The 57,671-nt window shown below is 58.0% G+C and carries 41 protein-coding genes (1 of these 41 only partly in view); 21 read left to right on the forward strand and 20 right to left on the reverse strand.

Annotated features, from left to right (window positions below):
- Positions 1-411: 411 nt before the first annotated feature.
- On the forward strand, positions 412-1,281 hold the full coding sequence (locus tag JOE33_RS20810; RefSeq protein WP_187625984.1) for a hypothetical protein: 870 nt from the start codon (positions 412-414) through the stop codon (positions 1,279-1,281).
- A 4-nt stretch (positions 1,282-1,285) separates the two neighbouring features.
- Here JOE33_RS20810 and JOE33_RS20815 read toward each other — a convergent pair whose 3' ends face one another.
- From JOE33_RS20815 to JOE33_RS20835, 5 genes are all read right to left on the reverse strand, one after another.
- The gene (locus tag JOE33_RS20815) at positions 1,286-2,362 is read right to left on the reverse strand and encodes a diguanylate cyclase (RefSeq protein WP_187625985.1); all 1,077 of its coding nucleotides are present in this window, start codon (positions 2,360-2,362) and stop codon (positions 1,286-1,288) included.
- 298 nt (positions 2,363-2,660) lie between these two features.
- Entirely contained in the window at positions 2,661-3,863 is a 1,203-nt protein-coding gene (locus tag JOE33_RS20820; RefSeq protein ID WP_187625986.1) for an MFS transporter, read from the reverse strand.
- Positions 3,864-4,067: 204 nt separating this feature from the next.
- On the reverse strand, positions 4,068-4,655 hold the full coding sequence (locus tag JOE33_RS20825) for a polyribonucleotide nucleotidyltransferase (RefSeq protein WP_187625987.1): 588 nt from the start codon (positions 4,653-4,655) through the stop codon (positions 4,068-4,070).
- Positions 4,656-4,789: 134 nt separating this feature from the next.
- Positions 4,790-5,602: a VacJ family lipoprotein gene (locus JOE33_RS20830; RefSeq protein WP_010436039.1), complete on the reverse strand. Its 813-nt coding sequence runs from the start codon at positions 5,600-5,602 to the stop codon at positions 4,790-4,792.
- On the reverse strand, positions 5,595-6,893 hold the full coding sequence (locus tag JOE33_RS20835; protein ID WP_010436036.1) for a serine protein kinase PrkA: 1,299 nt from the start codon (positions 6,891-6,893) through the stop codon (positions 5,595-5,597). The genes JOE33_RS20830 and JOE33_RS20835 overlap by 8 nt, the downstream gene beginning before the upstream one ends.
- Before the next feature lie 1,180 nt (positions 6,894-8,073).
- On the opposite strand from JOE33_RS20835, the gene JOE33_RS20840 reads away from it, so the two are divergent.
- The 3 genes from JOE33_RS20840 (at position 8,074) to JOE33_RS20850 (ending at position 11,128) form a co-directional block, all read left to right on the forward strand.
- The gene (locus JOE33_RS20840; RefSeq protein WP_003412711.1) at positions 8,074-8,928 is read left to right on the forward strand and encodes a glycine betaine ABC transporter substrate-binding protein; all 855 of its coding nucleotides are present in this window, start codon (positions 8,074-8,076) and stop codon (positions 8,926-8,928) included.
- A gap of 233 nt (positions 8,929-9,161) precedes the next feature.
- Entirely contained in the window at positions 9,162-9,473 is a 312-nt protein-coding gene (locus tag JOE33_RS20845) for a DUF485 domain-containing protein (protein ID WP_003314526.1), read from the forward strand.
- The gene (locus tag JOE33_RS20850; RefSeq protein WP_187625988.1) at positions 9,470-11,128 is read left to right on the forward strand and encodes a cation acetate symporter; all 1,659 of its coding nucleotides are present in this window, start codon (positions 9,470-9,472) and stop codon (positions 11,126-11,128) included. Before JOE33_RS20845 ends, JOE33_RS20850 begins: the two co-directional genes overlap by 4 nt.
- Positions 11,129-11,246: 118 nt before the next feature.
- On the opposite strand, the gene JOE33_RS20855 is transcribed toward JOE33_RS20850, so the two are convergent.
- Positions 11,247-11,405: a DUF3309 family protein gene (locus JOE33_RS20855; protein WP_002552554.1), complete on the reverse strand. Its 159-nt coding sequence runs from the start codon at positions 11,403-11,405 to the stop codon at positions 11,247-11,249.
- A gap of 315 nt (positions 11,406-11,720) precedes the next feature.
- Between JOE33_RS20855 and JOE33_RS20860 the strand changes: the two genes are divergently transcribed.
- From JOE33_RS20860 to csrA, 4 genes are all read left to right on the forward strand, one after another.
- The gene (locus JOE33_RS20860; RefSeq protein ID WP_054993489.1) at positions 11,721-12,098 is read left to right on the forward strand and encodes a DUF2784 domain-containing protein; all 378 of its coding nucleotides are present in this window, start codon (positions 11,721-11,723) and stop codon (positions 12,096-12,098) included.
- 103 nt (positions 12,099-12,201) lie between these two features.
- Positions 12,202-13,017 (forward strand): SDR family oxidoreductase, encoded by an 816-nt coding sequence (locus JOE33_RS20865; RefSeq protein ID WP_187625989.1) that lies wholly within the window; start codon positions 12,202-12,204, stop codon positions 13,015-13,017.
- 919 nt (positions 13,018-13,936) lie between these two features.
- Positions 13,937-14,269 (forward strand): YnfA family protein, encoded by a 333-nt coding sequence (locus tag JOE33_RS20870; RefSeq protein ID WP_003393231.1) that lies wholly within the window; start codon positions 13,937-13,939, stop codon positions 14,267-14,269.
- A gap of 170 nt (positions 14,270-14,439) precedes the next feature.
- On the forward strand, positions 14,440-14,634 hold the full coding sequence (gene csrA, locus JOE33_RS20875; RefSeq protein WP_010426835.1) for a carbon storage regulator CsrA: 195 nt from the start codon (positions 14,440-14,442) through the stop codon (positions 14,632-14,634).
- 79 nt (positions 14,635-14,713) lie between these two features.
- Here the strand turns inward: csrA and JOE33_RS20880 are convergent, their stop codons facing one another.
- The 4 genes from JOE33_RS20880 to JOE33_RS20895 all read right to left on the reverse strand — a co-directional run bounded on the left by JOE33_RS20880 (position 14,714) and on the right by JOE33_RS20895 (position 19,810).
- Positions 14,714-14,941 carry a YheU family protein gene (locus JOE33_RS20880; RefSeq protein WP_003314533.1) on the reverse strand — a complete coding sequence of 76 codons (228 nt, stop codon included), beginning with the start codon at positions 14,939-14,941 and terminating at the stop codon, positions 14,714-14,716.
- Between the two features lie 67 nt (positions 14,942-15,008).
- Positions 15,009-16,205, reverse strand: coding sequence for an osmoprotectant NAGGN system M42 family peptidase (locus tag JOE33_RS20885; protein ID WP_003314534.1), 1,197 nt, complete (start codon positions 16,203-16,205; stop codon positions 15,009-15,011).
- An 80-nt stretch (positions 16,206-16,285) separates the two neighbouring features.
- Positions 16,286-18,034: an N-acetylglutaminylglutamine synthetase gene (gene ngg / locus JOE33_RS20890; RefSeq protein ID WP_032613776.1), complete on the reverse strand. Its 1,749-nt coding sequence runs from the start codon at positions 18,032-18,034 to the stop codon at positions 16,286-16,288.
- A gap of 3 nt (positions 18,035-18,037) precedes the next feature.
- The gene (locus JOE33_RS20895; RefSeq protein ID WP_010426833.1) at positions 18,038-19,810 is read right to left on the reverse strand and encodes an N-acetylglutaminylglutamine amidotransferase; all 1,773 of its coding nucleotides are present in this window, start codon (positions 19,808-19,810) and stop codon (positions 18,038-18,040) included.
- Positions 19,811-20,094: 284 nt separating this feature from the next.
- Here JOE33_RS20895 and JOE33_RS20900 point away from each other — a divergent pair, with 284 nt between their 5' ends.
- On the forward strand, positions 20,095-20,277 hold the full coding sequence (locus tag JOE33_RS20900) for a type II toxin-antitoxin system HicA family toxin (RefSeq protein WP_003314536.1): 183 nt from the start codon (positions 20,095-20,097) through the stop codon (positions 20,275-20,277).
- Positions 20,278-20,313: 36 nt separating this feature from the next.
- Positions 20,314-20,718, forward strand: coding sequence for a type II toxin-antitoxin system HicB family antitoxin (locus tag JOE33_RS20905; RefSeq protein ID WP_025990771.1), 405 nt, complete (start codon positions 20,314-20,316; stop codon positions 20,716-20,718).
- Positions 20,719-20,734: 16 nt separating this feature from the next.
- Here JOE33_RS20905 and JOE33_RS20910 read toward each other — a convergent pair whose 3' ends face one another.
- The 4 genes from JOE33_RS20910 to mnmC form a co-directional block, all read right to left on the reverse strand.
- Positions 20,735-21,814, reverse strand: coding sequence for a lipocalin-like domain-containing protein (locus JOE33_RS20910; protein ID WP_096243145.1), 1,080 nt, complete (start codon positions 21,812-21,814; stop codon positions 20,735-20,737).
- On the reverse strand, positions 21,804-24,284 hold the full coding sequence (locus tag JOE33_RS20915; RefSeq protein WP_187625896.1) for an ABC transporter permease: 2,481 nt from the start codon (positions 24,282-24,284) through the stop codon (positions 21,804-21,806). The genes JOE33_RS20910 and JOE33_RS20915 overlap by 11 nt, the downstream gene beginning before the upstream one ends.
- The gene (locus JOE33_RS20920) at positions 24,284-24,952 is read right to left on the reverse strand and encodes an ABC transporter ATP-binding protein (RefSeq protein ID WP_187625897.1); all 669 of its coding nucleotides are present in this window, start codon (positions 24,950-24,952) and stop codon (positions 24,284-24,286) included. The genes JOE33_RS20915 and JOE33_RS20920 overlap by 1 nt, the downstream gene beginning before the upstream one ends.
- Before the next feature lie 148 nt (positions 24,953-25,100).
- Positions 25,101-27,125: a bifunctional tRNA (5-methylaminomethyl-2-thiouridine)(34)-methyltransferase MnmD/FAD-dependent 5-carboxymethylaminomethyl-2-thiouridine(34) oxidoreductase MnmC gene (mnmC, locus tag JOE33_RS20925; RefSeq protein ID WP_187625898.1), complete on the reverse strand. Its 2,025-nt coding sequence runs from the start codon at positions 27,123-27,125 to the stop codon at positions 25,101-25,103.
- A gap of 148 nt (positions 27,126-27,273) precedes the next feature.
- Between mnmC and pap the strand changes: the two genes are divergently transcribed.
- Positions 27,274-28,770 (forward strand): polyphosphate:AMP phosphotransferase, encoded by a 1,497-nt coding sequence (gene pap, locus JOE33_RS20930; RefSeq protein ID WP_010426827.1) that lies wholly within the window; start codon positions 27,274-27,276, stop codon positions 28,768-28,770.
- A gap of 38 nt (positions 28,771-28,808) precedes the next feature.
- On the opposite strand, the gene JOE33_RS20935 is transcribed toward pap, so the two are convergent.
- Together JOE33_RS20935 and JOE33_RS20940 are read right to left on the reverse strand one after the other, a co-directional pair.
- Positions 28,809-29,222 (reverse strand): YbaN family protein, encoded by a 414-nt coding sequence (locus JOE33_RS20935; protein ID WP_187625899.1) that lies wholly within the window; start codon positions 29,220-29,222, stop codon positions 28,809-28,811.
- 10 nt (positions 29,223-29,232) lie between these two features.
- A complete protein-coding gene (locus JOE33_RS20940) occupies positions 29,233-29,820 on the reverse strand; it encodes a YecA family protein (RefSeq protein ID WP_003314545.1) in 588 nt (195 codons plus the stop codon).
- A gap of 176 nt (positions 29,821-29,996) precedes the next feature.
- Between JOE33_RS20940 and recQ the strand changes: the two genes are divergently transcribed.
- From recQ to JOE33_RS20955, 3 genes are all read left to right on the forward strand, one after another.
- The gene (recQ, locus tag JOE33_RS20945; protein WP_010426825.1) at positions 29,997-32,126 is read left to right on the forward strand and encodes a DNA helicase RecQ; all 2,130 of its coding nucleotides are present in this window, start codon (positions 29,997-29,999) and stop codon (positions 32,124-32,126) included.
- A gap of 93 nt (positions 32,127-32,219) precedes the next feature.
- Complete coding sequence (locus tag JOE33_RS20950; protein ID WP_010426824.1) at positions 32,220-32,654, forward strand: MarR family transcriptional regulator; 435 nt, start codon at positions 32,220-32,222, stop codon at positions 32,652-32,654.
- 95 nt (positions 32,655-32,749) lie between these two features.
- Positions 32,750-34,960, forward strand: coding sequence for a FimV/HubP family polar landmark protein (locus JOE33_RS20955; RefSeq protein WP_209924127.1), 2,211 nt, complete (start codon positions 32,750-32,752; stop codon positions 34,958-34,960).
- Between the two features lie 32 nt (positions 34,961-34,992).
- On the opposite strand, the gene JOE33_RS20960 is transcribed toward JOE33_RS20955, so the two are convergent.
- Positions 34,993-35,343, reverse strand: coding sequence for a topoisomerase DNA-binding C4 zinc finger domain-containing protein (locus JOE33_RS20960; RefSeq protein ID WP_187625922.1), 351 nt, complete (start codon positions 35,341-35,343; stop codon positions 34,993-34,995).
- A gap of 258 nt (positions 35,344-35,601) precedes the next feature.
- Here JOE33_RS20960 and JOE33_RS20965 point away from each other — a divergent pair, with 258 nt between their 5' ends.
- The 4 genes from JOE33_RS20965 to JOE33_RS20980 all read left to right on the forward strand — a co-directional run bounded on the left by JOE33_RS20965 (position 35,602) and on the right by JOE33_RS20980 (position 44,681).
- On the forward strand, positions 35,602-37,167 hold the full coding sequence (locus JOE33_RS20965; protein WP_187625901.1) for a PAS domain-containing methyl-accepting chemotaxis protein: 1,566 nt from the start codon (positions 35,602-35,604) through the stop codon (positions 37,165-37,167).
- A 564-nt stretch (positions 37,168-37,731) separates the two neighbouring features.
- The gene (locus JOE33_RS20970) at positions 37,732-40,737 is read left to right on the forward strand and encodes an autotransporter serine protease (RefSeq protein ID WP_187625902.1); all 3,006 of its coding nucleotides are present in this window, start codon (positions 37,732-37,734) and stop codon (positions 40,735-40,737) included.
- A 91-nt stretch (positions 40,738-40,828) separates the two neighbouring features.
- A complete protein-coding gene (locus tag JOE33_RS20975; RefSeq protein WP_209924128.1) occupies positions 40,829-43,945 on the forward strand; it encodes an autotransporter serine protease in 3,117 nt (1,038 codons plus the stop codon).
- Between the two features lie 445 nt (positions 43,946-44,390).
- Positions 44,391-44,681: a hypothetical protein gene (locus JOE33_RS20980; RefSeq protein WP_187625904.1), complete on the forward strand. Its 291-nt coding sequence runs from the start codon at positions 44,391-44,393 to the stop codon at positions 44,679-44,681.
- 52 nt (positions 44,682-44,733) lie between these two features.
- Here the strand turns inward: JOE33_RS20980 and JOE33_RS20985 are convergent, their stop codons facing one another.
- Entirely contained in the window at positions 44,734-45,309 is a 576-nt protein-coding gene (locus tag JOE33_RS20985; RefSeq protein WP_187625905.1) for a Bro-N domain-containing protein, read from the reverse strand.
- A gap of 429 nt (positions 45,310-45,738) precedes the next feature.
- Between JOE33_RS20985 and JOE33_RS20990 the strand changes: the two genes are divergently transcribed.
- From JOE33_RS20990 to JOE33_RS21000, 3 genes are all read left to right on the forward strand, one after another.
- Positions 45,739-47,322: an AAA family ATPase gene (locus JOE33_RS20990; RefSeq protein WP_187625906.1), complete on the forward strand. Its 1,584-nt coding sequence runs from the start codon at positions 45,739-45,741 to the stop codon at positions 47,320-47,322.
- Positions 47,319-48,593: an McrC family protein gene (locus JOE33_RS20995; RefSeq protein ID WP_209924129.1), complete on the forward strand. Its 1,275-nt coding sequence runs from the start codon at positions 47,319-47,321 to the stop codon at positions 48,591-48,593. Before JOE33_RS20990 ends, JOE33_RS20995 begins: the two co-directional genes overlap by 4 nt.
- 510 nt (positions 48,594-49,103) lie before the next feature.
- A complete protein-coding gene (locus tag JOE33_RS21000) occupies positions 49,104-51,062 on the forward strand; it encodes a DUF262 domain-containing protein (protein WP_187625908.1) in 1,959 nt (652 codons plus the stop codon).
- A 124-nt stretch (positions 51,063-51,186) separates the two neighbouring features.
- Here JOE33_RS21000 and JOE33_RS21005 read toward each other — a convergent pair whose 3' ends face one another.
- Complete coding sequence (locus tag JOE33_RS21005; protein ID WP_187625909.1) at positions 51,187-57,453, reverse strand: DEAD/DEAH box helicase; 6,267 nt, start codon at positions 57,451-57,453, stop codon at positions 51,187-51,189.
- 9 nt (positions 57,454-57,462) lie between these two features.
- A protein-coding gene (locus tag JOE33_RS21010) for an STY4851/ECs_5259 family protein (protein WP_187625910.1) crosses the window boundary here: on the reverse strand, positions 57,463-57,671 show its 3' portion. Its footprint extends 3,112 nt past the window's final position; the window shows 209 of its 3,321 coding nt (coding positions 3,113-3,321); its start codon lies beyond the right edge, outside the window — the gene reads right to left on this strand; it ends in the stop codon at positions 57,463-57,465.

Here is a 57,671-nt window from a genome sequence, read left to right on the forward strand (position 1 = left end):
GAGAACGCCGACGTCTATCAATGGACCCGGTCACAGTGCGTTTTCCCGACACCAGTTGAGATTGGCTGATTACCCCCGCGGCGCGGCTAATAACTCTCGGTTGAGAAAGATTTCCTGGACCGCTACGTCTTTTCCGGAGAGTACGGGCGAGCAGACAAAAATATGTTTTAGGCGCGAAGGGGTACACGAGTCGAGCTGTATTCAGATTGATCCGGGTATGCCAGGTGATACTGATCAATTTAATAACCTGGGGTTCAGCTATGCATCAGATGTTTTGATAAAACACCAAGCCGTACATGGGCCATGGCAAAGCAAGCCTGCCGGGCCGGAAACAGTCACCTTTCATCTAACGTATTGATTGTCAATCCCTGGCGATAACCGTCAGGGATCTTGCAGGCAGGAGCCCACGTCATGCGAGTCATAAGTTCCGGAGCAGATGCACTGATAATCGCGCAACAACTTGATGAAAAAAGGGCGGCGAAAAACATGCCCTCAATTGCCAATCCGGCCCTTCGGTCAACCTCTCCAGACTCTGCGGTGACCATCAGCGGCCAGGCCCTCCTGAAACACAGGGTTTTTGGGTTTGCGGACTATGTTCGTTCTGCGCCCATGCTCGGGAAAGCCGAATGTGGAATGTCCATGCCCGAGGCGTTTTTTTTAACTCGGGACGATCGAAGGTTGCTGAGTGATGTTTACGAGTGGGCGAGTGATCAAGGCGCTGATCTGGTCTATGTAGATGAACTGGCGTTTCAGTTGGCTTCTTATAGGGAGAGTAATAATGGGGGAATAATGAGTCCTCATAACCAGGGCAAGGTATATGACATGGAAGGCCATAAGGTTTTCTACAGTTTTACCGAGCCGCACGCGGCCATTGCCAAGCGTATTACCGAAAGTGATGGGTTAAAAACAACGCGACTGGACCAGGGGTTTGTTCGCTTCATCACTGACAAGGACTACGGATCTATAGGTCACAATAATTTCGAGTTCATGGAAAAAGTCATCAACAGGTTTGCAACGGCGGGGGAAAGCGCTGAGCAGCTGGGTACAGATTTCGCTACTTATAAAAGCCAGAAGAGTGACTATATAAGAACGCTGTCCAAGGAAAAATACACTCCCGGCGAAGGAGACACTCAAGAAAAGGCCTCCGCAAGGAAATCCGCTAAACCCAAGGACATAACCCTGGAAAGCCTGCGTGCCGACAGGCGCGAGACGTTCCTGAAAGCGATGGGGGTCAAGAGTCTCTCGTCCCTGTTCGACATGCTGTTCAAGAGCAAGCGTTGATGGATCAGGCCTGTGCGCCAAGCGACTGGAGCTCTGGCGCCGCATCCTGAGGGCTGGCGACGCGGTTGCGGCCGGTGCTTTTGGCCAGATACAGCGCTTTGTCTGCCTCATGCAGCCACGAAGAGGCATCCGGCATTTCAGGGGAGTAGGCGGCAATGCCGATACTGAGGCTGACTTTCAGATCGCGTTGCAGGGTATAGGTCATTTCATCTATCGCCAGGCGCAGGCGTTCAAGGATTTCCTTTGCCTGAAACAAGCCGGTATTGGGCAGAATGACGCAGAATTCATCGCCGCCACAACGCCCGATCAGGTCCGAATCGCGCAGGTTTTCTATCAGTGCTTCGCTGATACTCTGCAGCACCGTATCGCCCATCAGGTGGCCGTAAGTGTCATTGATGACCTTGAAGTGGTCGATATCGATCAACGCAATGACGCACTCCTGATAGGCGTTCTGACTGCTTGCGTACTCCAGATCAAGCAGGTCCTTCCACGCGCCGTGATTGAGCAGGCCGGTGAGGCTGTCGGTGCGGCTGACCTTGCGCAGGATGTTGCGGTGTTCCCATAGCTTGAGTGTGACCTGATGGCTCAGCCAGCCAATGAAAATAGGATAGGTCACCAATACCGGAAGGCAGGCGTATATCTGCGTCATGTTGCCATGCAGATTGACCACAGGGTCGAGCGCGGCCAGCGAAATCAGTACGCCCAATGCCTGCATGCATAGGCCTTGCAGCATCAGGCGTGGACCGGCCGCTGCCATGTTATGCATGGCCATCATGGCGAGGACCGTGACCCCGGGAACTGCGCTGAAACCCATCGCGCCAACCCAGAAACCGCCCATCATCGAATCGAAAAGCAGATTGCGCCATTCAGCCTGGTAGGGCTCGCGCGACGTTTTTGCCAGCTGGTAGGCAAGGTGCGGCCATACCAGGCTGTAGAGCAGTGCCAACAACCACGCCCAGTGTGCTGTATTCACGTAATACAAAGAAACAGCGACCGTCACAAAGCCAACGCTTACACCGAAGCATCTCGGGGCGTAGATCCGCTTGGCGAATGCCATCCCTCTGCGGTGATAGGTGCTCATAGATTCTTACCGGACATTACTTTCGAATCGGCCAGAAATCGACACCGCTTGACCGAAAGGCTGGAGTTTGAGCGTTCACTAGTGGCAAGGGAAGAGTATTTTGCCGAGGGGTGTCAAATAACTACATATTGATGAAAGGTCACTGTTTAAAAGTCAATTAAATGACAGAAACAGTGATGAAACCTGTTCAAAAATATGACGAAACATACAATCTAATACACCGTGAATAACCGGGACAGCGTGCCTGATGTTTGCAGACACACTCCCCCGGCGAATTCAATAAGGCGACGTCACGCCGTTACAGCGCTGCCCTGTTTTTCTGAGTGCTGGTCATCCATGCAACGGCGATGGACAGCAGCGCGACAACGGCGGCGACATACCCTACGGCGCCCAGGCCCAGGTGCTCGATGGTAAGGCCTCCGATGATCGATCCCAGACCGATGCCGGCATTGGCGGCCGAGACATTCAAGGTTCCTGCCAGTGCCTGGGCCTGGGGCGCTGCTTTCATCACCCTGATCTGGCAGATCGGAAATAATGCGGTATGGGCAATGCCCCAGATCACCAGCACCACGGCCAGCAGCGGCATAGAGCCTGCGGCCGGTACGCTTGCGGTCATGCCCAGTGCGAGCAGCAGCGCAAATGCCATGGTCGAGCCGAGCGGGCTGCCGTCCACATAACGTCCACCCAGGGCATTACCGATCAGGCCGACCGCGCCGAAGCCCATCAACCACCAACCCACTTGAGCCGATTCGATGCCCGCGATGCGTTCCAGTGTGTCAGCCAGATAGGTATAGGCACCGAACATGGCTGTGAACAGCAGGATGGACAGCAGCAGGTTGGCGAGGAAAAACGGATCCCGGAGAATTTTGGCCTGCTCGGCGAGGGCGACCTTTGCGGTAGGTTCGATACGCGGCATCGACAGCGCCAGCAATAGCGCCATCAACGCAGACAGCAGCGTCAGAGCCCAGAAGGCCCCGCGCCAGCCCACGGCATCGGCAAATACCGTACCCAGCGGGATACCGAACAGCATGGCCGCCGAGATGCCGAGGTAGACCTGCGCAACGGCTTTGCCTGCGCGCTTTGGTCCGGCCAGCAGGCTTGCCGTTTCACTGGCGGTGCCCCAGAACACCGGCAAGGCCAGTGCCGGAATGAACCGCGCCAGCGCCAGCACCCAGATATTGCTCGATACCGCTGCCAGTGCGTTGGAGGCGGCGAAGATCAGCAAAATGACGATGAACGTGCGCTTGCGGTCCAGGTGCGAGAGCATCGCCGTCAGCGGTGGGCCGAAGAGCATCACCGTAAAGGCGAATAGCGTCACCAGCAAACCGGCAGTAGAGATGGAAATTCCCAGATCGCGGGCCATTGAAGGCAACAGACCGATGATGAGAAATTCAGTGGTGACGATCACGAAGCCGGCCAGGGCCAGAATCGCGATGGACAAGCCGGCGCCGGTCGAGCTTTCGCTGCGGGCGCCGGAGGCAGTGGTTTCCAGAGAAGGCATTGTGCAGACCCATTAAAAATAAGTCCGCCAGCTTATTGCAGAAAAGAGCTTCTATCTTTGCCAAGTTTTCTCTTTATTGTGGACAGGAATTCACTAATAAGGAGGGTGTGAGTCTTCTGCCCAAGGTTCAGGCTTTGGTCAATCGATTGTCCGGAGTGTTGCGGGCGGATTGAGTCGCATCGCACCGACTGGCCGCTCCGCAGATCATTGGCCGATGACAGTCTTGACCAGCGCGGCGTGCTCTTTCGGATTCTTTGCATTGGAGACCACGTTAAGCACGGCTGCGCGGGTACCCGATGCAGCGACGATCGACGTGCTCAGCACCTGAGCGTCGCTCATGGTCGCCGAGGTGTCCAGTTGGCGCACACCAAGACCGTTCTTTTTGACGATCTTCTTGTCACCCAGCTTTTTGAAATCCTTGTAGCCGGTACTCTGCTGGGCAAGGATGCCGGTGACCAGCCCATCAAGTACCGCGCCGTCATTGTCGTTGGCCTGCACGCCCATCGGCATCGGCGTTTCGGTAACGATCAACACACGCTTTTCAGCTGCATTGGTGTAGAGCGATCCTGTGACACCCTGAGCCTTGGCTTTTGCGTCAATCTCGGGCATTTCGCCCTTTACGTAGCCCGCAGGAATGGTGAAGGCCAGTTTGCCGCCCAGCAGCGAAGCGTTTTGCACCGCAGCGGCGGCCGCGGCGGCCTGCGGCTTGGTGGCAGCCTGAACGCTGACCATGCTCTGGCATGCTGCCAGTGCGACACACACAGCCATCGCCTTGAAACCGAAAGAGCGCATGGAAATTCCTTTTTGTCTGTTAATGACGGAGGCGTTTGCGCCTCAGCCATGTGATTGACCAGGCAGGTAAAAGTGCCCATAAAAAAACGACCAGCCCGATCACCCCGGCTGGCCGTCGTTTTGCTGCGTTACGCTTATTCGGCGATCTGCAGTTTGCGCGACTCGGTGTAGACGTAGCGCACTTTTTCATACTCGAACGGCGAGTTGAGCTGGCCGTAACGGAAGCTGGTGACGTAACGGCGGTCAATGGCGCGCAATACGGTTATTTCCGGATGGTCGTTGCTGACTTCAGCCACGTTCAGGAAGTTGATCTGGTTTTCAGCCGTGTAGTCGAACAGCATGCCGCCGGTGTCACGCAGGTTCGATGGGCCGAACAATGGCAACACCAGATAAGGCCCGGACGGCACGCCGTAGAAACCCAGTGTCTGGCCGAAGTCTTCGCTCTGGCGCGGCAGGCCCATCATGGTCGCCGGGTCCCACAGACCGGCGATGCCGATGGTGGTGTTGAGCAGCAGACGGCCAGTGGTGTCCAGCGAGCGCTCGCCCTTGAACTGCAGCAGGCTGTTCAGCAGGTTGGAGACATCACCCAGGTTGCTGAAAAAGTTGCTCACGCCGCTGCGCACGAAGCCAGGGGTGATGTAGCGGTAGCCGTCCACGACCGGCAGGAATACCCACTCATCGAAACGGTAGTTGAAGTGGTAGACCCGGCGGTTCCAGGATTCCAGCGGATCATAGACTTCCAATGCGTTGATGGAGGCGCGCTCGAACTCACGCTGATCCAGCCCCGGGTTGAATTGCAGCGACTTCAGCGGCTGAGTGAAACCGTCGGCATCGGTCTGACGGGCCACAGTGGCCGGGTGCTGAGCCTTGTTGCTGGTATCCGCGTCAGCGGCCTGGACTGTGCCGGCACAGAGCAGAGCGGCAAGAAGTAAAAGACGTTTAGCCACGGAAAAACTCCAGCATGGCGTCGGTGTTGACGCGGTAATTAAGGTTGCCGCAATGCCCGCCGTACGGGTAAACGGTCAGGCGATCGCCAAAGGTCTTGCGCAGGAAGCCGAGGTCACCCGAGCCCAGGATCACGTCGTCAGCGTTGTGCATGACGGCAATCTTGGTGTTGCTGTGCAGGTAATCCTTGAGTGCGTAGAGGCTGACCTGGTCGACCAGTTGCAGCAGGCTACCGCCGTCGGTGCGTGCGCGCCACATCGGGATGACCTGTTCGGTCAGGTAGCAATCGAAGTCGCACTGCAGGGCACGCTTGAGGAACGGCGTCAGACTGGTGCCTTCGGTGATCGGGAATTTCGGTGGCGTGATCAGACCGCGACGGTTGATCAGGTCGGAGGTGAACGCGATGTCCGCCGACGAGAAGCGGAACGAGGTACCGATCAGCATCGCCATCTGTTCATTGGTCAGGTGCTGCTTGGACTGCTGGAAGTCGAACAGCAGTGCATCGTTAAGGTCGATGTAGCCCTTCTGGCGGAAGTAGCGGGTCAGCTTGGCCAGCACCAGCTCGTAGAACGTGGTGGTGTTGTTGATGCCCTTGACGTTGGTTTGCACCAGTTTGTCCAGGTTGCTGATCGACGTGTAGAGATTGACCGGCGGGTTGAGCAGCAGCACTTTCTTGAAGTTGAAGCTGCGGCGGGTTTCATCCAGCTTGCTGACGAATGCAGCATTCAGTGCGCCGAGGCTGTAACCGGTCAGGTAATAGTCGGTTACCGGCAGTTGCGCCTGCTGGGCCCGAATGGCCTGCATGACGCGATAAATGTCTTCTGCGTCGTCGGTGGAAACGCCAGGAGTCGCAAAGCGCGAGGCCGAGCTCATGAAGTCATAGCTGGTGGGCGAAGAAAGCTGCACGACATGGTAGCCCGCGCCGTAATAGAGCTTTTTCAGGAATTCATTGATGGTGCTGTTATACGGCGCGCCGGTGCCGGCGATCAGGAAGATCAGCGGGGCAGCGTGGTCCTGCTTGGCCAGGCGATAGTGCAACTTCTTCACCGCCCAGAAGTTGTCGGGCAGGGTGAACTCGCGCTCGGGATGCAGGTTCAGGGTATAGACATCCTGATCGATATCTTCATCGTCAGGCAGGTCGGGGCGCAGAGCGGGCGGTGTGGTCGCAATGGTCGCTTCAAACGGATTAGTCAGCGGGTAGCCATAGGTGGCGGAGTCGACGTTGGTTGCCAGAGCGGACGCACTTAAACACAAGCCACCTATAACGGTGGCGAGGCGCAGAAAACGGAGCATGACTAAATCCCTTGGGAAAGAAGTGCTGATGAGATACGCAGGCTATGACCAAGGTGTAGTGCCAAAGTGCCCCATCCACCGGTGAACCCTGTAAATATGACGGAACAATACACGTTCTTTGGATTTTGCAATGCAGATATACGGTTTATTTTTGTATGACTAGCGTATTTGCTGCCCCGGAGCGACGTTTGCGCTGCTGGTGATGGTGAGCAGACCATGGCCTGGAAGCGAATTTTCCGGCTTGCGGAAAGCACAAAGGAGAGCCGTAGCTCTCCTCCAATGTGGTTCACGTGCTCTTTTTATTGTTATAGGGCGGCCTGTTATTGTTGTTGGCGACCAGTCCCTTTACAGCGTTGTTGTGCGACCCCATCCGGGGTCAAGAGCAAACGTATTTTTTTGAGCGCTGATTCGCTTTAATCACCTGTCTGCACAACGGGGTGATCCCACCGGTTCTGGAGCTACCTGACGGTAGTTTTATTGTTCTCGGTCCGGTCGCGAGGCCTTTCATTGAAAGGTCCCTGTAAAGCTGATCCACTCCAAAAAAATCTGTTAGCTGCGCCTCTGTCCGTTTTGTTCTTGTTGTGTCAGAGCCGTTACGTCTTGTTTTTATTGGTTTGCCGCATCATTTGTTGTTTTTGTTGTACCAGAGACATAGCAGGACCCGTGCCAGTTTTTTAAATCCCTTTCTAATCAGTTACTTATGAATTCTGATGATTGTCGGGGGGTGATAGAGCCGGAAAAAATGTTTCCGTGTTACCCGTTCGCAGTGGTGATCGTAAAGCTGCGGTAACACATCGTGTTCCCTTCGTAGCATGGGCCAGAGTGGTGCGCTGCAGGTCTTCGCCGTCTATACGACGATGGTATGGAGAAGGCGGCTCCCCTTTGGGCATAAAGATGGAACCCCCCATTGTTGATTGCCTGATCACGGCGTTTTTCGCTGTGCGTTGTCGTTGACGGTTCGTTGTTGTCGTTTCCCATTGCCCCAGTGTCGCAGACAGAGCATGCCTGCCTGTCCGTCAGGTCGATGATCAGGGTGGCGTTGCGGTGCGTTTGATTGCGCGTGGCAGCGATAAAAACGTGCAAGGCGCCGCGTGCCCCAAGGTCGGGCGCGGGGGCGGTCTGGAGAACAACGTTAACCATGCCCCGACAACCGTCGGTGCAGACTTCCGGGGAAGCGACAATGATGATGCGAAAAATACTGGGGGCGGGTGCCGCTCTGGTACTTGCGGTCAGCTCCACGCTGGCGATTGCCGAAACCAAGACCCTGACCATTGGCTATGTGGAAGGCTGGTCCGACAGTGTCGCCACCACCTTCGTGGCCTCCGAAGTGATCAAGCAAAAGCTTGGTTATGACGTCAAGTTGCAGTCTGTCGCTGCGGGGATCATGTGGCAGGCGGTGGCAACCGACAAGCTGGACCTGATGCTGTCTGCGTGGCTTCCGGGCACACATGGCGAGTACTACGCCAAGTACAAGGATCAGGTCGTCAACTACGGCCCCAACTTCAAGGACGCCAAGATTGGCTTGATCGTGCCTGAGTACGTGAAGGCCAAAACCATCGAAGACCTGAAGACCGATGCTTCCTTCAACAAGAAGATCACCGGGATCGATGCGGGCTCGGGCGTGATGCTCAAGACCGATCAGGCCATCAAGGACTACGGTCTGGACGGCTATAAGCTGCAGGCGAGCTCTGGCGCAGGCATGATCGCCGAGCTGACCCGCGCGGAGAAGGCGAAGAAATCCATCGTCGTCACCGGTTGGGTGCCGCACTGGATGTTCGCCAAGTGGAAACTGCGTTTCCTGGACGACCCGAAAGGTGTCTACGGTGAGGCTGAAACCGTCGACAACGTTGGCAGCCTGGGGCTGGAGAAAAAAGCCCCTGAAGTGGTGGCCTTCCTGAAAAAATTCCAGTGGGCTTCCAAGGATGAAATCGGTGAGGTGATGCTGGCAATTCAGGACGGTGCCAAACCTGAAGCTGCAGCGAAGGACTGGGTCGCCAAGCACCCGGACCGCGTTGCTGCATGGACTGCCAAATAGTCCCAGGTGTCTGAACAGCACTTCTCAAGGCCGTCTGGTGTTATCGCCAGACGGCCTTTTGTTTTTCTGCCCCGGAGTATTTTCCGTGCGGCCGACTGCCGGCGGGTCCAGGCCGTGCGAGAAGAGGTATCTACAGCTAATGTCGTTCTAATACTAAGGTCGTCTGGAGTGCGCGCCGGACCCGACTAAAGTGCGTTACGTGACATCTCATCTGTGCTGCGAGGACAAAAACAATGAACGACAGCATTTACCTCTCGATTCAAAACAGCCCCCGTTTCAAGGAGCTGGTCTCCAAAAGAGAGCGTTTCGCCTGGATTCTCTCGGCGATCATGCTTGGCCTGTATGCGGCCTTTATTCTTTTGATTGCTTACGGACCCCATATTCTGGGGGCCAAACTAAGTCCTACTTCAACCATTACCTGGGGAATGCCAATAGGCGTAGGGCTGATCCTTTCCGCGTTCATATTGACCGCCATCTATGTTCGCCGTGCCAACGGTGAATTCGATGACCTGAACAACGCGATCCTGAAGGAGGCTCAGCAATGATCCGGCGCCTATCAGCAGTACTTGGCCTGACCGCCTTCGCGCCGACCCTCTGGGCGGCAGACGCGTTGACTGGCGCAGTGCAGAAGCAACCCCTGAACGTCGCCGCGATTGTCATGTTCGTGGTCTTCGTAGCCTTCACGCTGTACATCACCTACTGGGCGTCGAAAAAGAACAAGACCGCGTCGGACTACTACTCGGCAGGCGGCAAGATCACCGGTTTCCAGAACGGTCTGGCGATTGCCGGTGACTACATGTCGGCAGCGTCCTTTCTGGGGATTTCCGCGCTGGTCTACACCTCCGGCTACGATGGCCTGATCTACTCGATCGGCTTCCTGGTGGGCTGGCCGATCATCCTGTTCCTGATCGCAGAACGCCTGCGCAACCTGGGTAAATACACCTTTGCCGACGTGGCCTCATACCGCCTCAAGCAAAAGGAAATTCGTACCCTGTCTGCCTGCGGCTCGCTGGTGGTGGTGGCGTTTTACCTGATTGCGCAGATGGTCGGTGCCGGCAAGCTGATCCAGTTGCTGTTCGGTCTGGACTACGCTGTTGCGGTGGTGCTGGTCGGTATCCTGATGTGCCTCTATGTGCTGTTCGGCGGCATGCTCGCCACCACCTGGGTGCAGATCATCAAGGCGGTGATGTTGCTGTCCGGTGCGTCGTTCATGGCACTGATGGTCATGAAGCACGTCAACTTCGACTTCAACATGCTGTTCTCCGAGGCGATCAAGGTTCACCCCAAAGGTGAAGCGATCATGAGCCCTGGCGGGCTGGTGAAAGACCCGATCTCGGCGTTCTCGCTGGGTCTGGCCCTGATGTTCGGTACTGCGGGCCTGCCCCACATCCTGATGCGCTTCTTCACCGTGAGCGATGCCAAGGAAGCCCGTAAGTCGGTGCTCTACGCAACCGGCTTTATCGGTTACTTCTACATCCTGACCTTCATCATCGGTTTTGGCGCGATCCTGCTGGTCAGCACCAATCCGGCGTTCAAGGATGCAGCAGGCGCCCTGCTGGGCGGTAACAACATGGCGGCGGTTCACCTGGCCGATGCGGTCGGTGGCAGTCTGTTCCTTGGCTTTATCTCGGCAGTAGCCTTCGCCACCATTCTGGCAGTGGTTGCCGGTCTGACCCTGGCGGGTGCTTCGGCGGTTTCCCACGACTTGTACGCCAGCGTCATCAAGGCAGGCAAAGCCAACGAGAAGGACGAGATCCGTATCTCGAAAATCACCACCATCGCCCTGGCGGTCGTGGCGATCTTTCTGGGTATTGCCTTTGAAAGTCAGAACATCGCGTTCATGGTGGGCCTGGCGTTCTCGGTCGCGGCAAGCTGCAACTTCCCGATCCTGCTGCTTTCCATGTACTGGAAAAACCTGACCACCCGTGGCGCCATGATCGGCGGCTGGATGGGCCTGATCAGCGCAGTGGTGCTGATGGTGCTTGGGCCGACCATCTGGGTGCAGATCCTGCATCATGAGAAAGCCATTTTCCCTTACGAATACCCGGCGCTGTTTTCCATCGCCATCGCCTTCGTAGGTATCTGGTTCTTCTCCATCACCGACAAGTCGAAAGCGGCGGAGGGCGAGCGTGCTCTGTTCTTCCCGCAATTTGTCCGGTCGCAGACAGGGCTGGGTGCCAGCGGTGCGGTTTCGCACTAAGGCATGGGTGTTGTGAACTAAGCAGCCTTCGGGCTGCTTTTTCATGGGCAATAAAAAACCCCGCTTGAAAAAGCGGGGTTTTTTACTGGCTACATGCTCTGCTGCGTTAAGCAGCAGGTCATATCTTGCCGAGCAACACCAGAATCAGCAGGATCACCAGGATCGTACCGATGATGCCCGACGGACCGTAGCCCCAGCTGCGCGAGTGCGGGAATACTGGCAGACCGCCAACTAGCAGCAGAATCAGAACGATGATAAGAATAGTGCCGATGCCCATGGTGAGTTCCCTCTTTCATTAGTGTCAATTAACAGATGCAGTTGAAACGTCAAACCAGACGGTATGAAGTTGGCCTGCTTGACTCATCCGACTGTAGGCGTTGGAAAAAGGTTCGATCTATTTTAAATAATTTATTACAAATTTGAAAATCATTGAAAATCAGGGGTTTGTCGTATTTTTGTCCGACAATAACTCGGTCTTTTTTGAATTTTTACGTCTGAATCGATCTTAAAAACAATTGAACTAAAAGCCCTGAAAAGTCTCGCCGCTATTTGCACTTTCCACCTGATGCAGGGGCCACAAGAGGACGCGAGGATGGTTTATCGAATGGCGGCGGATGCCGTGGTCGTGTTTCATCTGTTGTTCATTGTGTTCGTCCTGTTCGGCGGACTGCTGGTATTGAGAAAGCCGTGGCTGGCGTTACTGCACGTTCCAGCGGCGGCCTGGGGGATTGCGGTCGAGTTTCTGCACCTGTATTGCCCGCTGACACCGCTGGAAAATACCCTGCGCAGCAACGCCGGGGGGCAGGGCTATACCGGGGGCTTCGTTGAGCATTATCTGATCCCGCTGATTTACCCGGCCGGGCTCACCCCTGGCCTACAGCTTTGGCTGGGCGGTATCGTCGTGCTGCTCAATGTGTCGGTGTATGGCCTGTTGCTGGTGCGTTATGTGGTCAGAGCAAGGCGTCCATAGGGCTGCGGTTTGTTCCAGGCATTCAGCGTCTTGATGGTGGGGTTGTGGCGCTTCTACTGTGATTACACTCAGGCAACTCCTGCACATCACAAGGCTCTCGGCTATGCAAAACCGCATCATGATTACTGGCGCCGGCTCAGGTCTGGGTCGTGAAATTGCACTGCGCTGGGCGCGCGAAGGGTGGCGGCTTGCACTGTCGGACATCAACGATGCCGGTTTGCAGGAGACCCTTGCGCACGTACGCGAGGCGGGTGGTGACGGCTTTGTGCAGCGTTGTGATGTTCGCGATTACAGCCAGCTCACCGCATTTGCCCAGGCGTGCGAACAACGCTTTGGCGGCATCGACGTCATCGTCAACAACGCGGGCGTGGCCTCCGGTGGCTTCTTCAACGAATTGTCGCTGGAGGACTGGGACTGGCAGATCGCGATCAACCTGATGGGGGTGGTCAAGGGCTGCAAGGCGTTCCTGCCGATGCTGCTGGCCAGCAAGGGCAGGATCATCAACATCGCCTCTATGGCAGCGCTGATGCAGGCGCCGGCGATGAGCAATTACAACGTTGCCAAGGCCGGGGTCGTAGCGCTTTCCGAGAGCCTGCTGGTTGAACTGCATGACCAGGGGGTTGGTGTTCATGTGGTCTGCCCGTCGTTCTTTCAGACCAACCTGCTGGATTCCTTCCGCGGCCCCACGCCCGCGATGAAAGCGCAGATCGGCAGGTTGCTGGAGAAGTCGCCCATCACTGCCGGCGATATCGCCGATTGCATCTTCAGGCAGGTTGGCGAAGGCGAATTCATGATCCTGCCCCACGAAGAGGGCCGTATGGCCTGGGAGATGAAACGCAAGCAGCCGCAGGCGATGTATGACGAAATGACCGTCATGTGCGCCAAGATGCGCGCCAAGGCGCAGAAGGGGCATGCCTGACTGAGCCGGACGCTCTGCGTCCTCTTGCGACGCAGAGCGTCGCGACCTGCATTCCCACGCTGGAGCGTGAGGAACGATAACCTCAGCCATCGTGCGACGCTCCGCGTCGGCATGCCGTTCCGGACGCTCTGCGTCCTCTTGCGGCGCAGAGCGCGCGAACTGCATTCCCACGCTGGAGCGTGAGGAACGATAACCTCGACTATCGTGCGACGCTCCGCGTCGGCATTCCGTTCCGGACGCTTTGCGTCCTCTTGCGACGCAGAGCGCGCGACCTGCATTCCCACGCTGGAGCGTGAGGAACGATAACCTCGACTATCGTGCGACGCTCCGCGTCGGCATGCCGTTCCGGACGCTCTGCGTCCTCTTGCGACGCAGAGCGCGCGACCTGCATTCCCACGCTGGAGCGTGAGGAACGATAACCTCGACTATCGTGCGACGCTCCGCGTCGGCATGCCGTTCCTGACGCTCTGCGTCCTCTTGCGACGCAGAGCGTCGCGACCTGCATTCCCACGCTGGAGCGTGAGGAACGATCATCTCAACTATCGTGCGACGCTCCGCGTCGGCATGCCGTTCCTGACGCTTTGCGTCCTCTTGCGACGCAGAGCGTCGCGACCTGCATTCCCACGCTGGAGCGTGAGGAACGATAACCTCGACTATCGTGCGACGCTCCGCGTCGGTATGCCTTTCCGGACGCTCTGCGTCCTCTTGCGACGCAGAGCGCGCGACCTGCATTCCCACGCTGGAGCGTGAGGAACGATCATCGCAACTATCGTGCGACGCTCCGCGTCGCATGCCTTTCTGGACGCTCTGCGTCCTCTTGGGTGGCGCGACGTTGCGTGTTCAAGGTTATCAAGGTCATGAACGTACTGTTTTCTGATAGGGTTGCGCGCATCTTGCAGCCCTGTCCCGAGAACCTTTCATGCTCAATTACCTGTGGTTCTTCCTCGCCGCCCTGTTCGAGATATTCGGTTGCTATGCCTTCTGGCTATGGCTACGCCAGGGCAAGAGCGCGTTGTGGGTGATTCCTGCGCTTGTCAGCCTGACCGTGTTTGCACTGTTGCTGACACGTGTGGAGGCGGCTTACGCGGGCCGAGCCTATGCGGCATATGGCGGGATCTACATTGTCGCGTCGATTGCCTGGCTGGGGCTGGTCGAGCGGGTCAGGCCGCTGGGTACGGACTGGCTGGGTCTGGCTTTCTGCGTCATCGGTGCGACCATCATTCTGCTGGGGCCGCGTTGGTCCGCTGCTTGATTAAGCACAACTGTCAAAGACATTTCCCACGGATCTGGCTGGAAAGTAAGACGTTTCCTTCAGTCCTTTCCGATGCTGTTGCAGGACGTTACTGATTTGCCATCAGCGCATTGAAGCGCTCTGCCTGCCGATGCACCCTGCCTCTTTTGCGCAACGCAAGGGTGGGAAAAATGCTGGTACTGACGCGGGAAATTGGCGAAACGTTTTCCATCGGTGATGACATCACCGTGCAGATTCTGGGGATCAACGGCAATCAGGTCAGGCTCGGGATCAATGCCCCGAAAGACATCAAGGTTCACCGCGCCGAGGTCTACAAGCGAATTGCCAGGACGCTTGCGCAACAGGCAACAACGCCGCTTCAGTGAGCGGCGTTATCAGCGGGCGATATTGTCGCTAGATGACCTGACTCGCCCTGCCGAAAACCCGACTCAGGCACTGAAGGGGTTATTCGAAAAATTCCTTGGGCACGTCGTGCTTGAGCATCAGTTGGCACTGCTGGCTCTCAAGGTCGAAAAAGATCACCGCCTGGCCCTTGGTCAGCGCATGGCGCACGCGCAATACCCGGGTTTGCAGAGGCGTTTCGTCGCCATTATCGGTGCCCTCACGGGTGACGAAATCCTCGATCAGGCGAGTGAGGGTGTCAGGTTCCAGTTGGTCGTAGGGGATCAGCATGGCGGTTCTCGTGTCGATGAGCGGCGATGATAGAACTGCGGTGCCACGCACCGCAATTCACAGGGCCTCAACTCTCTTCGCGATTCTGCCCGATCAGGCTGTCGACAGGTGGCACGCGGGTATCGGATTCCATCTGCGCGTCATGCTCGATCTGATGGCTGAAGCGCTCCAGTGAGCTCTGCGCAGGTTTGGCATCGCTGGCGAATACCGGTGGACTGAGGATGTAGGCCCCCAGCAACTTGCTCAGCGCTGCCAGACTGTCGATGTGCGTGCGCTCGTAGCCGTGCGTCGCGTCACAGCCGAAGGCCAGCAGGGCGGTGCGGATGTCATGCCCCGAGGTAACCGCCGAGTGCGCATCACTGTAGTAATAACGGAACAGGTCACGACGTACCGGCAGCTCGTTGTCCACGCCCAGCCGCAGCAGATGGCGGGAGAGGTGGTAGTCGTAAGGACCGCCCGAGTCCTGCATGGCCACGCTGACGGCGTGTTCGCTGGAGTGTTGACCCGGGGCAACCGGCGCAATGTCGATGCCGACGAACTCGCTCACGTCCCAAGGCAGCACGCCAGCGGCGCCCGTACCGGTTTCTTCGGTGATGGTGAACAGCGGGTGGCAGTCGATCAATGGCTCGGCACCGCTTTCGACAATAGACTTCAGGGCGGCGAGCAGTGCTGCCACACCAGCCTTGTCATCCAGGTGACGGGCACTGATGTGTCCGCTCTCGGTGAACTCCGGCAGCGGGTCGAATGCTACGAAGTCACCGATGCCGATACCCAGCGACTCGCAGTCGGCGCGGGTGGTGCAATAGGCATCCAGACGCAGCTCGACGTGGTCCCAACTGATCGGCATTTCGTCCACGGCGGTGTTGAACGCGTGACCGGAAGCCATCAGCGGCAGAACGCTGCCACGGATCACACCGGTGTCGGTGAACACGCTGACCCGGCTGCCTTCGGCAAAGCGGCTCGACCAGCAGCCGACCGCAGCCAGCGCCAGGCGGCCGTTGTCTTTGACTTCCCGAACGCTGGCACCGATGGTGTCCAGGTGCGCCGATACGGCACGGTCGGGGCTGTTCTGCTTGCCCTTCAGCGTGGCGCGGATCGTGCCGCGGCGGGTCAGTTCGAACGGAATACCGAGCTCTTCGAGACGCTCAGCCACGTAACGCACAATGGTGTCAGTAAAGCCGGTAGGGCTTGGGATCGCGAGCATTTCCAACAGAACTTTCTGCAGGTATTTCAGATCCGGATCGGGGATATTTGCAGGGGTCATGAATGCTCCTTATGGAACAGTTGCAAGCCACAGGCTGCAAAGGCGGATGCGCCGTTTGCAGCCCGTGTCCGCAGCTGCGATCAGATATGCACAGGCAGGCTGTGCGGAAACAACAGATCGACGAAACGTTCGGCGGTGGGTTGTGGTTCGTGATTGGCAAGACCTACGCGCTCATTGGCTTCAATGAATACGTAGTCAGGCTGATCGGCGGCCGGCACCATCAGGTCCAGGCCGACGACCGGGATGTCCAGCGCCCGCGCGGCACGCACCGCTGCGTCGCTGAGCACCGGGTGCAGAATGGCCGTGACATCCTCCAGGCAGCCGCCGGTATGCAGGTTGGCAGCACGACGCACGGCCAGGCGCTGATCCATCGGCAAAATATCAGCGTAGTCAAAACCGGCCTCGCGCACGGTGCGCTCCGTTTCCTGATCCATCGGAATACGGCTTTCGCCGTCCGTTGCCGCAGCGCGGCGTCGGCTCTGAGCTTCGATCAACTGTTTGATGGTGTGGCGACCATCACCAATGATTTCGGCCGGACGACGTATCGCAGCCGCCACGACCTGAAAGCCGATGACCACGATGCGCAGGTCCAGACCTTCGTGAAAGCTTTCCAGGATCACGCGAGTGTCGAACTGGCGGGCCTGTTCGATGGCGCTCTGCACGTCTTCGATAGTACGCAGATCAACCGCGACGCCCTGGCCTTGTTCACCGTCCAGCGGCTTGACCACAACTTGCCCGTGCTCTTCGAGAAACGCCAGATTATCGTCCGCATTGCCCGCCCGTTGCTGTGCGGGCAAGTGCAGACCGGCAGCCTTCAAGGCGCGGTGGGTCAGGCTTTTGTCCTGACACAGGGTCATGCTCACCGCACTGGTCAGATCGCTCAACGACTCGCGGCAGCGGATGCGACGACCGCCGTAGCTGAGAGTAAACAGCCCGGCATCCGCATCATCCACCTGCACGTCAATGCCGCGTCGATGGGCTTCCTCGACAATGATCCTCGCGTACGGATTGAAGTCCGCTTGTGGGCCAGGGCCGAGAAACAATGATTCGTTGATGCCGTTCTTGCGCTTGATGGCGAAGGTCGGCAGGTTGCGGAAATTCAACTTGGCATACAGCGCCTTGGCCTGATCGTTGTCATGCAGCACCGACAGGTCGAGGTAGCTCAGGCCGCGACTCATGAAATGCTCGATCAGGTGCCGGACCAGCACTTCGCCCACACCCGGTCGAGTGCATTGCGGGTCGACCGCCAGGCACCAAAGGCTGCTGCCTTTTTCAGGGTCGTTGAAGGCCTTCTGATGATTGAGCCCCATGACGCTGCCGATGATCGTGTTGCTGCCCTCGTCCTCGGCCACCCAATACACCGGGCCACCTTCGTGGCGTGGGGTCAGCAGCTCATGGTCGATGGGCAACATGCCGCGCGCCAGATACAGGTTATTGATGGCCTGCCAGTCGTTTTCATTGTGCGCGCGACGGATACGGTAGCCGCGAAACACACGATGCGCCGGGCGGTAATCGCTGAACCACAGACGCAGCGTGTCCGACGGGTCAAGAAACAACTGCTGCGGCGATTGCGCCAGGACCTGTTGCGGGGCTGCCACATAAAGGGCGATGTCGCGCTCGCCAGGCTTTTCGTTGAGCAGGTCCTGAGCCAGCGCGGCCGGATCAGGGTAGGTGTGACCGATCAGCAAGCGTCCCCAGCCACAGTGCAGGGCCAGAGGGTCTGCATCTATCTGGCTGCCGTCTTCAGCGAGTCGTGCCTGCAGACGTTCGTAAGAGGGCGACTGGCCGCGCAACAGGCGCTGGCTATAAGTCGTCGCGTTCTGTTTCATCAATCACAGTCCTTGTTCGCTGAGCCACAGGTTCAGCGCTGCCAGTTGCCACAGCTTGGAGCCGCGCAATGGCGTGAGCTGGCCCTCGGGGTTGGTCAGCAACTTGTCGACCATGGCAGGGTTGAACAGGCCGCGGTCCTGACTGGAGTCGGTCAGCAGTTCACGCACCCAGTTAAGCGTGTCGCCCTGCAAGTGTTTAAGGCCAGGCACCGGGAAGTAGCCTTTTTTGCGGTCAATCACTTCCGAAGGAATGACCATGCGTGCGGCTTCTTTCAGCACCTGTTTGCCACCGTCGGGCAGCTTGAATTTACCCGGGATGCGAGCCGACAGTTCGACCAGGCGATAGTCAAGGAACGGCGTGCGCGCTTCCAGGCCCCAGGCCATGGTCATGTTGTCGACGCGCTTGACCGGGTCATCGACCAGCATCACGGTGCTGTCCAGGCGCAAGGCCTTGTCAACCGCAGCGCTGGCGCCTGGCTGGGCAAAGTGATCACGAACGAAATCACCGGCGGCGTCATTGGCAGTGCGCCATTTCGGCTGCACAGTCTCGGCATATTCCGCGTAACTGCGGTCAACGAATGCATCACGGTAGGCCGCAACCGGATCGCTAGCGCCGTCGACTTGCGGGTACCAGTGGTAACCGGCGAACAGTTCATCAGCACCCTGGCCGCTCTGTACCACCTTGCAGTGCTTGGATACTTCACGCGACAGCAGGTAGAAGGCGATGCAGTCGTGGCTGACCATCGGTTCGCTCATGGCTCGGAATGCCGCAGGCAACTGCTCGATGATCTCGCTTTCCTGAATACGCAGCTGGTGATGGCGCGTGCCGTAATGCTTGGCGATCAGATCGGAGTACTGAAATTCGTCGCCGCGCTCGCCTCCAGCATCCTGGAAACCGATAGAGAAGGTCGACAGGTCCTCGACGCCTACTTCACGCAACAGGCCCACCAGCATGCTCGAGTCGACGCCGCCGGAAAGCAGCACACCGACGTCCACCGCAGCACGCTGACGGATCGCTACCGCTTCACGCGTGCTGTCCAGTACGCGGTCGCGCCAGTCTTCGAGGGTGAGGTTTTTCTCGTCTTCGTGCGGGCCGTAGGGCAGCGTCCACCAGACTTTCTGCTCGACCTTGCCGCTTGCGTCGATACGCATCCAGCTGGCCGGCGGAAGTTTTTCGACGCCTGCCAGCAAGGTGCGCGGCGCAGGCACCACAGCGTGGAAGTTGAGGTAATGGTTGAGCGCCACCGGATCAAGCATCCCGCTGATGTCACCACCCTTGAGCAGGGCAGGCAGCGAGGACGCGAAGCGCAGGCGCTTGTCGGTTTTCGACAGGTACAACGGCTTGACGCCGAGGCGGTCACGGGCAATGAACAGCTGCTTGCTGTCACGTTCCCAGATGGCAAAGGCGAACATGCCATTGAGCTTGGGCAGCATGTCTGCGCCCCAGGCGTGGTAGCCCTTGAGCAACACTTCAGTGTCACCGCCGGAATGGAACTGATAGCCAAGGCTTTCCAACTCGGCACGCAATTCAGGGAAGTTGTAGATCGCACCGTTGAAGGCCATGGACAGGCCCAGGTTGCTGTCGATCATCGGCTGCGCCGAGCCATCCGACAGGTCCATGATTTTCAAACGGCGATGACCAAGGGCAACCGGCCCCTGGCTATGAAACCCCCACGCATCCGGGCCGCGAGGCGCCAGCTCATGGGTAATACGCTCAACAGCGGCTAGGTCCGCTGGTTGATGGTCAAAACGAAGTTCGCCTGCTAATCCGCACATAAGTCCTTACCGGGTTTCCGTTGGGGAGGTGACTGAGAAAGTGCAGTCACCCAGAAACTGACCCAGTGAGGGCATGGTAGTTTTAGATCAAAAAGTTATAAGCGTTTGTTTTCAGCTGGTCTGGCTGCATTGGCTGGCGGCTCTGTCGAGATGGGCGAGCACGATCTCTTCTTCGCGAAATAAGTTGTGATGGAATAAAAAAGATAACTCTGGGTGCCTTTTTTAAGTTGTTTTAACATGCGCCCAGGGTTATATTTTTTCACGTCGAATCACTGGAGGTGGGGGTGCAAAGCAGGCAATTGATAAAGGAGCTTGAAGCTGATGGATGGGTTCTTGATCGTGTTTCGGGCAGTCACCATATGTTCAAGCATCCTGAAAAACTTCAGACAGTCCCCGTGCCGCATCCCAAGAAAGACTTGCCATTCGGAACGGTGCGGGCCATCAAAAAGCTAGCCGGGCTGGTTTAGTCCAGTTTTGCCCTGACACCCTGTTGGAGAAAGAAAATGAAATACCCAATGTGCATAGAATGGGGAAACGACACCACTGCGTTTGGTATCCAGATTCCCGATATTCCCGGTGCCGTAACGGCTGGCGATACGTTCGAGGAAGCGCACGCTGCGGCGGTTGAGATTGCTCATATCATGCTGCAGGAGATAGCAGCCAGCGGTGGAACCATACCCAAGGCCGGAAACGTTGCCGAGCACGCCAGGAATCCCGATTTCGCAGGGATGGGCTGGGGAATGATCGAGATTGACGTAACGCCTTATCTCGGCAAGACGGAGAAGGTCAACGTCACACTGCCTGGTTTCGTGATCAGGCAGATCGATCGCTATGTGCGGGATCACAGCATCAAGAGCCGCTCGACCTTTCTGGCCGACGCGGCGCTGGAAAAACTGGGTCGAGCATGACTGCCAATCGCAGCGCTCAATACCCGGTCATCTCCAGATACCCCACACCTTCCTGACTCCCGCTGAACCTCACCGGCCCCTCCCAGTAGGGGATACTCACGCCCATCCAGGCGGCGGGGTTCAGCGCTTCGGTGGTGATGTCCAGGTTTCTGTCGGGGACCCTGACTCTCCAGCGGGTGGGCACTTTATGCTCGCCGATCAAGGTTTCCTTCAATGGCTCCAGACTGATTTCGTTGGCGTGCAGCATCCGGGTGGTGCCGTCGGCGCTGATCCAGTTACCGGTCAGGTAGGGGGCGCCGTTCTTGTGACGGATGCGATACAGCATCAGGCGATCACCGTCTGCCAGTTGCAGCGAAAACCAGTCCCAGCCGCTCTGGTTGGCGGTCAGTGGCTGGCTGCTCCATTCCCTGTCCAGCCAGGCGTTGCCGGTAACCTGATAGGTCTTGCCCTGTATTTCCACGCTGCCTTTGGCGTCGAAGAAGGGCTGGCTGTAATAGTACGACGCCTGCCCCGCCTCCGATTTCTGGCTGTAGCCCTGTTCGCCCTGCAGCACCAGCGGTTTGCTGGATGTCAGGCTCAGGTCGTAGCGAAAGTCCTTGCCGCTGGCCTTTAACTGCATGGCAGTCAGCGGATCAGCGCTGCGAACATTGCTGGTAAATGCCCAGTCATCAATCCACGCCGAGAAGGGGGCCAGGGTCACGTCGGCCTGACCGATACCGCCGCGTGCGTAACGCTCTGCTACATAGTGGCCGCTGCTCGACGTTGCCGCCGCATGGCCCAGCCAGATCGTGCCGTCATTCCAGCCGCTGCCGGTCTGTTGACCGGGGCGCAGGGCATTGCGAAACAACGTCCACTGCACGCCGAACTGCTGGCCTGCGTCATCCTTGAGGGTGGCGGTGATGTACCACCACTCGATACGAAAGCCGGGATGCTGGCCGTGGTCTTGCGGGAATGAAAAGACCTTGCCCGGTGTCACCTGCGCGTAACTGTCGGCGGTATTGCCCAGTCCGGCGAATCCGCTTTCAGGTTGCGGTTTGTCGTCGCAGGCAGCGAGCAGCCCCGCGAGGACCAGCGGCATTAGCCATTTACTGTTCATTGGCGAATGTCCTGAGTAGATCCGCTGGACGGCTGCGGTACAGCTTCAGCAGCGGCCAGGCCGAGGCCAGCAAAGTCGCCAGCATCGCCAGCGCCATCAATTGCAGCAGTTGCAGCGGGAACACCTGCAGCGGCAGACGCCAGCCAAAGGCTCGAACGTTGATCACTGCATCCAGGCACCAGGCCAGCAGCAGCCCGAGTGGCAGCGCGAGCACCAGTGTCAGGACCGCCAGCAGCCAGGTCTGCCCCAGGTTGAGCAGCATCAGTTGCCGTCGCGTGACGCCCAGCGCCCACAACGGGGCGAGCTGCCCGAGGCGGCTCTGGCTTTGAGTCAGCAGGCTGATGAACAGCGCCACGCCAGCGACGCCCAGTGTCAGGCTGTTGAGTGCGGCAGTGGCGGCAAACGTACGTTCAAAAACCTGGCTCGACCAACCCTTGAGCTGGCTCTGATCGATGATGTGATTATCGTCCAGCTTGAAACGCGCTTGCAGCCGGGTGACCAGCGACGGGATTGCCGCCTGATCGACCCTCAGGTTGAAACGCACCGGCACCGATTGCGGCCAGTGAGCGAGCAGGTGCCGGGAGTTGACCAGCAAATGGCCCTTGGGATTGCCATAGTCGGCGTAGATCCCGACGATGCGCGGGGTCCACTTGCCATTGGGTACGGGGATGTTCAGCGTGTCTTGCAGCCCCAGTTGGAGGCGGCGTGCCAATTGTTCGCTGAGCATCACCGTGTCTTCATCGCGCAAAACATTCCACGGATCACCGGCGACCGATTCCAGCAACGCCCAGTGCTGGCGATAGGTGCTGTGATCGATCACGCCAAACAGGTCCGCAGGCCAGCCCTGGACTTGCACCGGCACCTGCCAGTTGGGCAGCACGGCGCCGACATCCTGTTGCTGGCTCAGCCAGGTGTTCAGCGGCGCTGCCTGCTCCGGGTTCTGCGGGCTGACATACAGTTCGGCGGTCAGACGTTGCTCCAGCCAACTGTTGAAGGTCTGGCGAAAACCCGAGGTCATGCTGCCTGCGCCGATGTTCGCGGCCATCGCCAGCAACAGGGCCATCAGCGCCAGGCTCAGGGCGGGCAACTGCTGACGACAATCCGCCAGAAACCATTGCCCGAGCACCGAGCGGCTGCGCTTCAACAGACCGCCAAGCATGGCGTTCAGCAAAACCGGCAGGGCCAGCGCGGCACTGAGCAGCAGGGCGGACATCATCACGAACCCCAGCATCAGACTGGTGCCGAACAACAGCGCACTCACGCCAACCACCGCGCCCAGCACCGCCACCCACGCCTGACGTTGCAACCATCGCGCATGAGCTTGCTGCCATGCCTGGGCATCGGCCAGTGCCAGCAACGGCAAACGCGCAGCCCGTAACAGGCTATTGGCACCGGCCAGCAACGCACCAAGCAGACTCAGGCCGATACCGCTCAGCCACCACCAGAGACTGAGGTTCAACTGGCCTGCGACTTCCGCGCCATACAAGCCGCGCAAGCTGGCCGCGACATCCGGCAATAACAGGCTGGCCAGCAGATAACCGCTGAGCACACCAAAAATACCGCCCAACAGAGCCAGTGCGCCCAGCTCTACGCCCAGCGCAGCGATCAACAGACGTGCGCTGACGCCACAGGCACGCAGGTTGCGCAGCAGGCCGCGACGCTGTTCAAGGGCCAGGCCAATAGCGGCGTGGACAATGAACAGGCCGACGATGAAAGACAGCACCCCCAGGGCGTTCAGATTCAGGTGGAAGCTTTCGGTCAGGCGCTCCAGATTGTTTTCTTCGCCGCTTTTCTTGATCACCAGCAGGTCATTCAGATCTGCCGGTAGCGCAGGGTTCTGCCGGGCAAAATCCTTGGCCAGCAACAGTGCGGACAATTGCCCCGGCTGGCCCAGCAACGGTTGCGCAAAGCCTATGTCAGTAAGCAAAACGCCGGGCGCCATGTCGGGTTTGGCGTGCAGGGGGGGCAACGGTACGCCGGTTTCGGTCAGTGGCTGCTGGCCTTCCTTGAGCCCCAGTGCTTGCAGGGTCTGCGGCGCAACCCAGGTCATGCCCGGTGGTGTGAGGAAGTCCACGACCTGTTCGGCGTTCAGCGTCTGCCCGGCGAGTGCCGAGCCGGTCGGCAAGGTCACTGGCTCGATACCCATCAGTTGCAGGCGACGGTCTTCAAGCCCTTGAAGCACGATGCGCCCTTGCAGCATGGGCGACACGGGCCAGCCTTCGCGGCGCAGCTCGATAAACAATGCCTGCGGGAACAGCCCGCCGCTGCTGGCTGTGATACGGGTCTGTGGCTCGCCGCCAATCAACTGGCTGGCGCGCTGGTAGCTTTCCCGCGCCTGACTATTGAGCGCCTGTACACCGGTGAGCAGCGCGGTGGCCAGCCACAAGCCGGTCAGCACACTGAAAAACTGTACCGGATGACGGCGCCAATGGCTCAGCAGGGCGCGCAGCGTCCAATAGAAAACCCGCATCAGCGTTCGCCTTCGTCAGCCAGACGCCCCAGATGCAGCACCACTTTGCGCGACAGCCGCTGCGCGACGCGCGGGCTGTGGGTGACCATCAGCAGACTGGTGGGGCTGTCGGCGAGGATATCCAGCAGCAGTTGCAGCACCTCGTCACTGGTGGCTTCGTCGAGATTGCCGGTGGGTTCGTCGGCCAGCAGCAGGCCGGGTCGGGAGGCGAGGGCGCGGCCTATCGCTACACGTTGCTGCTGTCCGCCGGAGAGTTGTTCGGGATAGCGGTCCAGCAGCGCGGCCAGGCCCAGTCGCTCGATCAAGTGCGCCTGCCAGGCTGCATCAACGCGCCCGGCCAGCCGGGCCTGAAACGCCAGGTTGTCGGCTATTTTCAGGCTGCCGATCAGGTTGAACTGCTGAAACACCAGACCGATCTCGGTACGCCGCCAGTTAGCCAGATGGCTTTCGTTCATCAGGTCCAGACGCTGGCCTGCGACTTCGATGCTGCCGTCGTCGACCTGATCGAGGCCTGCCACCAGATGCAGCAAGGTGCTCTTGCCACTGCCGGACTCACCCATCAACGCCATGCTTTCGCCCTGTGCCAGATGCAGATCGACACCACGCAAGACATCCAGCGGTCCCTGTGCCGTGGTGTAGCGCTTGAATACGTTTCGCACTTGCAGCATGAGCAGCCCAATTGTTCTGACAGACGTTCAAGAGTAGCGCCTGAGCGTGCTCGTAGGAAATATCGTGCGACGCGCCGCGTCGTCATGCCGTTCAGGACGCTCTGCGTCTTCTTTTCGATCCCACGCTGGAGTGTAGGGAACGATAATCTCAACTAGCGTGCGATGCGCCACGTTTGTCCTGCTTTTCAGGCGACTTCCCGCCGCCGCGAATCAGCCCGCGCAGGGCAAAGCGGTTGGGGTGACAGGCCTCGGTCACGCTGCGTGGCAAGGGCAGTGGTTCGTTGTCGAGCCAGGCGGCGATCAGTTCGCCACACAGCGGCGCGGTGATCAGCCCGCGCGAACCGTGGCCGCTGTTGACGTACAGGCCGTCCAGCCACGGGCAGGCGATGTCCGGCACCTGACGTGCGTCCTTGCCCAGCGCGGCATAAGCCTGCATGAACGCCTCGCGGTCTGCCAGCGGTCCGACGATGGGCAGGTAATCAGGGCTGGTGCAGCGAAACGCCGCGCGCCCCTGCAATTGTTCTGGCGAAAAATCGGCGGCTTCAAGGCGCGAAGTGAGGTCTTGCGAAATCTCCCGCAACAGCACCAGATTGTCCAGGTGATCGGCGAGGTTGGGCGTCAGATCGGTACTGTTGAAATCGAAACTGGCGCCCAGCGTATGTTCGCCCAGGCGCGCCGGAGCCACATAACCTTCGGCACACACCACGCTGCGCAATGCCGCGCTGGCCTGAGTTTGCGGCAAACGGGTGATCTGCCCACGGATGCGTTTGAGCGGTAAGTCGGCACTCTGCGAAAACTGCCGGATATCAGCTGCACCGGCCAGCACCACGACCGGTGCGCTGTCGATCAACTGCTCGTTACTCCAGACCTGCCAATGATCATCGACACGTCTCAGTTCCAGTGCCTGCTGATGAGTGATCAGGCGGATATTCGCGTGCGCGGCCTGTGCGTGACACAACGCAGGCGGATGAACCCAGCCGCCCTCGGGGTAAAACAGCCCGCCACTGTTCAGCGCAATGCCGCTCTGCGCTTCTGCCGCAGGCTGGTCCATCAGGTGCAGGAGTGATTCGGGGAACGCTTCGGCCAGTTGTTTCTGGCGCAGCGCTTCCTTGTCGTCGAAGGTCAGTTGCAGCACCCCGCAAGCGTCCCAGTCGACTCCGCGCTGCAAGCGTTCAAGCAGCCTTCGCGTATGGCCGAAACCGCTGAGGATCAACTGTGACAGCGCCGTACCGTGCGCCGACAGTTTCAGGTACAGCACGCCCTGAGGATTGCCCGACGCTTCCTGCGCCGGTGCTGCATGGCGCTCCAGCAGGCTGACCTGCCAACCGCGTTGCGCCAGACTCTGTGCCGTGGCGCAGCCGGCCAGACCCGCGCCAATCACCAGCGCTTTGCGCTCGCCGCCCATCGGTGCGGGGCGGGCGAACCAGGGCTTGGCAGCAGGCGGAGGCGTCACGTCCTCTGGCCAGGCGATAAAAGTGCCGCGCAGCACTTCCCATTTGTGGCCGATGCCCGGCACGCGCTTCATCTTGAACCCTGCCGCATTCAGCGAGCGGCGCACCCAGCCGGTGCTGGTGAAGGTGCCAATTGTGGTGCTCGATGTGGACAGGCGCGCCAGTTCGGCAAACAGCTCGGGGGTCCACATTTCCGGGTTTTTCGCTGGCGCAAAACCGTCGAGAAACCAGGCGTCCATCTGCCCGTCCAGTTGCGGCAGCATCTGCAGTGCATCGCCGATCAGCAATGTAAGCGTCACACGGCCGCCAGCGAACACCAGACGCTGAAAGCCTTCATGCACAGCCACATATTGATCGAGCAATTGACCCGCGAACGGCGACAGCTCTGGCCACAATGCGAGGGCTCGCTGCAGGTCGGCGCGGCTCAACGGGTATTTCTCGACACTGACGAACTGCAGGCGTGCATTGGTGGGGGCGCACTCGTCGAACAACTGCCAGGCACAGAGGAAATTCAGCCCGGTGCCGAAGCCGGTTTCACCAATGATCAACCGGCCGCCGTCCGGCAACTCGGTGAAGCGCCGACGCAGGTCGTTCTGCACCAGAAACACATGGCGCGTTTCGTCCAGACCGGACTCGGTGGAAAAGTACACGTCGGAGAAGTCGCGGGAACGCGGGTTGCCGTGTTCGTCCCAGTCGATCTGGGCGTGGCGGGTAATGGTCATGTCGGGCTCAGCAAAGGCAGTGGCGGCATTTTAGCCGTCTGCGCACAGAAAAGTGCTATCAAGGATGTGCGGATTGACCGATGCCTGCAATCAATGGTCACAATCCCCATCAGGCGTTCTCTGAGCCAACATCAATCAGGAGCTGTGCATGTTTGAATCCGCTGAAATCGGTCATGCCATTGACGATGAGACTTACGAGGCTGCGTTGCCGCAACTGCGCGAAGCCTTGCTGGAAGCGCAGATAGACCTGCACGAGCAGGCCGGTCGCCAGATCATCGTGTTGATCAACGGCATAGAAGGCGCAGGCAAGGGCGAGACCGTCAAGTTGCTCAGCGAGTGGATGGACCCGCGCCTGATCGAGGTGCGCACCTTCGATCAGCAGACTGACGAGGAACTCGCTCACCCGCCTGCCTGGCGCTACTGGCGGCAATTGCCGGCCAAGGGCCGCATGGGTATTTTCTTCGGCAACTGGTACAGCCAGATGCTCCAGGACAGGGTTCACGGTCGCTTCAAGGACGCCGTACTCGATCAGGCCATCAGCGGCGCCGAACGACTGGAAAAGATGCTCTGCGATGAAGGCGCGCTGATCTTCAAGTTCTGGTTTCACCTGTCCAAAAAGCAGATGAAGCTGCGCCTCAAAACCCTCAAGGATGATCCGCTGCACAGCTGGCGCATCAGCCCGCTGGACTGGCAGCAATCCAAGACCTACGACAAGTTCGTGCGCTTCGGCGAACGGGTTCTGCGTCGTACCAGCCGCGAATACGCTCCCTGGCATGTGATCGAGGGGGTAGACGCCAACTACCGCAGCCTGACCGTCGGCCGCCTGTTGCTGGAGGGCATGCAGGCCGCGCTGAACAAGGGCGAGCCCGAGACCGCTGCGCTGACTGTCGGGCCGCTGGCGATTCACAGCAACGAGCTGACCCTGCTCGACAGCCTCGACCTGAGCCTGAACCTGAGCAAGGACGACTATCAGCAGCAGTTGATTACCGAGCAGGCGCGGCTGTCCGGCAACATGCGCGACAAGCGCATGAAAGGCCATGCGCTGCTGGCGGTGTTCGAAGGCAACGATGCAGCAGGCAAGGGCGGTGCGATCCGACGTGTTGCGGCGGCGCTGGACCCGCGTCAATACGCCATCGTACCGATCGCCGCGCCGACCCAGGACGAGCGCGCGCAACCGTATCTGTGGCGTTTCTGGCGGCAGATACCGGCGCGCGGCAAATTCACCATCTTTGATCGTTCGTGGTACGGCCGCGTGCTGGTCGAGCGGGTAGAGGGTTTTTGCAGCGAGTCGGACTGGAAGCGCGCCTACTCGGAAATCAATGACTTCGAAGAGCAGCTCACCGAAGCGGGCGTTGTGGTGGTCAAGTTCTGGCTGGCCATCGATCAGCAGACTCAGCTGGAGCGCTTCAAGGCGCGCGAAAAGATCCCGTTCAAGCGTTACAAGATCACCGAAGACGACTGGCGCAATCGCAAGAAGTGGCCTGACTACCGCCAGGCAGTCGGCGACATGGTGGATCGCACCAGCACCGAAATCGCGCCGTGGACATTGATCGAGGCCAACGACAAGCGCTGGGCCAGGGTCAAGGTGTTGCGCACCCTCAATGAAGCGCTGGAAGCCGCGTTCGCCAGGGACAAGAAGAAGTGACGGTCTGAGTGTTGCGGTGGCGTCGGCTTCGCTCGGCGCTACCTCGTGCGGCGGCCCGGCGGGCGTGTCTTCTGCCTGAGAATATAAATCGTCACCAGCACTGCGCTGGTGAGCATGAAGACGCGTGCCCAGGGTGAGGGCACCAGGTAACAGGACAGGCTTATGCTGAGCCACATCAGACCGAGGGCGTATACCTTGCCCTTGAGCGGGATGCCGTTGCCTTCGAGGTAATCACGAATCCACGGACCGAGTTGCGGGTGGTTGACCAACCAGTCGTAGAAGCGCGGAGAGCTGCGCGCGAAACAGGCAGCGGCCAGCAGCAGGAAAGGCGTGGTGGGCAGCACCGGCAGGAAAATACCGACCACGCCGAGTACCACGCTCAGCCAGCCAACCGCTACAAGCAGATAGCGCACCGACCGGTGACGGCTGGTGCGCGGTGAGCCTTGCGCCATAGGCGCCGACTCAGTGATGGCGGGGCTTGAGGATCGCCGGCTTTTCGTCCGGTGCCTGGCAGAGCAGGTACAGGGCGGTCAGCGCTTCGGGAATCTGCACGATCATGTCGTCCATCAGATTGGCGTCCTGGGCGATGTCGGCGAACTCCGGCTGCTCGTCGAACAGGCCCGAACCGACCATGATCGGCAGGAGCATTTCGCTGACTTCTTCTTCGGCACTTTCGAACCAGGCGTTTTCACGCAGGAACACGCCTTCCATGAAGCCGATGCACCAGCCCCGCAGGTCGGAGTCATCCGGGTCGTCGCCCAGGTCCAGATCGCAGGGCAGCTCGAACTCTTCGTCCGAGGCCAGCTGGCGGGCAATGTGTGCCTTGAGGGCAATCAGCGTCGCTTCAACTTCTGTCTGTTGCGCTTCGCTGGAGTACTGCGGCGGCTCGGAGAACAGCGCGTCGATCCACTCGCGCTCCGGCACCTCTTCGGCGCAGATGGACAAAGCGGTCAGGTAGCCATGCGCGGCCACGTAGTCCAGTGCTTCTTCGTGCAGTTCATCTGCATCGAGGAAGACTTGCAGGCGGGTTAATTGCTCAGCGAAGGACATGGAAGCGCTACCTTGAAAATAAACGATGCTGGATTCTAGGCCCTGAGCGTCCGTGGCGCCAGCGCGCAGGCCAATTGCAGTTAATTTCGACCGCTCATGTCCCAGTCATCCATTGCTCCCGAGCGCTCGGGTATACTCCCCCGTTTTGCAGTGCAGCAGGATATTCCGGGGTTTTTATGCTTGAGCAGGCACAACGCGTACTTAAAGACATCTTCGGTTATGACAGCTTTCGTGGTCGCCAGGGTGCCATTATTGAGCGTGTAGCCAGCGGTGGTGATGCGCTGGTGCTGATGCCCACCGGTGGCGGCAAATCCCTGTGTTTCCAGGTGCCGGGGCTGTTGCGTGACGGGCTGTGCGTGGTCGTGTCGCCACTCATCGCGCTGATGGATGACCAGGTTGCCACGCTGGATGAGCTGGGTGTGTCCGCCGCTGCACTCAACTCGACCCTCAGCGCCGAGCAGCAGCGCGACCTGGCCAATCGCATTCGTCTGGGCGAAGTCAAAATGCTGTACCTCGCTCCGGAGCGTCTGGTCCAGCCGCGCATGCTGTCATTCCTGCAAAACCTCAAGATCGCCCTGTTTGCCATCGACGAAGCGCACTGCGTGTCGCAATGGGGTCATGACTTCCGCCCTGAATACCTGCAACTGGGGCAACTGGCCGAGCTGTTTCCGGACGTGCCGCGCATCGCGCTGACCGCCACCGCCGACAAGCGCACCCGTGAAGAAATCGTCACGCGTCTGCACCTGCAGAACGCAGAGCGCTTTCTGTCCAGCTTCGACCGGCCCAACATCTTTTATCGCATCGTGCCCAAGGAACAGCCGCGCAAACAGCTGCTGGCTTTCCTTTCCGAGCGCCGCAGCGACGCAGGTATCGTCTACTGCCTGTCGCGCAAGAAGGTCGATGAGGTCGCTGTCTTTCTCAGTGACAACGGCTATCCGGCGCTGCCTTATCACGCCGGCCTGCCGTCCGAAACCCGGGCGGCCAACCAGAAGCGCTTTCTCAACGAGGAAGGGCTGATCATGGTCGCGACCATCGCGTTCGGCATGGGCATCGACAAGCCCAACGTGCGGTTCGTCGCGCACATGGACCTGCCCAAATCGCTCGAGGCTTATTATCAGGAAACCGGTCGGGCAGGGCGTGACGGTCTGCCCGCCGATGCCTGGATGGCCTACGGTCTGCAAGACGTGCTGATGCTCAAGCAGATGCTGCAGAACTCCGAAGGTGACGAGCGCCACAAGCGGCTGGAGCAGCACAAGCTCGATGCCATGCTCGCCCTGTGCGAAGAAACCCGTTGCCGTCGGCAGACCCTGCTGGCCTATTTCGACGAAGACATGCCCAACCCGTGCGGCCATTGCGACAACTGCGTCGATGGCGTGCAGACCTGGGATGCCACCGAACCTGCGCGTCAGGCGCTGTCGGCCATCTACCGTACCGGCCAGCGTTATGGCGTCGGTCATCTGGTCGACGTGTTGCTCGGCAAGTCCAACGACAAGGTAGAAAGCTTCGGCCATCAGCACCTGTCGGTGTTCGGGGTCGGCAAGGCGCGCACCGAGGCCGAGTGGCGCTCGCTGTTCCGCCAGCTGGTTGCGCGTGGTCTGGCGGACATCGACCTTGAAGGCTATGGCGGCCTGCGCCTCAGCGAGACGTGCCGCCCTCTGCTGCGTGGTGAAGTTTCTCTGGAACTGCGCAAGGACCTCAAGCCACAGACCACGTCGCGAAGCAGCTCCGGCAGCCCGGCCAGTCAACTGGTACGTGGCGAAGAGCGCGAGCAGTGGGAAGCCCTGCGCGCTCTGCGCCGCAAGCTGGCCGAAGAGCACGGCGTACCGCCTTACGTTATTTTCCCGGACTCGACCCTGCTGGAAATGCTGCGCAGCAAACCCGGATCGATGGCCGAGATGGCCAAGGTCAGCGGTGTCGGTGCGCGCAAGCTGGAGCGTTATGGCGAAGCCTTTCTCGAAGTGCTCAGCGGCAAGGCCGAGGCGCCACGCGTGGTCGCCGATGTGCGTCACGAGCTGATCAGCCTGGCGCGGGCGGGGATGACCCCGACGCAGATCGCCGGTCAGTTGCAGTGCTCGGAAAAGAATGTCTACACCCTGCTGGCCGAAGCCATCGGCAAGCAGCAGTTATCCATCGAGCAGGCGCTGGACTTGCCGGAAGACCTGCTGGGTGAGGTGCAGGACGCCTTTCTCGATGGCGAAGGAGAACTGCCGCCGGTGTCAGCGATTGCCGAGCAGTTTGCCGGGCGGGTGCCGGAGGGCGTCTTGTATTGCGTACGTGCAGCGCTGCAATCGGAGTTTGAGGTATAACAGCGTGCGACGGAGCGTCACCGTCCCGTGCTTGCTTGAACATAAGGACCATGCTTAGCTCGCTAATAATTAGTTTGAATCACGAGTTTCCTTATGCCATTGACTGATGAACATCGTTTCGGGATGCAACTCGGACACCTCACGCGAGGCTGGCGTGCCGAGCTGGATCGTCGGCTGGCCGATCTTGGCCTTTCTCAGGCTCGCTGGCTGGTTCTGCTGCATCTGGCGCGCTTTACCGAACCGCCCACCCAGCGCGAGCTGGCGCAGAGCGTGGGCGTAGAAGGCCCCACCCTGGCGCGTTTGCTCGACAGCCTTGAAAAACAGGGCCTGGTTCAGCGTCAGGCGGTGCTCGAGGATCGACGTGCGAAGAAGATCCTGCTCAGCGACACGGCATTGCCCCTGATCGAAAAAATTGAAAACATCGCCAATGTATTGCGTATCGAGCTGTTCGAGGGCGTGAGCGAAGAGGATTTGCGCGTCAGCATGCGCGTGCATGCGCAGATTCTGGCCAATCTGGAAAGATCCTGAGACGAAGCTGCGCATTCTCAACCATAATCGTTAAACGGATACTGACGTCCATCTGATTACGTGAGAAGCCTGCCGTGGTTTCCATAAGGGTTCGCATGCTGAAGAGTTCACTGGCTGCTGTCGAAGATGCAGGCCGCAAGGCGCGCGAGGCGTTTGGCAAGGGAGTGTTGGCGGTCTCGTTGCTGACCTGCTCTACGCTGGCATCTGCGTTGGGCCTGGGTGAAATCACCTTGCACTCGGCGCTCAACCAGCCGTTGAATGCCGAGATCCAGTTGCTGGAAACCGGCGGTCTGAGCAATGAAGACGTGGTCGCCCGACTCGCATCGCCTGAAGCATTCGCCAAGGCGGGCATAGAGCGTGTGTTCTTTCTCAACGACCTGCGCTTCACGCTGGTACTGCACGGTGACCGCGGCGTGATCCGGGTGGTTTCCAACAAGCCGGTCACCGAACCCTACCTGAGTTTTCTCGTCCAGCTGGCGCGGCCGAATGGCGATTTGCTGCACGAATACACGCTGCTGCTCGATCCTGCCACCTCTGCACAAGGCCTGGCCGCCACGCGCAGCCGCAACCAGCAGCGCTCGGCCGCCTCGTCTTCGGAAAGCCGCATGCCGGTCGCGCCACCGGCCGCCGTTCAGGGCAAACACTACACGGTGGCCAGTGGCGACACGCTGAATGGTATTGCCAGTCGCTTGCAGGGGCCGGGCAACAAGGTGTCGGCAAGCCAGCTGGCGGACGGTATTCGTTCGCTCAACCCGCAGGTCTTCGCCGCAGGTGCCGGTGCCGCGCTTAAAGTCGGTCAGGACCTGTTGCTGCCGGACGTCGCGGTACTGCCTGGCACCGCAGCGCCTGTCGCAAGCGCTGTTGCTTCGTCGCCAAAGCCTGCCGAGTTGCAGCGTACCGCCGAGCAGTTGTCGGCCGCTGCCATCGAAAACCAGCAGTTGACTCAGTCGCTCGAGGCGCTAAAGGCCCAGACTCAGGAACTGCAGGAGCAGATGAGCGGCAAGGACAAACAGATCATCGCCTTGCGCAGCGATCTGGCCTCTGCGCAGTCCGCCGCCGCGCCAGTTGCAGCTGTACCTGCAGCCCCCGCACCTGCTGCGCCTGCCGCTCCTGCCGCTCCTGCTCAGCCTCTTGCTGCATCGGGCGGCGACTCATTCCTCAGCCTGCCGATACTGCTCGCTGCCGTATTGATTGTGCTTCTGCTGGTGGCGTTTGCTTATTCGAAACGGCGTCAGCAGCGCAAGGCGTCAGCAGCACCCGCCGTCACCCCGGATGACCCGCTGATCAAGCCCGCTCAGGCAGCCATGCTTCCGGTGTTCGAAGTTCCTGCCGTGGCGCCGCAAACCCCGGTGCAGAACCCTTCGACACCGGTACCTGCCAAACCATCTCCAGCGCAACGTTCGTCCGGCACTACTCCGGATGCGCTGGATGGCGTCAGCATTTACATCGCCTACGGACGGTTCACCGAGGCGATGGGTATTCTGCGCACTGCCCTGGAAACCCAACCTGAACGCGATGACATTCGCATCCGCCTGCTGGAGTTGCTGGCGGAGCAGGGCGATGGCAGCGGTTTCGTTCGCGAAGAAAAGGCCGCGCTGGAGCATGGCGTCGACCCGCAGACTATTCAGGACATTCGCGATCGCTTTCCGCAGCTCAAGGCTGCCGAAATCGCCCCCGTGGCGGCAGTCGTCCCGGCTGTCGCGGTGGCAGCCAGCACACTGTCTTTCGAGAAATCCGAGCCCGAGCCTGCGGCCTACCTGCAGCCAGAGACCGAGCCAAAACCCTCGGCGCAGCTGGATGAAAGCGCCGCTGAGGCGCTGAATCCACAGCACGCTGACGAATTTCAGTTGAACCTGGATGACCTGTCGATGGACGCCGACTGGGATCTGGTCGATCCGTTCGACAGCCCTCCACCGCGTGCCAAGCCTGCCGCTGCGCCAGCGCCCGCTGAAGTCGACCCCGGTTTTTCTTCGGACCTGACCCAGCTGCCGGAAGTCTTCGAGCTCTCCGACGAACAGTTCCTCAGTGATTTCTCCGAGCCCGAGGTCATTGAGCCTGTTGAGGTACTTGCACCTTCCGCCGCCGACGGCTTGAGTGACGATTTCCTCGACAGTTTCATGAACGACGACGCCGATTTCGACCTGCTGGACCTGGAAGAGCCGCCGCTCAGCCAGATCAATCAAGCGCAGGTGCTGATCGAGGACGGCGATCTCGAGTCGGCCCGTGAGATCCTCCAGCAGGTGATTGACGAGTCCGACGAAGAGCATCAGCGCATGGCGCGCGAGCTGTTGGCCAACATCAGCTAAGCGCAGCGTGCAAGGGGCGACCGGTCCTGCGTTCAGCGAAAGATCGGTCGGATCCCCCGGCATTTCGGGTAGGCCACACAACCCCAGAACTCCCCGGCGTTCTTGCCGGTGCGGGCCACCTTGATCACCATGGTTTTCCGACAGTGCGGGCACGCAGGCGCCGCCGGCTTTGCCGTGGGTGTTGGCGGCGCAGGTTTGTGGGGCTTTTTGCCGGGGTTGGCGCGGCGGGTTCTGACTGGTGCTTGCGGTTCAGGCAATTGCGCTGCAGGCGTAGCGGGCTCCGGGTGTTGTTGCCGGCTCGGTGTGCCTCCCGCAACCCGGCTCAATAACCCGCGCAGTTTCTTGATAAGTGCTTGCAGCGCAGAGGTCGTGTTGTGTGCCATGGGGTTGCCTTGGGTCTGTGCCTTGGGTCGGGATGCGATCAGGTGCCGCATGGTGCAGGCATCCTCCTTGCGGCGCAAACACCTTACGCCGCTCTGATTCCTGCCGTTTCTTGAGCGACGTAATCCCCGACCGTTTTTAAAGCCCTGAGTCTTGTGGGTGATAACAGTGCATCATGACTATCGGTTGTCACTTTGAAAGGCTGTGCTACATCTTCAGCATCTGCCCGGAGTATCAGCATTATCACGGAGTGATTCCTAATGCGCGTCAACATGCCTATCACGCAGACTGAGCGGACTTTTCCGGCCTCTGAACGCCTGATCTCCACCACCGACCTTAACAGCCACATCACTTACTGCAACGACGCCTTCGTCACCCTGAGCGGTTTTACTCGCGAAGAGCTGGTCGGGCAGACGCACAACCTGGTGCGCCACCCGGACATGCCAGCCTCGGTGTTCGCGCATATGTGGGAAACCATCAAACAGGGCAAGCCGTGGATGGGGGTGGTCAAGAACCGCTCCAAGCAGGGCGATTACTATTGGGTCAGCGCTTATGTGACGGCGGTTTACGAAAACGGCCGGATCGTCGGGTACGAGTCGGTGCGCTCGCTGCCGACCCGCGATCAGGTACGTCGCGCTGAAGCGTTGTATGCGCGGTTGCGGGCTGGCAAGTCGGCAGTGTCCTCCAGCAGCTCGGCGGCCTATCACCTGATTCGCCAGTTACCGATGATCCTCTGCGCGCTTGCGCTGGCTGTGGGTGTTTACCTGCTCGACGATTTGCCGTCGATCATCATGATCCCGATTGCGATGGTTGTGCTGGGCGTTTTTCTTGAAGTGCGTCAGCGCCGTAGCATCCGCGAAACCCTTGAAGAACACCCCAAGGCCTTCACCAGTGCATTGATTGCGCTGACCTACAGCGATAATCGCGGCCCGCAGGCCCAGCTCGACCTGGCCATGCTCAGCGAAGAAGCGCGTTTGCAGACGGCCTTGACGCGTCTGGCGGATACCGGCGAGAGCGTGCGCCAGCATGCCGGCCGGTCAGCGCAATTGTCCCTGCGCCAGGCCGAGTCGCTGGATCAGCAGCGCAGTGAGGCCGATCAGTCAGCCACGGCCATCAACCAGATGGCGGCGACCATTCAGGAAGTCACCCACAACGTGCAGAACACTGCCCATGCTGCCGAAGAGGCCGACAAGCTCGCGCAACAGGGGCGTGGGCTGGCCGATGAAAGCCTGCTGGCGATTCGGCACATGGCGACCTCGGTTACCGACATTGGCAACGCCGTGGGGGAACTGGCTGACGCGACCCAATCGATCGGCAGTGTGGTCGATGTGATCACGTCCATCGCCCAGCAAACCAATCTGCTGGCGCTCAACGCGGCTATCGAAGCGGCGCGTGCCGGTGAACAGGGGCGTGGTTTTGCGGTGGTGGCCGACGAGGTACGTTCGCTGGCGTCTCGCACGCAGTCGTCGACCGAGCAGATCCAGCAAATCATCACCTCGCTGCGTGATGGCGCCGACCGTGCGGTACAGACCGCCAGCAAAGGCGAGCAGATTTCTCAGGAGAGTGTCGCCAGCGTTGAAGCCGTGCAGAAGGCGCTGGATGGCATCAGCCAGTCCGTGACCCGCATCACTGGCATGAGCCAGCAGATGGCATCGGCGTCTGAAGAGCAGAGCCATGTCGCGGAAACCATCAGCCAGCAAATCACCCGCATTGCGCAACTCTGCGACGAAAGCGCCAGTCAGGCGCAGCAAGGCTCGCAAATCAGCAGCGAGCTGGAAGAAATGGCGCACTACCTGCACAGTCTGGCAGAGCGGTTCAGCCGCTAGGCAGGCCACTCCCTGGATAGGACGCGGAGCGTCCTGAACGGCATTACCACGCGGAGCGTGGGAACGATGGTGAGCACACCACTTATCGTGCCCATCGCTCTGCGTCCTGGTGCCGTACTGGGGGGGCTTGATGGTGTGTTCACGCAAGCCCCAGCCCACCTCTATCGTGCCCATCGCTCCGCGTGGGCATGCCGTTCATGACGCTCTGCGTCATCTTTTTTCCGGGAATCTCCGAATGGACATTTGTTATTACCGGACAAGTTTCGGTGCTTTCAGGCAAGTAACGCCGTTGGTAACTGTTACTGGAAACAGTGGGTAGAGCGCGAGAAACATAAGTCGCGTGCAATTAAATGGCCACTACGCAATAATTCAACGGCATAATAAAATCCAAAATAAGCTCAATAGATTCAAGCGCCTATCAGCGATATATATGTTCTGCGATGCGTTTTCCTTATGTTTTAACCTTTGTATCAGAATTGAAATAAAACTGTTGCCAAGTTTTACACTGCGGACTATGTTCTGGAATCGCTCAATCAAGAGCCAACCAGTATCAGGTGTGCAGGGATGCAAAAGTCGAAGTGCGTGAGTGTTGTCCGTTATTCGTTCAAGCCTGTAGCAACCGGTGCGCTGTGTGCGCTGTCGTTTACGTTTGGCTGCTCGGCCTATGCTGACTATGTCGAGCAGGGCAAGCCAAGGGACGCTGCCAGTTGGCGTTCTGCAGAATTCCAGAGCGACTGGGGGCTGGGCCGTATCCAGGCTGATCAGGCTTACGCCGCTGGCATCACCGGGGCAGGCGTGAAGATCGGTGCGCTGGACTCGGGGTTCGACCCCTCCCACCCGGAAGCCACGCCGTCCCGCTACCACGCAGTCACCGCTACCGGCACCTACGTTGATGGCTCGCCGTTCAGCATCACCGGTGCCATCAACCCGAACAACGACACCCACGGCACGCACGTCACCGGCACCATGGGCGCGGCGCGCGATGGCGTCGGCATGCACGGCGTGGCGTATAACGCGCAGATCTACGTCGGCAACACCAATCAGAACGACAGCTTCCTGTTCGGCCCTAACCCCGACCCGCAGTACTTCAAGGCGGTGTACGGTGCATTGGCCGATGCCGGCGTGCGCGCCATCAACAACAGCTGGGGCAGCCAGCCGGCCGATGTGACCTACGCCACTGAAGCGGGCGTGCGCGCTGCCTACGCTCAGCACTACAACCGCGGCACCTGGCTGGACGAAGCGGCGAATGTCTCGCGCAAAGGCGTGATCAACGTCTTCAGCGCAGGCAACAGCGGTTATGCCAATGCCAGCGTGCGGGCGTCGCTGCCGTATTTCGAACCGGATCTCGAAGGCCACTGGCTGGCCGTTTCGGGCCTCGACAGCAGCAACGGTCAACGCTACAACCAGTGCGGTCTGTCCAAATACTGGTGCATCACCATGCCCGGTCGGCTGGTCAACAGCACCGTGCCGGGTGGCGGTTACGGCATCAAATCCGGCACCTCCATGTCCGCGCCGCATGCCACTGGCGCGCTGGCGCTGGTGATGGAGCGCTTCCCGTACATGAACAACGAGCAGGCGCTGCAAGTGCTGCTGACCACCGCCACCCAGCTCGACGGTTCGATAACCCAGGCACCGACCAACAGCGTCGGCTGGGGTGTGGCGAATCTGGAGCGGGCGATGCGTGGTCCGGGCCAATTGCTCGGCACCTTCGACGCCAATCTGGGCGCAGGTTTGACGGATGTGTGGAGCAACAATATTTCCGATCAGGCGCTGATCCAGCGTCAGGCCGAGGACAGCGCCGAGCAGGCCACCTGGCAGCAGACGCTGATCAGCAAAGGCTGGCAGAACGGCGTTGCCAGCACCGCCAGCCAGCAGGATCAGGCCGATTACGCCACCGGCACCGCTCGCGCCGCCGCAGCGGCACAGCGTCAGTACCAAGGCAGCCTGATCAAATCCGGCGCGGGTCGACTGATTCTGCAGGGTGCCAATACCTATCGCGGTGACACGCAGGTCAACGGCGGCGTGCTGTCGATCAATGGGTCGCTGGTGTCAGCCGTGCAGGTCAATGCCGGCGGCACGCTGGGCGGCAATGGCCAGATCGGCGGGCTGACGGCGCGCAACGGCGGTATCGTCGCGCCGGGTAATTCCATCGGCACATTGCAGGTCAATGGCGATGTGACACTCGAACCGGGTTCGACCTATGCCGTGGAGCTTTCACCAACCGCCAGTGACCGCATCGTCGCTACCGGCAGCGCCACCGTGTCAGGCGCGAACATGACGCTGGCGCTGGAGAATGCGACGCCAGTGGCCTTGAATTCCGCACCGATCCAAAGCGTGGTAGGTCGCCAGTACAACGTGCTGCAAGCCGCCAATGGCATCAATGGCCAGTTCGGCAGCGTGTCCTCCAACTACGCCTTCCTCGGTGGCCGACTCGACTACGCAGCCACAGGCGTGGCACTGAACGTCGAGCAAACCGCGGCTTTCAACAGCGTGGCGCAAACCCCCAATCAGGCGGCTGTGGCGACTGCCGCCGAGCAACTCGGTGCCGGTAACGCGGTGTATGAAAACCTGCTGCTTACCCAGAGCGCTGCCTCGGCACGCGACAGCTTCCAGCAATTGTCCGGCGAAATTTACCCGGCGATCGGCAGCGTGTTGATCAACGACAGCCGTCAGGTCCGCGATGCCGTGGGTGAGCGCCTCGGCGCCAGCGTGTTCGGCACCGATGGCAACACTGCCGCACAAGACAACGTCTGGCTCAAGGCGCTGGGCGCCTGGGGCAAGACCGACTCGGGTGACGACACCGCGAGTTACACCACCTCGATTGGCGGGCTGCTCGCAGGTGTCGATGGCAACATTGCCGATGACACACGTCTGGGCGTCGTTGCAGGCTACAGCGACAGCTCGTTGAACATGGGCTCCGGCACGCATTCCCGGGCTTCGGTGGACAGCTACCACTTGGGCGCGTACCTCGGCCATGAAATCGGCGCACTGCGCCTGACCCTCGGCGCCGCACACAGCTGGCATCGCATCGACGCGCAACGCGATGTGCAGGTCGGCGGCGCAGCGGGCAAGGAGAAAACCAAACACGATGCGCAGAGCACCCAGGTGTTCACCGAGGCGGCGTATCGCATTCACCTGCAACCCGCGACGCTTGAGCCGTTCGCCAATCTGGCCTACGTCCACCTGAACACCGATGGCTTCACCGAGAAGGGTGACGCTGCAGCGCTGTCTGCCGGTAGCGACAACCGTGATGCGGTGCTGAGCACCCTGGGTCTGCGTGCCCTGAAGAGCATCGCGATCAGCGACCGTCAGAAGGTCGACCTGTCCGGCAGCCTCGGCTGGCAGCACAACCTGAGCAACACCGACTCCGAACAGCATCTGGCGTTTGCCACCGGTGGCAGCAGCTTCGGTATAGAAAGCTCGCCACTGGTGCGCGACGCCGCGCTGGTCGGTGCTCACGCCAGTCTGGCGTTGAGCAAGGAGGCGCGGATCAGCCTCGATTACAGCGGCCAGCTGGCCAGTCGTGAGAAAAGTCACGGTATCGGCCTGAGCCTCAACTGGCAGTTCTAAGCAGTACGCAACCCTAAACCCAAAAGAACGACGCGCATGCAGATGCATGCGCGCGGAGATTCGTGCGCGTTAACTAAGGACGGTAATTTTCATGAAAGATGCATTCAACACCCGACACACCTCGGTCAAACCCCTGGGCCAAGCCATTCGGGCGATCAATCGCGCCTCCTGCGGCGCGCTCGCCTGCTACCTGGCGACACTGGGCGTGGCTCATGCCGCACCTTATGTAGAAGCGGGGCAGGCGGGCAATGCCGCCAGCTGGCGCAGTGCCGAATTCAAGGCCGACTGGGGGCTGGGCGCGATCAACGCTGATCAGGCCTACGCCGCAGGCTACTCGGGCAAAGGCATCAAACTGGGCATCTTCGACCAGCCGGTCTATGCCCCGCATCCGGAATTCGGCAGCCCTGACAAGGTGGTCAATCTGGTTACCAGCGGCATCCGCGAATACACCGACCCGTACATCCCGGTGAAGGCGGGCGACGCTTTCCGTTACGACGGCGCACCGAGCCTGGACTCCGGCGGCAAACTCGGTAACCACGGCACCCACGTCGGCGGCATCGCCGGTGGCAATCGCGACGGCGGGCCGATGCACGGCGTGGCCTACAACGCGCAAATCATCAGCGCCGACAATGGCGACCCGGGCCCGGAAGACGGCATCGTGCTGGGCAACGACGGCGCGGTGTATCAGGCCGGCTGGAATGCACTGGTCAACAGCGGTGCGCGGGTCATCAACAACAGTTGGGGCATCGGCATCACCGACCGCTTCGACAAAGGTGGTCGCGATCCGGCGTTTCCGCACTTCACCGTGCAGGACGCGCAAGTGCAGTTCGACCAGATCCGCCAGATCCTCGGCACGCGTCCGGGTGGCGCCTATCAGGGGGCGATCGACGCGGCACGCAGCGGCGTGGTGACCATCTTCGCCGCGGGTAACGACTACAACCTCAACAACCCCGACGCGATGGCCGGGCTCGGCTACTTCGTACCGGAGATCGCCCCCAACTGGCTGACCGTCGCCGCCCTGCAACAAAACCCGGATGCCGCAGCGGCCGCTACCACGCCCTACACGCTGAGCACCTTCTCCTCGCGCTGCGGCTACACCGCCAGCTTCTGCGTCTCGGCGCCGGGCACGCGTATCTACAGCTCAGTGCTCAACGGCACCAGCCTTACAGACCTGACCGTCGGCTGGGCCAACAAGAACGGTACTTCGATGGCCGCGCCTCATGTCGCCGGCAGCATGGCTGTGCTGATGGAGCGCTTCCCGTACATGACCGGCGCGCAGGTCGCCGACGTCCTGAAAACCACCGCCACCGACCTTGGCGCGCCGGGCGTCGACGCGCTGTATGGCTGGGGCATGATCAACCTCGGCAAAGCGGTCAACGGCCCGAGCATGTTCGTCACCGAGGCGGACATTCCTGCCGAGTTTCGTATCGACGGCGCCTACGGCGACAGCCAGTTCGTGGCTGACCTGCCCGGCGTCGGCGCGATTGTCGATGCTGGCAAGCCGACCCAACGCACCTGCAGCGGGCCGCAATGCGGGCTCGACGTGTGGAGCAACGACATCTCCGGCCACGGCGGCCTGACCAAACAAGGCATCGGCACCCTGGTGTTGACCGGGGCCAACAGCTACAGCGGCCCGACGCTGGTCAATCAAGGTCGTCTGGCCATCAACGGCTCGCTGGCCTCGGCCGTCACCGTCAACAACGGCGGCATTCTGGGTGGCAATGGCAGCGTCGCGTCGCTGACCGCCAATCAGGGCGGCACCGTCGCGCCGGGCAACTCCATCGGTACTCTGCAAGTGGCGGGCGACCTCAACCTGGCGCCGGGCTCGACCTACGCGGTCGAATTCTCGCCCACCGCCAGCGACCGCATCGTGGTCGGCGGCATCGCGACCGTGAGCGGCGCCAACATGGCCCTGTCTCTGGAAAACGACAACCCCGCATTGCTCAGCAGCAACCAGACCAGCAGCGTTCTGGGTCAGCAGTTCAACGTGCTGCAGGCGGCTGGCGGCGTTCAGGGTCAGTTCGGTTCGGTGACCGATAACTACGCCTTCCTGGACGGCAACCTGGCCTACACCGGCAGCGGCGTGACACTGGCCCTTGCGCGTAACGGCGACAGCTTCGCCAGTGCGGCGCAAACGTCCAACCAGCGCAGCGTGGCCCAAGCCATTGAGCAACTGAGTGCGGGCAACCCGGTCTACGAGAGCATCATCCTCAGCCAGGACACTGCCAGCGCACGCCGTGCATTCACGCAACTGTCGGGCGAAGTGCACCCGGCCATCGCTACGCAACTGATCAACGACAGTCGTCAACTGCGCGACGCCGTGGGTGATCGTCTGCGCGTGGAAGGCTTGTATGACCAACCGGCACCGGGCAGTGAAGACAACTCGGTGTGGGTCAAGGTGCTGGGGGCCTGGGGCAAAAACAGCGGCAGCAGCGACAGCGCCAGCTTGACCTCGTCGCTGGGTGGCCTGCTGGCAGGCGTCGACGGTCTGATCAGCGAACACACCCGCTTGGGCGCGATGGCAGGTTACAGCGACACCTCGCTGAGCCTGGGCGACGACACCCACTCGCGGGCCTCGGCAGACAGCTACCACTTGGGCGCCTACATCGGCCACGAACAGGGCGCACTGCGCCTCACCGCAGGCGCATCGCACAGCTGGCACCGCATCGACGTGAAACGCGACCTGCAATTCGGCGCGTTTTCCGACCGTCAGAAGGTCAAGCGCGACGCCCAGTCGAGCCAGGTGTTCACCGAAGCCGCCTACCGCCTGAACCTGCAACCGCTGGCACTGGAGCCATTCGCCAACCTGGCTTACGTACACTTCGACAGCGACAGCTTCACCGAAAAAGGCGGCGCCACGGCCCTCAAAGGCAGCGACGACACACGCGACACCGTGCTCTCGACCCTGGGCATGCGCGCCGGTAACCGCTTCAACCTCAACGACACCCAAAAACTCGACGTATCCGCCACCCTCGGCTGGCAGCACAACCTGAGCGACACCTCGTCGGAACAACACCTGGCCTTCGCCAGCGCCGGCAACAGCTTCAACGTGCAAAGCGTCTCGATGGACCGCGACGCCGCCGTAGTCGGCGCCCGCGCCAGCCTGGCCCTGGGCAGGGACGCACGCATCAACCTGGACTACAACGGTTTGCTGGGTGCACGGGATAAAACCCACGGTGTAGGTCTGTCGCTGGATTGGCAGTTCTGATGGATAGAGCCTGCGGGGTGCAGTAGCCCCGCAGGCACTCGCCACCCTTCGTATGACTATCGTGCCAATGCTCCGCGTTGGCACGCATTTCGTGACGCTCTGCGTCATATCCAAGCCATCAGGCAAATGCCTGATCACTCACAACTCCGGCTTCTGGCCGGAGGCCGTGGGGCGCACCGGTCGACGTTTCGCTGACCCGCTTCTGCCCTTAGGGCGTAGGAGCGAACTTGTTCGCGATCTGCCGGGAACCGGCAGCAAAACTGTGTATACGTTACGTCCTTGGCAACCAAATCTCAGATTGGCCTAGCCATGCCTCATTGCCAAATAGGCTCACCGAACAACCCGAATCCCCAACAACCGCCTCAATAAACAAAATTTGATGGCTCAATACCATCATGGTAAAACCTTGCAACAGACACTCGTCTGCATTCGCTAAGGAATAGCCGTGAAAAAGACAGGGACAGGCGTCGTCGCCATGCTCGCATTGCTCTGCGCCTTCACCGTGCAGGCCAGAGAAACCCAGGTAACAGACGCCTCAATCGTCAAAGCTATCATCCAGGAATCCATCGATGGCTACTCCGGCAACTGCCCATGCCCCTACAACTCTGCCCGCAATGGCAGTCAATGTGGCAAACGCAGCGCTTACAGCCGCAAAGGCGGCTACGCGCCCATCTGCTACAAGGATGACGTCACCAAAGAAATGATCAACGACTACCGACGCCGCCTGAAAGGCTGATCCGACGAGACACAATGGCCGTCACCCACACGTCACGGCCATCACCACGCATTCAACCCAGCCGAGAAGCAGGCAGCACCGCCCGCCACCAAGACCTGCCTGAACTGCGCGGCCGCGCCTCAACCTGCATCTGCGGATGCGCCAACAGCATCGGCATATCCCGCAACCGTATCCACGGCTCGCTGTGCCAGTGCAACATACTCACCGACAACCCCGGCCACTGCAGCATGCTCAGGTTCGGCGTGCAGTCATCGAACGGCACCTGCCCATCCCGCAACGCAGGCACCACCTCATGGGTAATCCACTGCCGCAACCCGCGATTCTCCGCATGGTAGTGATGCACCATCATCGCGTACGCCCCCGACTCACTAACCATCAGCTCTGACTGTGCTTCGCCGTGCAGGTCGAGCGTGATCATGCGGTGCTGGTCAGCGTCCAGCTTGCGCAGCGTCCGCTCGTTCAATGGCCAGCCGATCATGCGACCCAGATCGCGGGCGCTGAACCAGGGTTGGTTTTCGAGGAGAAGGGCGAGGAGTTGGCGGTTGTGGCGGTGAAAGGGGGTTGGGATGCAACCGGCACACAGTTCTCGCGGCTGACGAGCGCTGGCCTGAAATAGATTGCTTAACATGCTGACCTCTACGTATGAGCTGAAATGACGTTAAAGACCAACGTAGAGCGGGCGTAAGAAACCCAACTGAGCGGATCAGCAAAGCCGAGATTCCCGTTTGATTAGAACGATTGGAATCTGAAGCTATGCGTGAACTCACTGCATCTACGTTGGGTGTTTCTTAGGCACCGGCGCATACGATACTGGTACTGGCAACGTGTCGATATCGGAGCGGGGAGGGAGAGGATGTCAGGGGTTTCCGATCTTCAGGCGAGGTATCGGGTTCAGCAACCCATATCGTTCCAACGCTCCGCGTAGGAATGCAGTTCGCGACGCTCTGCGTCGAATTCTCAGGGCTGCTACATAAACACGACACCACCGAGGCTTCGCTTTACCCATGCTGGCAATCTAGATACTGTTGTCGGACTTTTCCTACAGGGACGTTCGGCAATGCCTTCGCTCAATCAGATTTTCTTCGGTCCGCCCGGTACGGGGAAAACCTACGCCACAGTCGAAGCGACGTTGCAGATCCTTGATCAGCCTTTTCTTGCTAAAAACCCTGATAACCGGTCAGCGCTGAAAGCTCGATTTGACGAGCTGCTTGCGGCAGGTGACGTGCGCTTTGTGACCTTTCATCAGAGCTTCAGCTATGAAGACTTTGTTGAAGGGCTTCGCGCTACGACTGATGAGCAAGGCCAGATCCGTTACGAGGTGGTATCAGGCATTTTTAAATCTATGTGCGTTGAAAACGCAAGGCAGCCTCAACCTAGGAGAGCCGCTAAGAGGAAACCTCGTCCTTTTAAACGAGGTGATACCTTTGGTACAGGATATAAAGTAACTCGTGCTACTTCAGATGTAGTCGAAATACAGAAGCCCCAGGGTAAAAAACTCGAAATAGGCATGAGTTTACTGAACGCGCTAGCATCTTATGTACGATCCGGTACGTTGGCAATGGAGGACCTGCGTAACGGTCAATGGGACAAGAAATTACCAAATTCTGATCTAGAGCCCTTCTTGATTAATGGGTATAAAAACGTCATTCCTCTGATGATAAATCAGATGGTAGTTCAAGTTGAGAATAAGGACGATCAGCCATATTTCGAGTATGAGAAACCTCGCAATTCCTCTCCTAAGGTCATTGTTATCGATGAAATAAACCGAGGCAACGTCTCGCGCATCTTCGGTGAGCTGATTACCCTTATCGAACCTTCCAAGCGTGCGGGCGCATCAGAGGCTCTCGAGGTTACGCTGCCTTACTCGAAAGAGCGCTTCAGCATTCCCAGCAACATCCACTTGATCGGCACCATGAACACATCTGACCGATCATTGGCCGCACTTGATATTGCCCTGCGTCGTCGCTTCACGTTCATTGAGGTGCCGCCTAACCCGGAGCTGCTTGAAGACATAGAGGTGGGTGGCATCGCCATTGATGAATTGCTCAGTGTGATGAACCAGCGCATAGCAATCCTGCTTGATCAAGATCATTGCCTGGGGCACGCGTACTTTATGCCTCTCGAGAGCGATCCGACATTGGAGCGCCTGGCAGGCATTTTTCGAGAGCAAATCCTGCCGCTACTTCAGGAGTATTTCTTCGAAGATTGGCAGCGTATCCAGTGGGTCCTCAACGATCAACGCAAGGCTCCAGAAAATCGGTTCTTGGTCCAGCCGAGCCAGGACCTCAGCGTGCTGTTTGGAGACGCTGTCACTGTGGGGCAGAACAACGAGCGTTGGGAATTGAATCTGCCTGCATTCATCAATATAGAGTCATATTTGGGTGTGATCGATCACAACCTGAGCGTCAGCGCGCCGCTGGAAGCGAAAAGCGTCAGGACCGAAAGCGTAGACATACGACAAGCCGCGAATGGCAGTATTCAGGTCTATCGTGAAGGTCAGCAGGTCAAACCTGCTAAGCCACATTTGCGGGAGATTGCCAGCAAACATGGTCTGTCTATTACATCAGCATCGGGCATCACGCTGAACACGCGGGACCTCGGGCGCAAGATCATTAAGTTCCTGAGCGAACAGCAAAGGTGAAAACCACCGTAACGGTCCGAGAATATGCTCGGCTGACAACCGGCAATGTTCTCAACCCAACGCTCGACGTAGCCCAAGTGTCGCCCTCAGCTTTCGACTGGCTCTGTGAAACCAGTTCCCGCTTTAGCAAAACGGGTGCGGCACTGGTTCAAGTTGAAGGCCGCCGCTGGCTTAAACTCGATAACTACGTTGGCGCGCTGGAGACACCCTGCGGTACGCGTATCGAAATCCTGCCCAAGCATTTTGAACAAGGCGACTGCATCCAGCAAAGCCGCGCCTTGCTCAAGCGAATGATTCAGAAGTCACTAGACCTTCCAACCCGTAAGGTCGGCGCAACCGCGTTACAGCGCTTCGATGCGCCGTTGACCGAATGGGTGATGAGCAGCTTTCTGGAAGCACTCGATCACCTCATCAAGCGCGGCCTTCGCTTCGACTATCAACGTGTCGAAGAGGAGCAGCGGTATATGCGTGGTCAGCTCAATACTGCCCGCCAAATGCGCCAACCTCCAGGGCGACAGCACCACTTCCAAATCCGCCACGACATATTCCTACCCGACCGCCCTGAGAACCGCCTACTCAATACTGCGTTAGATATCGTCTGTAAAACCACTCAAGACCCCAGTAACTGGCGTCTCTCCCACGAACTGCGCTCACTGCTGCTAGAGATCCCAAACAGCCGAGACACCACTCAAGATTTCAAACAGTGGCGTCACGACCGGCTCATGGCTCATTACCAGCCTGTGAAGCCGTGGTGCGAACTCATCATCCAACAGCAAACACCGTTGGCGATTGCAGGCGAGTGGCAGGGCATGAGCCTTCTGTTTCCGATGGAGAAGCTGTTCGAGCGCTACGTGGCTGCGTGCCTGAGGGATTCACTACCGCCAGATGCAACGTTGCATACCCAGCGCAGCAGTGAGTATCTGTGCACCCATCAGGGCAAAAAGGTCTTTCAGCTACGGCCTGACTTGATGATTACTCAGGGGGAGAAGAGTTGGGTTCTGGACACCAAATGGAAGCGGCTGGACAGCGAGCTGGGTAGCAAAAATTATGGTCTGAGCCAGGCTGATTTTTATCAACTGTTTGCGTATGGGCAGAAGTATCTAGGCGGGCAGGGGGATTTGGTGCTGATTTACCCGAAGCGGGCTTCGTTTCAGGAGGCATTGCCGGTTTTTGAGTTTTCGGAGGGGTTGAGGTTGTGGGTGGTGCCGTTTGATTTTGAGGTTTCAACGCTCGTTATGGCTGAGCATTTTAAGCATACAGGCCTAATGTAGCAGCTGCTGGCCCTCGTAAACTGAACTACTATTGGACATATGCTACTGGAAAGCTCATGAAAACGTGCTGAGATGCTTCTATTTCTGGCAATCTTCCCAGTGAGAAAAGTCAGACTCTATTAGCTCTATTTTGACAACACGCCTTTTATGCGCACAGCGGACTGCCTACTACCTAACCCCGGCTGAATCGCATGGACCGTCAGTCGCCGTGTTTCACTGTCATTGCCGATTGCCGTTCACCCTCCGGAAAATGGTATTGGCACGCGGCCGTGATGACGCATCTATCGAACACTTAAATCCAGTCAGTAATAAAAAATTATTGCTGAGTGCGATAGTGGCATCATGTTTGTCCGCCAGGTCGGGTTTGCTCAACTGGCCCGATTCTACTGCCTACAACGATCATTCAGCCGTTGGCGGATCGAGCATGCTTAAGGTTAATCATGGCGTTGAGTGAACACTTAGTCTCTCACGTTCTCTGCACCCCCCCCCATTCAAGGAACGATACATCGTATGACTAAACAAGGATTTGGCGCTCAACTGCTAACGCTGCCGATCATTTTTTCTGACAGGTTTTTCATCATTCCGGATTATCAGCGTGGCTACGCATGGGATAAAAAGCAGGTCGATGAACTGCTCAAGGACGTCGATCATCTGATGCAAGATAGCGCAGCCTTACGTCATTACACCGGTACACTCGTCCTCAGTCGTCCGAAATATACGACAGACAACGGCTTCAACGTAGTGGATGGCCAGCAGCGGCTGACCACACTCGTCATTTTTCTTTACCTGCTTGGTGAATCGCTACCCATCGAAGAGCGCGCAGCGTTTTCCGCGCTGTATTTACGCCGCGGCGAGTTTGGCAATGATCGTGCTGTATTGCGCTTAAACTCGGATACACGGTCGTTTTTTGAACGTGTAGTGATGGCTGAAGGCAACCTCGACAACAGTCCGATTAAACTTGAGGCACATCAACGATTACTCAGTGCCAGAGGTTCGATTAAAAAGTGGCTTGAGGAAAAAATCGCTTTGGGAATTGAGCCACAGCGGATCAGAGACATCCTTGAGTCCCGGCTCGGCTTTCTGGTATTCGCGCCTGAAGAAGATGCTGAAACAGGGATCATGTTCGAGGTCATCAACAACAGAGGGAAACCGCTTAGCGAGTTGGAAAAGGTTAAAAACTATTTGATTTACTGCTGTGTGAAGCTTTCTGCGGCTTCGCTCAGGGACACAATCGATCAGGATTGGTCAGAAATCCTAAAGGCCTTGAACATCGCTGGCAAAACCTCAATCGGCGACGAAAGTGCATTTCTTCGTTATTGCCTGGTCGTCCATTTCAAACTGAATAAAACCGATAGCCAATACGGTTATGAAGAGCTGAAAAAGCGAGTAAACCTCGACAGCTGTCTGACTGGGGATTTACCCCGCGAACCGGTGATTAAAAAAATTGCAGCTTTTGTGCAGTTTATGAAAATCGCCGCGCTCTGGTATCAACGTCTGTATGGGCGTGATCACATAGGTTTAGAGCCTGAGATAGTGGTGCTTCTTGATCAGATCCGGGCGCAGGCACGTCATGCGTCCATTATGCCTCTGTTCCTGGCGATGGTGATCAAATTGCAGGGCTCGGGCGAGCGCCTGCATAAACTGCTTCGGTTGTTGGAGATCCTCAATTTTCGGGTCTACATGGCGCGGAACATGACTTCACGTAATGACACCGGACAAGGCGATCTTTATGGGGACGCGGCACGTTACTACCACTCTGAGCTTTTGGCCGCACTTCCCCCCGAAGAGCTTAAGGTCGGGCGCATCCATTTGGAAACCGATGAGGATGCGTTGGAATACCGGCTCGTTAAATTTATCCATTGGTTAGCGGCGGATCATCGGTTTATTAAGTCTTTCTCTCTGGACCCTGACAGCCCAGACGATTTTTACAAATGGCGTGGCTTGCGGTATTTCTTCATGAACTACGAGGCAAAACTCCAACCGCGAAAAACGATTCAAATTGATAAAATTCTTCTCGGGGTTTCGGAGGGTAAAACCTCAGACTATTACTCTGTGGAACACCTCTGGGCTACTGAAAATAGAAATGGTGCTGGGGAAAACAACCGTAAACAAGATAAGTACCAACGGCGCCGGCTAGGCAATTTTGTCTTACTGGAACTGCGCCTGAACATTCAGGGGAACAACGATGACCTGGGAGATAAGCTTCCACGCTACTGCGAGGGGCTGGGGGAAGAACCGACTACAGAACTTCATCAAGTTCGAAAAATGGCTACCGACACGTATTCGCTGATGGAGAATTACGATGGCAGACGGCGGACGATCAATTTTTATCACGACTTTCATGGCGAGCTAAATGACCGTCAAGAGCAACGGTTCATTACGTTTGCCCAAGCACGTTGGTCGTTGAAGCCTTTCATTGGGTATGCGCAAATTCGGCGGGAAGCGGCCGCCGCTCACGAAGAAAGCTGAGGGTTGCGTTTGAGTGAGCCGAAGGGTGTACCGGACCCACTCCTGTGTGGGGCGGTACGCCCGCAAGGTGAACCTATTCTGCCGGTGTTGTTTGTCGTGGCGTTCGCTTGGTCCAGTGCTTTGCTTAGCTCACGAGTAGACTCATGTAAGTAGGCCAATCACCGCTAGGACACATTTGCGCCATTTTATATTTATCCAGCATTTGTAGCGCTTGGCTCTCGTGGTTAGCACGGAAGTCAAACCCCATCTGGTCGCGATACGGCATTCTACCTCGCCAGTATCCCATTCCTTGATCAAGGAAAACTTTGCTTCGCTTACCTGATACCCAATCTACTGTTATCACTCTCGCGTGTTGAAGCTCCCGGCTTCGTTCTTTGATTTCAATTTCAGGTGAGATAGAGAACTGGCTACCCAACCAAAGTTTAAGAAGTGCTTCTTGATCAAGTTGAAACCTCCAGTCATGACTAATTTGATTGCTGGACTGATCGCCACTGGATGCTAGCGTTTGAATTCGAAGCGACTCAAGTTTTTCATTTTTGAAAAGTTCAAGAAAGCCGCTTAATAACATTAACGACCATGGTGATTTCAAATAACGGTCGGAATAGCTGACCACTGCTGCTTTGTCCGTGGCAATCAACTCAGTCAGTTCGGGCGCGTGCTTCTGAATGAGAGAAGCGAGACGTCTATGCAAGCTGCTGATAGGCCCGTCAAGTTCGTGGGTGATTTCGATGACCCGTGCACCCTGCTCAAATTGGCGCCAGGTCCGGACGTCGATAGTTTTACCACCGCAATCAGAAACACATTCGCTTCCAGCCCACACTATTCCATCGTTGCTACTCAGCCATCCGGCTCCTGGAGTCGCAGCGGAGGAATCGCTGCTAAAAAGACTCTTGATGACCGATTTGGAACAAATTTGAGCCACAAGGTAAGGCTTGATTAGTAGAAGGGAGTTGTCCATATCCTCAATCACAACCCCAAGACTAGCCAGGTCAAAGAGGGTGTTCTTTTGTTCTTTGCTTAGCGACGCTCCTGAAGGAATTGCCAGTTTCACCTTGAGTTTGTCAGCGATTGCCCAAGTGAGGATTTTTTCACGGAAGTAAGGGTGATTTAGGTCCCAGTCCTCTGCATCTCCACTTATCACCAAGCAAATAGAGGTGTCGTTTTCACTGCGATCCGCTGAATTGATCGCAGAGGACAAATATCGGATCGGGCCGATCGAGCAATAACTAGCCCCAGCCACAGTTTCAAACTCGCTGGGCAAGTCTAAATGTTCGATTAGGCCCGACATAGTCAGCCACTCCATGGCGCGTCCACGATCTAGCTCCTCTCGCTCTACTCGACTGTCTTGACCTGCGAGACAGTGCGAGCAGACGTTTTCGCAGTTAACCGGGCAATGCAGCTTCCCTAACGTTTTACGTAATAGCTCGGTTGTATTCGCTAAGCCAGTCAGTACAAATCCGGCTCCTCCGCTGACTTCATCGAACAGCTGAATGACCGTTCGCCCTTGTCCACTTTCGATATCGCGATCAAGACGGAAACCAAAGCCCATTTCTGTGCTGGCAATCCCTAAGAGTTCGGCGATTACGTCGCGTAGCGCAACGGCAAGAGTCGTGGCTATAGTTTGCTCTGCCAGACTATCTCCGAGCCACAGACCTGCCTGGGGACTTCTTAAGTAAAGCTCCATAACGTCAGTGCGAATTTGATAGCCCAAGAACAGGTTAGGCTTAACTGCCGTGCCTGGGCAGTCGAACTCTTTACGACTGCCTGTGATCCCGCCGACTGGCCGGTGTAACTGATCTGGGAGCAGACTTTTAGGAATATCACCGGAGGCGAGCATTGAATCTGCACGTCCACAGATTAGGCATACGGCGTAACCTTTTTCGTGTTCACCGGATGAATGATGAAACACACTGCCATCGTGACCAAATCGAACGAAACCACACCGCTTGTCGGGCAGCGAGATCGTCTCGCCAGTTAGTTGGATGCGAGGTCGTTCGACTCGGATGAACTTCTGAGAAGTGATGTCGTTTGTTGTTGACTCATAAAAGTCGGTTACAAAGCCGCCAGGGCGAAGGACGGTGCGGCGCTCATTTGGTTGAATTGCTTGCATGCAGTGGGAGCACGTTAGCTCGGAGCTGTTGGTATAGGCGTTTTCGATTACGCCTGTCGCCCCACAATTTGAGCATCGCCAGGCGATATCAAATTTTTGTGCTTCGTTTACTTGGCCTGACGCATGCCATTGCAAACTGATTCCTGCCGAACGATAGACTCGCCCATCGATTACCACTTGCGATCCAGGTGCATACTCTCGGATCGCAATGTTTAAGCCGCGAGACGGAAGCTCTTTGTTGTTGAAAATACTGTCTTCGCGACTCTCAGGATGAGTTCGCTGGTGCTTGAAGTCCTCAATGTTGTAGGTGTTGAGTGTCACGACATCGGTAGGGAATCCATATCCTGGAAGGAACGCACGGGACGCGAGATCGCGAAGCAAGTACTCACCTTCGTGACGTTTTTTCTCCAGCTCTAGCGCTTTTTTGTACGGTAAATCTGTCGCCGCTTGCAGCTTAGCGTTGAGCTTTCGAGACTCTTCAAGCCACCGGTCCTCCAGAATACGTACGCCTTCCTGAGTCTCGGCTGAGATTGTGCTGAGCAGGTAGCCATCTAAGCAAGTTCCGCTGACAAGGCGTTTGATTGGATCTGCAAATTCTGTCTGACAACTAGTCAGCCAGCTTTTGAATTGCTGGCAGGGTGAGTCGTCCCCACCAAAAAACCATTGGAGAGTCAGCCTGGTTCGGTCACCGTCACTACTGGTTTTTGACTTTAGGAAAATAGATAAGAGCAGCGAATTGACGTGCCTCTGAACAATGCGAGAAGAGCTTAAAGTAATGGTGGGAGCGGGAATGGCGGTAATGAATGGCCACTTTGGCTGGGCAAACGCGCGCTGGTTATGAGGGTCCGCTTTACATAAGGTGTAGGCTATCGCGCGTGCCTCACTACGACGTCCGGCGCGTCCTGCCCGTTGCAAATAGTTGGCAGGGTGGGGCGGCAGATTGTTCATCACTACAGCAGAGATGCCCCCAATGTCTACGCCCATCTCCATGGTCGTGGAGCAGTTGAGTACGTTGATATCACCCTTCTTAAACAAATCAACATAGTCATCGAGTCTCTGCGCCGACTGCTGAGCCGAATGCTCAGCGGTTCGATAGTAAAATCCGCCTTCCACGGTACGATCGCTGATATCGGTCCAGAGATTCTCAGACCGAAGGTGCTGGATGACGGGATCTTTTAAGACCTGCGACCGGATCTGCAATTGCTTGGTCACAGCGCTACCATCTATCTGGAGGTTAGCTAGCGAGGCGAGTTGGATTTTCTGGCAACGGTAGTCTTGCGGACGCAACTTTATGGGTAAATAAGGGGTTAGCCCACGAAAAGTCGAATCAAAAATCCGATGTGTTACCGGGCAGAGCCACCCCTCTTCTAATAGCGAAAAGGTCAGTGTTTCTAGCTTGAGGCGATGCCCTGGATCTGCGGGCTCCAGGATGAGAGCCTGTGTTAGAGCAGACCATGCGGACTCTAACCAAGCATTGATTTTGTCCGCGTCTGCAGCGAGCTTCCGATTCAATCCGGTTGCTTGTTCCAGTAATTTTACTAACCGATGCGGACTCCCAGATTTTACTTGAGGCCATTTCCTTACTGTTGTGCTTTCTTCCAGCTCGCTTTTTGGAGAGAACAGGGATTTGGGTGTAAACCTGCTGCCCATCCAGGATTGCATGTCGCGATCCATGTTTATAAAAGTGTTCTCGCGCACGTAAAAATCAAGTGCAACTTTAAGGTAGTCTTGCCAATCCTCAAGCGTTAGGCGAGTTTCAGGCGCCGAAAATGCTCCTGTCGCCGGTACCGCTTTCGTTTCCGTCCACATCGGGGGGGTAGAGCTAATTTCTTTGAGACCTCGGTAGGTTACTTTTACGAGGCCGAGGGTCTCCGTACTGTTCTGATTTTTTGGGCGCCGGGAAAATTCCCGAGCTAAAAGTAAGCGAGCCATGGTTGCGCCACCTTGGCTCCCGTCAAAAAGGACAGGGTTGGCGTAGCGGTTGTAACGCAGGATCGACTGTTCAACATCTTTGGAGGCCGCTAGCTCATATACCATGCTTGCCCAATCGACGTTGACGATTCGTTTTTGTGGAGCGCTGCCGGATCGTAGCGCGGCCGCTTGTCTGCGTAGCTCTGCCGCCATTACACCCATTCCCGACTTTTCTAAACCTTCTGCCTGGTGCATCAGCAGTTCAAAGTTGCCAGTAGGAACGTCTTTAGGTTCCGCATCAGCTTTGGCCTGAACGTTCCGAAGCGTTTCAAATACTAAGCCTCGCAACCGCGAACGCTCGGCTTCTTGTTGCATGCGCACGGCCATACGTGCAGTACCTTGACGGCTATCGGTGAACGTAATTAGCTTGCGACCCCGACCGGGTAATTCTTCTGGGGAGCGCTCATTGCTGTCTTTTTTGTCGGCATCTGGGCAAAACTCCAGCACCGTCGGGACGGCATTCGCAACATAGAATGGAGCGCCTAGGTACGCTTTTCTCAGAAAGCTTTTTTTGTTTGGAAGTTCGTGATCGCAGTGACTACAGCAAGCCGCTTTCTCTTCAGCGATATTAATGTTGATAGGGCGCGCTGAGTTAGTAGCGCATAAACCGTGGGTGTCGAGATCGAGGCTGACGCTGAAAAAGGGGGCTTGTGTGACCTGCAAACCGGCAATTACCAAACGTTGCGCGTAAGCACGACGAGTAGTTGGGCCGGTTACCTCACGTTCAGGCGACGTCTCTTCTTCGCCGCTTTCGTAACTCAGAGAAAACTCATCTCCTGCGTACGGGCTCAATTGGTGAAGAACCCCGTTTCGATCCTCCGCAATTAAATGCGGAGTTTTACAGTCATCGCAAAATCCTAATTCGTACACTGGGGCGTTGCATTCGCAGCGTGCACGTTGATGAACGTAGACGTTGCCAAATGGCCATTCACTCAGACTGGCAGATTTGGCAGTGCAATTGGGGTCTATGCAGGACCATAGTCCATGAAGCATTCGTTGAAAAAGGTGGGTCCGTAGCTTAAGAAACGGAGGTTCGTCCTTATGGCGTCGGGTGCCAGTTGATACATCGAGCCAACCTAACACTTCCCGTTGCTGCTCCAGTCGCGAGCCGGGCATCAATTCGGATTTCAATATCGTCAGTAATTCATTTAAATCTAACGGTTTCGTCGAGTTAACGATCGCATGCCTTAACGAGCCTGCTATTGAATTGCGGCCTAAAGCATCAAAACGGGTCGGTGATATTTCTTGTTCATCCTCGATAGACTGCACGAACTCCAGTGAGGCCTTTTCAACTTTTGAGTCGAACAAGATATCCGGCCAAACACGAGATCCCCCAATGACGTCGACTTGTTCTAGCCGCACTCCTGCGAGGTCTGCAAGGTACCGTTTCAACTTTTCTTCGGCCTCACTTCCGGCGATGGTGGCCGATGTCGCGACAAAACGAATTTCCTCAGGATTTTTACCGAAGGCTTGAACGACGCGGCGCAGCAGGAGAGACATTTCTGCTGCTTGAGAACCAACGTAAGTGTGTGCCTCGTCGAGGACAATCCAGCGTAGAGACTGCTGTTGCTTTGAAATCTCTAGGATAGGATTGTCTACCTGACGAACCAGCATGTATTCGAGCATTGTCGCGTTGGTCATTAATATTGGAGCTGGTTCTTTGCGCAAAAGCTCACGTGACAAAACCTGGTTGGGTTTCTGTTCTTGAATCTTACGAATTACTCCTTCGAGTTCTTCAGTTTTACCGTTGTATAAACAAAACCGAATATCTTTACCGTATGCACGGGTCCATGCATCTAATCTCTCCTGTTGAGAGTTGATTAGGGCGTTGAGAGGATAGAGAAATAGCGCTCTCACCCCAATCAAGGGTGACTGATTTCGTTCAAGCTCCCGAATTAGATCTTCAAGGATAGGCACCATGAAACATTCTGTTTTCCCCGAGCCGGTGCCACTGGTAATGATGGCAGATCGAGGTTTCTCGTTAAGCAACGTTTGCCAAGCCTGAAGCTGGTGCGTATAGGGGTGTGCTTCTCTTGGAAAGTCATAAGCATGGGCGTTTTGTAATGTATTGAGCAGGCTTTTGGATAGTAAAGCCCCCTCTAAGTCGAGAAGACGTTTTTCCGACTCCTTCCAACCAAACGTATGTTCGAAAACTGGCGGAGCCAGAAAACAGCCATCCGCCCCCAATTCATCAACCATTTTTTCGTTCAGATGACGGCGAAGTCCTGGTTCGTTAACTCCTAAGACACCTAGGGTTGCCTCCCGCGTGCGGTTAAGGCTTTGCTCAATTAAATCCGTGAAAAAACGCATTGGAACTCCTTATGCCTCGTCTTCGGAGGCTAGCAAATACGAAACCATCAGTGCGTGAGTAGGTGCGAACCATCCCTGACGGTCAAAATCAGAAACCAATCGAATGGCGAATTTTAGGTACGCCATCGGCACAGGAAGATCATTTAGGGTGGCTTTGCCTGCCGTCACATAAGCCATAAAAAATGGTAAGTAAGAAACCGCTTTAGTGAAACCAACAG

The sequence above is a fragment of the Pseudomonas sp. PvP027 genome (assembly GCF_017833005.1).
GTDB classification, from domain to species: Bacteria; Pseudomonadota; Gammaproteobacteria; order Pseudomonadales; family Pseudomonadaceae; genus Aquipseudomonas; species Aquipseudomonas congelans.

Bases quoted from the DNA above. Each gene is read 5' to 3' on its own strand.
- JOE33_RS20860 (WP_054993489.1), top strand. From the start codon at position 11,721: ATGGTTTATCGAATGGCGGCGGATGCCGTGGTCGTGTTTCATCTGTTG.
- JOE33_RS20825 (WP_187625987.1), bottom strand. From the start codon at position 4,655: ATGCGCTCTTTCGGTTTCAAGGCGATGGCTGTGTGTGTCGCACTGGCA.
- JOE33_RS20965 (WP_187625901.1), top strand. From the start codon at position 35,602: ATGCGCGTCAACATGCCTATCACGCAGACTGAGCGGACTTTTCCGGCC.
- JOE33_RS20850 (WP_187625988.1), top strand. From the start codon at position 9,470: ATGATCCGGCGCCTATCAGCAGTACTTGGCCTGACCGCCTTCGCGCCG.
- JOE33_RS20985 (WP_187625905.1), bottom strand. From the start codon at position 45,309: ATGTTAAGCAATCTATTTCAGGCCAGCGCTCGTCAGCCGCGAGAACTG.
- JOE33_RS20955 (WP_209924127.1), top strand. From the start codon at position 32,750: ATGCTGAAGAGTTCACTGGCTGCTGTCGAAGATGCAGGCCGCAAGGCG.
- JOE33_RS20835 (WP_010436036.1), bottom strand. From the start codon at position 6,893: ATGCTCCGTTTTCTGCGCCTCGCCACCGTTATAGGTGGCTTGTGTTTA.
- JOE33_RS20820 (WP_187625986.1), bottom strand. From the start codon at position 3,863: ATGCCTTCTCTGGAAACCACTGCCTCCGGCGCCCGCAGCGAAAGCTCG.
- csrA (WP_010426835.1), top strand. From the start codon at position 14,440: ATGCTGGTACTGACGCGGGAAATTGGCGAAACGTTTTCCATCGGTGAT.
- JOE33_RS21005 (WP_187625909.1), bottom strand. From the start codon at position 57,453: ATGCGTTTTTTCACGGATTTAATTGAGCAAAGCCTTAACCGCACGCGG.
- JOE33_RS20935 (WP_187625899.1), bottom strand. From the start codon at position 29,222: ATGGCGCAAGGCTCACCGCGCACCAGCCGTCACCGGTCGGTGCGCTAT.
- JOE33_RS20845 (WP_003314526.1), top strand. From the start codon at position 9,162: ATGAACGACAGCATTTACCTCTCGATTCAAAACAGCCCCCGTTTCAAG.
- JOE33_RS20910 (WP_096243145.1), bottom strand. From the start codon at position 21,814: ATGAACAGTAAATGGCTAATGCCGCTGGTCCTCGCGGGGCTGCTCGCT.
- JOE33_RS20865 (WP_187625989.1), top strand. From the start codon at position 12,202: ATGCAAAACCGCATCATGATTACTGGCGCCGGCTCAGGTCTGGGTCGT.
- JOE33_RS20970 (WP_187625902.1), top strand. From the start codon at position 37,732: ATGCAAAAGTCGAAGTGCGTGAGTGTTGTCCGTTATTCGTTCAAGCCT.
- JOE33_RS20870 (WP_003393231.1), top strand. From the start codon at position 13,937: ATGCTCAATTACCTGTGGTTCTTCCTCGCCGCCCTGTTCGAGATATTC.
- JOE33_RS20880 (WP_003314533.1), bottom strand. From the start codon at position 14,941: ATGCTGATCCCCTACGACCAACTGGAACCTGACACCCTCACTCGCCTG.
- mnmC (WP_187625898.1), bottom strand. From the start codon at position 27,125: ATGACCATTACCCGCCACGCCCAGATCGACTGGGACGAACACGGCAAC.
- JOE33_RS20810 (WP_187625984.1), top strand. From the start codon at position 412: ATGCGAGTCATAAGTTCCGGAGCAGATGCACTGATAATCGCGCAACAA.
- JOE33_RS20940 (WP_003314545.1), bottom strand. From the start codon at position 29,820: ATGTCCTTCGCTGAGCAATTAACCCGCCTGCAAGTCTTCCTCGATGCA.
- JOE33_RS20855 (WP_002552554.1), bottom strand. From the start codon at position 11,405: ATGGGCATCGGCACTATTCTTATCATCGTTCTGATTCTGCTGCTAGTT.
- JOE33_RS21000 (WP_187625908.1), top strand. From the start codon at position 49,104: ATGACTAAACAAGGATTTGGCGCTCAACTGCTAACGCTGCCGATCATT.
- ngg (WP_032613776.1), bottom strand. From the start codon at position 18,034: ATGAAACAGAACGCGACGACTTATAGCCAGCGCCTGTTGCGCGGCCAG.
- JOE33_RS20920 (WP_187625897.1), bottom strand. From the start codon at position 24,952: ATGCTGCAAGTGCGAAACGTATTCAAGCGCTACACCACGGCACAGGGA.
- JOE33_RS20885 (WP_003314534.1), bottom strand. From the start codon at position 16,205: ATGACCCCTGCAAATATCCCCGATCCGGATCTGAAATACCTGCAGAAA.
- pap (WP_010426827.1), top strand. From the start codon at position 27,274: ATGTTTGAATCCGCTGAAATCGGTCATGCCATTGACGATGAGACTTAC.
- JOE33_RS20895 (WP_010426833.1), bottom strand. From the start codon at position 19,810: ATGTGCGGATTAGCAGGCGAACTTCGTTTTGACCATCAACCAGCGGAC.
- JOE33_RS20840 (WP_003412711.1), top strand. From the start codon at position 8,074: ATGATGATGCGAAAAATACTGGGGGCGGGTGCCGCTCTGGTACTTGCG.
- JOE33_RS20815 (WP_187625985.1), bottom strand. From the start codon at position 2,362: ATGAGCACCTATCACCGCAGAGGGATGGCATTCGCCAAGCGGATCTAC.
- JOE33_RS20905 (WP_025990771.1), top strand. From the start codon at position 20,314: ATGAAATACCCAATGTGCATAGAATGGGGAAACGACACCACTGCGTTT.
- JOE33_RS20990 (WP_187625906.1), top strand. From the start codon at position 45,739: ATGCCTTCGCTCAATCAGATTTTCTTCGGTCCGCCCGGTACGGGGAAA.
- JOE33_RS20915 (WP_187625896.1), bottom strand. From the start codon at position 24,284: ATGCGGGTTTTCTATTGGACGCTGCGCGCCCTGCTGAGCCATTGGCGC.
- JOE33_RS20975 (WP_209924128.1), top strand. From the start codon at position 40,829: ATGAAAGATGCATTCAACACCCGACACACCTCGGTCAAACCCCTGGGC.
- recQ (WP_010426825.1), top strand. From the start codon at position 29,997: ATGCTTGAGCAGGCACAACGCGTACTTAAAGACATCTTCGGTTATGAC.
- JOE33_RS20960 (WP_187625922.1), bottom strand. From the start codon at position 35,343: ATGGCACACAACACGACCTCTGCGCTGCAAGCACTTATCAAGAAACTG.
- JOE33_RS20950 (WP_010426824.1), top strand. From the start codon at position 32,220: ATGCCATTGACTGATGAACATCGTTTCGGGATGCAACTCGGACACCTC.